Raw genomic sequence first — 42,303 nt, forward strand, 5'->3', positions numbered from 1 at the left:
ACAGGGCTGTGGGGCAGCGGCGGGGCCGGCGGGATGGGCGGCATGGGCACCGCCTCCACCGGCACCAGCGGCGCGGTCGGCGGCAGCGGCGGTGCAGGCGGTGATGGCGGCAACGGCGGATGGCTGTACGGCCCGGCCGGTGCCGGAGGCCAGGGGGGCAACGGTGCCGCCGTTGGTACCGCTGCCAAGGCTCGCTACGCCCGCCCCACCGTGGCCGCCGGCCGCGCCATTGCCGAACAGCCACCCGCCGTTCCCGCCGGCGCCGCCGGCCGCGCCCGGCCCGCCGGCGCCGCCCAACCCGCCGTTACCCCAGAGGCCGGCGCTCCCGCCGGCGCCCCCGGCGACTCCGTTGGTGGTGCTGTTGAAGCCGTTGCCGCCGTTGCCGTACAGCAACCCACCGGCCTGCCCGTTGGGGTTCGCGGCGGTGCCGTCGGCGCCGTTGCCGATCAGTGGGCGCCCCAAGAGCGCCTCGGTTTGTGCGTTGATCGCCGCGAGCGCGTCTTGTCCGACGCCTTGCAACTCCGAGGCGCCGGCCGTCTCGGCGGCCGCGTACGACCGCCCGGCAGCGGTCAGGGCCTGGACAAACTGGTCGTGAAACCCGGCCACCTGTGCGCTGACCGCCTGATAGTTCGCCGCGTGGCCGGAAAACACCGCGGCTATCGCCGCCGACACCTCGTCCTCGGCCGCGGCCACCAGTCCCGTGGTCTGGGTCGCCGCGGCGCGATTGGCCGCGGCGAGCGCCGAGCCGACACCCGCCAGGTCCGTGGCCGCGCTCGTCAGCGCCTCCGGCGCCGCCATCACATAGGACATGGTTGTCCTCCTCTTAAGGCATGCCGAACTGCCCGAGAGAATGAAAGTGTACGCCGGTCATAGTTGACGACGCGCAGAATTCGTGGGATGGCGATCCACTCGCGACACGCACCGCGCGCCGGCCCAAGCCACGACGCTGCCGCATAAGGCGCAAGGCCGCCAAGCGCGTCCGCTACGCCGGCGAGCTGCGCCGGCCCCTGGGGCGTCGTCGCCGCCGCGGCGCCGCGGCAGATGGCGGTGTCGGCCGGAACGACGGTGGGGGAGAACGGGTTCGGCTACGGCATGCGGTACGCGCGCGAGCAGCAGATCGCCCGCCGGTGCCGAGCGGAAGCCCTACAACTCGCCTGACGTGACCGGTCCTCCCGGTGGCCCGCTGAGGGGGCGGGCCGCCGGGTGTCGGCCGGCCCGACTCAGCTGGACGGCGCCCGGTGATCGCCGGCGTCGCGGAGGTTGTCGGTCTGCACGTCGTCGTGCCTGACGGGTGTCTCTTGGCTCCAGGCCTCGTCGCGCCCCCGTTCGGGGCCCCCGGTTGCTTCGCGCGCCTGGGTCGTCGGGTCGATGCGGTCGGCGTGCTGCATCCGTTCCCGCACTTGCTCGCGCGAATCCGCCACTTCGCTGTGATGCGCCGCGGCGCGTTCCTGCAGCCTGGCGGCTTCGGCGGCCTTGGCTTCGGCCTCGGCCCGCGCCGCGCGGGCCTTGGCGGCCGTCTCGTCGGCCAGCGCCTGACGCCGTTCCACCCGGGCCGACTCCACCGCGGCCTGCTCGCGGATCTGCTCGGCCTGCCGTTGGCGGCGGCGACGCGCCGCTCGGCTGGCGGCCAGCAGGACCGCGACAAGCACCACGGCTGCCACGGCCACGGCGACGACGATCCAAATAGTGCTGGTGCTCATGATGGGCTCCGTCGTTCGGGGTTGTGCGTGCTGGCGCACGCCCCTAACCGGTTCCCCATATTCGACAGATATGAAACAGCGCGGGGTGCGTTGCCCCAGCGGCCCGCCCAGAATGGCCGTATGACGCTGGACGTGGACGGATACTTCGACCGCATCGGCTACCGCGGGGCCGCCGAGCCGACCCTCGAGGTGCTAAACGGCCTGGTGGCCGCCCACACGCAGGCGATTCCGTTCGAGAACCTCGATCCGCTGATGGGAGTGCCGATCGACGACCTGGGTCCCGAGGCCCTCGCCGACAAGCTGGTCCGCCGCGGCCGGGGCGGCTACTGCTACGAACAGAACGGGCTGATCGGCCACGTGCTCGGCGCGATCGGCTTCCGGGTGCGCCGCCTGGCCGGTCGGGTGATCTGGATGGCCCCGCCCGACGCGCCGCTTCCGGCTCGGACGCACACCGTGCTCGCGGTCACGTTCCCGGGCTCGCAAGGCCCGTACCTGGTCGACGTGGGTTTCGGCGGGCAGACACCGCCCTCTCCGCTGCGCATCGAAACCGGCAGCATCCAAAGGACCACGCTCGAGCCGTACCGGCTCGAGGACCGCCGTGACGGGCTGGTGCTGCAGGCGCAGCTCCGCGGCGAGTGGACGCCGCTCTACGAGTTCGGCACGCGGACCGCACCCGACATCGACCTGAAGGTGGGTAGCTGGTTCGTCTCGACCCACCCCTCGTCACATTTTGTGACCAGCCTGATGGCCGCGCGGGTGATCGACGGCGCCCGGATGAATCTCGCCGGCCGCGAGCTGAGCGTGCACCGCGCCGAGGGCAGCGAAAAGATCCGGCTGCACGACGCGGCGGCCGTCGTCGACACGCTCACCGACCGGTTCGGCATCAACGTGGGCGACGCCGGCCCGCGTGGCGCGCTGGAGGCCAGCATCGACAAGATCCTGGACGCTTAGCGGCCCGCCAGCCACGGGCCCATGCGCCGCAGGGCCTCCTCGATGTCGCTCGTCGGCCCGGCGAACGACAGCCGGACGAACGAATTGCCGCGCGCAGTGTCGAAGTCGATGCCCGGTGCGATGGCAACTCCAGTGTCGGCCAACAGCTTCGAACAAAACCCGAGCGAGTCGTCGGTGAACTCCGAGACGTCGGCGTACACGTAGAACGCGCCGTCGGTCGGTGCGAGGCGCTCGATGCCGATCCCGCGCAGGCCGTCGAGCAGCAGCGAGCGGTTGACCGAATAGTGCCGCAGATTCCCGTCGGCCTCGGCGGTCGCCTCCGGGGTGAACGCCGCCACCGCGGCGAGCTGCGACAGCACCGGCGGGCAGATGGTGAAGTTCCCGGTCAGGCAATCCACCGCGCGGCGCAGCTCCGTCGGTACCAGCAGCCAGCCCAGCCGCCAGCCCGTCATCGCGTAGTACTTGGAAAAGCTGTTGACCACCACCGCGTTTCGCGAGGTTTGCCACGCGCAGCTGGTTTGGGGCGCCCCCTCGTAGACCAGGCCGTGGTACACCTCGTCGCTGATCAGGCGCGCCCCGGCGCCGTCGCACCAGGACGCGATCGCGGTCAGCTCCTGTGGCGGGATGACCGTCCCGGTGGGATTGGCCGGGCTGGCGACGATGACGCCGCGCACCGGCGGGTCGAGCTCGGCGAGCATCTGGGCGGTGGGCTGGAACCGGGTCTCCGCACCGCACGCGATGTCCACTACCTCACATCCCAAGGCGGACAGGATGTTTCGGTAACAGGGGTAGCCGGGGCTGGCCAATGCCACCCGGTCGCCCACGTCGAAGCAGGCCAGGAAGGCGAGCAGGAAGCCTCCGGAGGAGCCCGTGGTCACGACGACCGCGTCGGGCTCGACGTCTATTCCGTGTTTGCGTCGGTAATCCGCCGCGATCGCCGCGCGCAGCTCGGGGATGCCCAGCGCCACGGTGTAGCCCAGCTGGTTGAGATGCAGCGCCGACGCCGCGGCCGCCCGCACCGGCTCCGGCGCGCCCACGCTGGGCTGGCCGGCCGACAGGTTCACCAGGTCGCCGTGGCTGCGCTGGCGCTCCGCGGCGGCCAGCCAGACATCCATCACATAGAAGGGCGGGATGCCGGCGCGCAGGGCGACGGAGGCGTTCACGGCGCGGGGAGCACCTCGACTTCGAGTCGGCGCAACAGCTCTCGCGGCGAGTCGAGGAGATGCGCGCTGCCGTGGGCGCGCTTGAAGTACAGGTGCATGTCGTGTTCCCAGGTGATCGCGATGCCGCCGTGCAGCTGGATGCCCTCGGCCGCCACCTTACTGAGCGCCTCGGTGGCCGCCAGGCGCGCGGTGGCGGCGTTGGTGGGGTTGGGGTCCTCGCAGGCGTCGGACACCACGGCCTTGGCCGCGGCGACGCTGACATACAGGTCGGCCATTCGGTGCTTGAGCGCCTGGAAGCTGCCGATGGGGCGGCCGAATTGCACGCGGCTCTTGGTGTATTCGACGGTCAGCTCCAGACAGCGTTCCGCGGCGCCGATCTGCTCGGCCGCCAGCAGGATCGCCGCGGTGTCCGCAAGGCCCGGGTCGGGGCCGATCGCCTGGGTCTCTTCGGGTTTCACCCGGGCCAGGCGGCGGGTGGGGTCCATGGTGGCGACGGGCTGCGCGCCGAACGCGGTCCACCGGCTCAGCTCGCCGTTTGTGGCCGCGACGACGACGTCGGCGCAGTCGCCGTTGACGACATAGTCGGCGTCGAGGACCAGCGCGCCGATCGAACGGCCCTCGGCGAGCCCCTCCAGCGTCTCGGCGTCCGGCTCGGGCGCGGCCAGCAGCGCCAGCTCGGCCAGCGTGGTGCCCAGCAGCGGAGAGGGCACCAGGTTTCGCCCCAATTCCTGCAAAACGGTTGCGGCGTCGGCCAATTCGCCGCCGGCGCCGCCCAGCTCCTCGGGGATCACCAGCGCGGCCGCGCCGACCTGCTCACACAGCAGCTGCCACAGCGACTCGTCGTACCCGCGGTCGGACTCCATCGCGGCGCGCACGGCCGCCGGGTCGGCGTGCTTGGTTACCAGGCTGGCCACGGTTTCCCGCAGCAATTGCCGTTCTTTGCTCACGCTCATAGCGCCTCCAGCACCCTGCGCCGGTGCTCCTCGGGCGTGCCCCACGCCGAGCGCAATGCCTGCACGCGAAGCAGCCACAGCGACAGGTCGTGCTCCTGGGTGAACCCGATCGCGCCGTGGGTCTGCAACGCGGCCCGCGCGGCGAGCAGGCCCGCCTCGGACGCCGCGGCCTTGGCGGCGCCGACGTCGCGGGCATCCAGCGTCAGCGCGGCGCCGTACACCAGCGGGCGGGTTAGCTCGACCGCGATGTGCACGTCGGCGAGCTTGTGCTTGATCGACTGGTACGAGCCGATCACCCGGCCGAATTGGCTGCGCTGCTTGGCGTAGTCGACGGCCGTATCCAGCAGCGCCTGCGCGGCGCCGACCAGCTGCGCCGCGGTGGCCAGGGCGCCGACCTCGAAGGCGCGCCGGGTGTCGGCCTGCCAGCCGTCGCAGGCGGCGGTCACGTCGTAGAGGCGGCGGCTGGGGTCGACGGACGGGTGCTTGTCGCCCGGCTCGGCTACCGTGGCGCCGTCTTCGGTGGCCAGCAGCACCAGCCCGGCGGCGTCGGCGTCGACGGCGCGCGGCACCCGCGGCGGGTGCGCGACCGTGGCGATCAGCTCACCGGAGGCCAGGCCCGCGCAGCGTTCGTCGTCGGCGAGCAAAACCGGTGCCACGGCGATGGATTCGGCCACCGGCCCCGGCACGCACCAACGGCCCAGGCGCTCGAGGGCGACCACCAGGTCCACCGGGTGCGCCTGGATGCCGTCGAACTTCTCCGGCACGGCCAGCGCGGTGACGCCGAGGTCTGCCAGCTGTGCCCACACCTTGCGGCCTGGCGCGAGGTCGCCCGCGGCCCACGCGCGCACCGCGCCGGGCAGGTTCGCCGCACCCAGTGCCGCGTCGATGCTTGAGGCGAAGTCGCGCTGCTGTTCGTCCAACTCGAATCGCACTATCGCTTCTCCCTCGGCAGTCCCAGCAACCGCTCCGAGATGATGTTGCGCTGAATCTCGTTGGTGCCGGCGTAGATCGGGCCGCCCAGGGCGAACAGCAGGCCTTCGGTCCAGGGGCCGGCCAGTTCCGCGTCGGCGCCCATGAGGTCCAGGGCGGTCTGATGTATCGCCACGTCCAGGTCGGACCAGAACACCTTGGTCACCGACGACTCCGCGCCGAGCTCGCCCCCGGCCGCCAGCCGGGTCACCGTGCCGAACGTCTGCAGCCGGTAGGCCTGCGCCTTGATCCATGCGTCGGCGACGCGGTCGGCGAATTCCGCGGGGGAGCCGCGGTCCTTCCACAGCCGTACCAGCCGCTCGGCGGCGGAAAGGAATCGCGCCGGGCTGCGCAGCGACATGCCGCGCTCGTTGCTCGACGTGCTCATGGCCGCGCGCCAACCGTCGTTGGGGGTGCCGATGACGTCCCGGTCGGGTACGAAGACGTCGTCGAGAAAGATTTCGCCGAAGCCGGTGTCGCCGCTCAGCTGGACGATGGGCCGCACGGTGACGCCGTCGGCTTTCAGGTCGAACATCAGGTAGGTCAGGCCGTGGTGCCGCTCGGCGGCGGGGTCGGAGCGGAACAGGCCGAAGCCCATCTCGGCGAACGGAGCCCGCGAGCTCCAGATCTTCTGGCCGTTGAGCAGCCAGCCGCCGTCGGTCTTGGTCGCGGTGGAGCGCAGCGACGCCAGGTCGCTGCCCGATTCGGGCTCCGACCACGCCTGCGCCCAAATTTGTTCGCCGCTGGCCATTTTCGGCAGGATCCGGTCCCGCTGCTCCTCGGTGCCGTGCGCGAACAGCGTTGGCGCGAGCATGGAGGTGCCGTTGGCGCTGGCCCGCCCCGGCGCCCCGGCGCGGAAATACTCCTCCTCGAACACCACCCAGTGCAGCAGCGGCGCGTCGCGGCCCCCGTACTTTTTCGGCCAGGTGATCACCGACAGGCCGGCGTCGAACAGCACCCGGTCCCAATGCCGGTGCTGGGCAAAGCCTTCGGCGTTGTCGTAGGACTTCGTCGGGATCGACTCGGCGTTCGCTTCGAGGAATTCGCGGACCTCGGCTTGGAAGGCCAGGGTGTCCTCGTCTAGTTCCAGATCCATTCAGCCCTGCTCTCGCAGTTGTGGTTTGACCACCTTGCCGCCGGCATTGCGCGGCAACGCGTCGACGAACCGCACGGACCGCGGCGCCTTGAAGTTCGCCAAGTGCGCACGGCTGTAGGCGATCACGGATTGCTCGTCGAGTTCGGCGCCGGGGCGGGCCACCACGAAGGCGCGGCCGACCTCGCCCAGCCGCTCGTCGGGCACCCCGATCACCGCGACGTCGGCCACGCCCTCCATCCGGGCCAGCACCTGCTCGACCTCGGCGGGGTAGACGTTGAAGCCGCCGCAGATGTACATGTCCTTGAGCCGATCGGTGATGCGCAGGTTGCCGGCCTCGTCGACGGCGCCGATGTCGCCGGTGTGCAGCCAGCCGTCGGCGTCGACGGCGGCGGCGGTGGCCTGCGGGTCGTCGAGGTACCCCAGCATCACGTTCGGTCCGCGCAGCAGCACCTCACCCGTGTCGTCGATGCGCAATTCGAAGTCGGCGAACGGCCGCCCGCAGGTGGTGGCGACCGTGACCGCGTCGTCGTCGGCGCGGCACATCGTTCCCATGCCGTTGGCCTCGGTCAGCCCGTAGGCGGTCAGCACGATGTCGATGTCCAGCTCGGCCTGCATGCGCTCCACCAGCACCACCGGCACGGTGGCCGCGCCGGTGACGGCGAACCGCAGCGAGCTCAGGTCGTAGTCGCGGCGGGCCGGGTGGTCCAGCAGGGTCTGGTAGATCGTCGGCGGCCCGGGCAGCACGGTGATGCGGTGCTGCTCGATCGCCTGCAACGTGCGCAGCGGGTCGAAGGTCAAATGCGGGATCAACGTCGCCCCGGTCTGCAGGCAGGCCAAAATGCCGGCCTTGTAGCCGAAATTGTGGAAGAACGGGTTGATGCACAGGTAGCGGTCGTCGGCGGTGATCTTGCCGTTGGCGGCCCACGACGCCGACGCCGACAGCGACTGCCGGTGCGCGCACAGCACGCCTTTGCTGCGGCCGGTGGTGCCGGAGGTGAACAGGATGTCGCTGACGTCGTCGGGGCCGACGCCCGCGGCGCGCTCGGCGACCGCCTGCAGGTCGGTGCCGCGCGCGACGAAGTCGTCCCACGTCCCGTCGTCGGCCTCGATCGGGATCCGCACGATGTGGCGCAGGGCCGGCAACGCTGGAGGGCCCGGGCGGTTTAGGTCGGCCACCCGGTCGCTGCCGAGGAAACGGCCCATCGCGAAGAGCACCGGCGCATGCGTGCGCGCCAGGAGGTCACCGGCTTCGCCGGCCGTGTAGCGGGTGTTCAGCGGCACCATGGCGGCGCCGGCATGGTGGATGGCCAGGCAGGCCACCACCCAGTGCCAGGTGTTGGGCGACCAGATGGCCACCCGGTCTTTCGGCTGCACGCCGAGCGCGATGAGCGCCGCCGCCGCGCGGTGCACCTCGTCGCGCAGCTGGGCGGCGGTGAACGTGCGGTCGTCGGTGACGAGCGCGGGGTGGTCGGGGAGCTGGGCCGCCAGACGATCCAGCGCCGCGGGCACGGTGCGGGGATCGCCGGTCATCGTTGCCTTCCTAGCCTGATCGCCCGGCTCCTCCTCGCGCGGCTCCGCCCGCGCGCGTCGTCACCGCGCTACAAAGCAAGTGCTTGGTAGGTTAGCCTACAGGGCATGCAGGGCGTCGAGGAGTTCCGGGCGGAGGTCCGCGAGTGGCTCGCCGACAACCTGGTCGGCGAATTCGCCGCGCTCAAGGGCCTCGGCGGTCCGGGGCGCGAGCACGAGGCGTTCGAGGAACGCCGCGCCTGGAACCAGCACCTGGCGGCGGCGGGACTGACGTGCCTGGGTTGGCCGGTCGAGCACGGCGGCCGCGGGCTTTCCACCGCGCACCGGGTGGCCTTCTACGAGGAGTACGCCCGTGCCGACGCGCCGGACAAGGTCAACCACTTCGGCGAGGAGCTGCTCGGCCCGACGCTGATCGCGTTCGGCACTGCCGAACAGCAGCAGCGCTTCCTGCCGCGCATCCTCGACGTCACCGAGCTGTGGTGCCAGGGGTACTCCGAGCCGGGTGCCGGCAGCGACCTGGCGAACGTGTCGACCACCGCCGAACTCGACGGCGACCAATGGGTGATCAACGGCCAGAAGGTGTGGACGTCGCTGGCGCACCTGTCGCAGTGGTGCTTTGTGGTGGCGCGCACCGAAAAAGGGTCGAAGCGGCACGCGGGATTGTCCTATCTGCTGGTGCCGCTGGATCAGCCGGGCGTGCAGATCCGCCCGATCGTCCAGATCACCGGGACCGCCGAATTCAACGAGGTGTTTTTCGACGACGCCCGCACCGACGCGTCGATGGTGGTCGGCCGGCCGGGTGACGGCTGGCGGGTGGCGATGGGCACCCTGACGTTCGAGCGCGGGGTCTCGACGCTCGGGCAGCAGATCCGTTACGCCCGAGAGCTTTCCAACTTGGCCGAGCTGGCGCGGCGCAACGGCGCCGCCGAGGACCCGCTCATCCGGGAGCGGCTGGCTCGGGCCTGGACCGGGCTGCGGGCCATGCGGTCGTACGCCCTGGCCACTATGGACGCCGAGCAGCCCGGGCAGGACAACGTGTCGAAGTTGTTGTGGGCCAACTGGCATCGCGATCTGGGCGAGCTGGCCATGGACGTGCGCGGCAGGTCCGGCATGACCATGGCCGACGGCGAGTTCGACGAATGGCAACGGCTGTTCCTGTTCACCCGCGCCGACACCATCTACGGCGGATCCAACGAGATCCAGCGCAACATCATCGCCGAGCGGGTGCTCGGCCTACCGCGAGAGGTTAAGGGATGACGCTCTCCGAAGCGCCGAAAGAGATTGCCGGACACGGCCTTCTGGAGGGAAAGGTGGTCGTGGTGACCGCAGCGGCGGGCACCGGCATCGGGTCGGCCACCGCCCGGCGCGCTTTGGCCGAGGGCGCCGACGTCGTCATCTCCGACCATCACGAGCGGCGGCTGGGCGAGACCGCCGACCAGCTGAGCGTGCTCGGTCTGGGCCGAATCGAGAAGGTGGTGTGCGACGTGACGTCCACCGCCCAGGTGGACGCCCTGATCGACTCGACCACCGCACGGATGGGCCGCCTCGACGTGCTGGTCAACAACGCCGGGCTGGGCGGGCAGACGCCGGTGGTCGACATGACCGACGACGAGTGGGACCGGGTGCTGGACGTGACGCTGACGTCGGTGTTCCGCGCCACCCGGGCGGCGTTGCGGTACTTCCGCGAAGCCAAGCACGGCGGGGTGATCGTGAACAACGCCAGCGTGCTGGGTTGGCGCGCGCAGCACTCGCAGTCGCACTACGCCGCGGCCAAGGCGGGGGTGATGGCCCTAACCCGTTGCAGCGCAATCGAAGCCGTCGAGTACGGGGTGCGGATCAACGCCGTCTCGCCCAGCATCGCCCGGCACAAATTTCTGGACAAGACCACCTCGGCCGATCTGCTGGACCGGCTGTCGGCCGGCGAGGCGTTCGGCCGCGCCGCCGAGCCCTGGGAGGTGGCCGCCACCATCGCATTTCTGGCCAGCGACTACTCGAGTTACCTGACCGGAGAGGTGATTTCGGTTTCCAGCCAGCACCCGTAGGCTTACGGCAACATCCGGCTGAGGCCGAACAGGCCGGACGAGCCGGTGATCATGTTGAACAGGCCCGAGGCGTAGCCGGCGACGGCGGTGCTCAAGAAGACGTTGTTCGGGTCCGGGACGATGTTGTTCCCGATACCCGAGACCTGGTAGTTGAAGACCGACCCGCCGCTGACCTTGTTGAAGAAGCCCGAGACCTCGCCGTTGAAGGATCCGCCGCTGGCCGTGTTGAAGAAACCCGAGATGTCGTCACCGACGTTGCCGAAGCCCGAGTTGGGGATGCCCGAGTCGGTGGTGACGCCGACGCCGGTGTTCGTGGCCCCCGAGTTCCAAAAGCCGGTGTTGGTGAAGCCCGAATTGCCGTCACCGGTGTTGACGGCGCCCGAATTCCAGTTGCCCGTGTTGTTCTGGCCCGAATTGCCGAAGCCGGTGTTCTGAGCGCCCGAGTTCCCGAAGCCGTTGTTCGCGAATCCCGAGTTCCCGATGCCGATGTTGTTGCTGCCCGAGTTCCCAAAGCCCAGGTCGTTGAGATTGCCGACGTTGAGGGTGTTGGCGCCGGTGTTGAACATGCCGACGTTGCCGCTGCCCGAGTTGAAGAAGCCGATGTTACCGGTGCCGGAGTTGCCGAAGCCGATGTTGCCGCTGCCGGAGTTCAGCCCGCCGAAGTGGAATTGGTTGGTCGTCCTGTCGAAGTAGCTGTTGCCGATCCCGATCTGATTGCTGCCGGTCAGCCCGAACCCGATGTCGTTGTTGCCGGTGTTCCCGCCGCCGATGTTCCCATTGCCGAAGTTGCCGCCACCGTAGTTGCCGTTGCCGCTGTTGCCGAAGCCGACGTTGTTGTTGCCGTTATTTCCTATGCCGACGTTCCCGCCCGGGTTCGAGCTGACCAGGTTGCCCGAGTTTCCGAAGCCGATGTTGCGGTTGCCGATGTTTCCGGAACCGAAGTTGTGGTCGCCGGTGTTGCCGCTGCCGATGTTGTTGTTGCCAATATTGCCGCCGCCCAGGTTGGAGCTGCCGGTGTTGCCGTTGCCGACGTTGCCGCTGCCCTTGTTGCCGCCGCCGAGGTTGGCGCTCCCGATGTTGCCGACACCCAAGTTGGGGAGGTTCTGCAGCAGGTCCTGCAGGGTCTGCGCCGGTGTCAGCGCGGCGGCCGCCGCCGACGCCCCGCCGTGGTAACCGACCATGGCCGACACGTCCTGGGCCCACATCGTTTCGTATTCGCTCTCCAGCTCGGCGATCGCCGGCGCGTTGAGCCCGAACCAGTTCGACCTCACCATCTGCACAAACGAATTGCGGTTGAGCTCCACCAGCAGCGGGTGCACCGTCGCCGCCTGCGCGGCCTCGAACGCACTGGCGACCGCGCGCGCCTGTCCGGCCGCACCCGCCGCTTGGGCCGCCGCCTGACTGAGCCACCCCGCATACGGTGTGGCCGCCGCCGCCATCGCCTGGGACGCCGCGCCTTGCCACGCCTGATCGGTCAAACCCGAGGTGACCGCCGAGAACGACGACGCCGCCGAGCCCAACTCCGAAGCCAGGCCGTCCCACGCCGCGGCCGCCTCCAGCATGGGTCCCGAACCGGCACCACTGAACATCAGCAACGAATTGATCTCCGGTGGCAACACCGCAAAGTTCGCCATCGCTGACCTCCTAAACGTGTGAGCGCGCCGCCCGGTTGGGGTCGTGCGCGCGGCCAGTGAAGCTGGTCCGGCGCGCTACCGATCCCAACTTTTTCGACAGCGTGCGCCGACCGGCGGGCTCGATACATCGGGAAAATTCCGCATTTTTTGCGCCGCTGCGGCGAAAAGACGATCCGCTTCGGCCGACGGGCACGGCGCGACGCTACGGGTTCCTCAGTAGCTGCGTGAGGCCCAAGAACCCGGCCACGCCGGTGCCCGCGTTGAGGAAGCCGGTGTCGAGACCGCTCAGGAAGCCGGTCGGGAATCCCGGGAACGGCTGGGGGATTCCCGTGTTGAGGAAGCCGGAAATGTCGCCGTTGAAGTCTGCACCGCCGCTTGCCTTGTTGAAAAAGCCCGACACGTCACCGGCATTGGCGCCGGTGACGGTGTTGTTGAAGCCCGAGACACCGCTACCGACGTTGTTCAGGCCCGAATTGACGGCGCCGCTATTGGTGGTGATTCCGATCCCGGTGTCGGTGTTTCCGGAATTCCACAAGCCCGTGTTCGTGTTGCCCGAGTTGCCGTCGAAGGTGTTGTAGCTGCCGGAGTTCTCCGAGCCGGTGTTCACGATGCCGGAGTTGCCGAAGCCGGTGTTCTCCGCCCCGGCATTGACGAACCCGGTATTGAGCGCACCGCTGTTGCCGAAACCGAAGTTCCCCTGGCCGGCATTGCCGAAGCCGACGTTGCCGACCCCGGAGTTTCCGATGCCGAAGCTTTGGATCTTGCCCACGTCGGCCGGGGCCAGGTTGACGCCGGAGCTGAAGAAGCCGACATTGCCGTCGCCGGAGTTGAAGAAGCCGATGTTGCCGGTGCCCGAGTTCCCGAAGCCGATGTTGCCGCTACCGGAATTCAGCCCGGTGAAGACGAACTGACCGGTGGTGCGGTCAAAGTACGCGTTGCCAATGCCGACCAGGTTGTTGCCGGTCAGGCCAAACCCGATGTTGTTGTTGCCGGTGTTGCCCGCGCCCTGGTTGCCGCTGCCGGTGTTGCCCAGACCGATGTTGTTGGTCCCGGTGTTGCCCACGCCGACGTTGCGCCCGGCGGTCAAGCTGGTGCTGTCATTGCCAAGGCCGATGTTGCCGGCGCCGAAGTTCCCGAAGCCGAAGTTGTTGCTGCCCAAGTTGCCGCTGCCGGCGTTGTTGTTGCCGGTGTTTCCGCCCCCGACGTTTCCGCTCCCTGTGTTGCCGTTGCCGATGTTGCCGCTGCCCTTGTTGCCGTTGCCGATGTTGCCCGTGCCGAACTTGTTGCCGACGCCGATGTTGGGCAGCGCGGCCAGGATGTCTTGCAGGCCCTGGGCGGGGGCCAACTGCGCCGCCGCCGACGACGCGCCCGAGTAGTAGCCGGACATCGCCGACACGTCTCGGGCCCACATGTCTTCGTACTCGCTTTCCAGCTCGGCGATCGCCGGCGCGTTGAGGCCGAACCAGTTCGACACGACCATCTGCACGAAGGAGTTGCGGTTGAACTCCACCAGGATTGGCTGCACCGTCGCCGCCTGGGCTGCCTCGAAAGCGCTCACCACCGCGCGGGCCTGCTGGGCCGCACCCGCCGCCTGGGTCGCGGCCGCATCCAGCCACTTCGTATACGGTGCCGCCGCGGCCGTCATCGCCTGAGCCGCCGGCCCCTGCCACGCCTGACCCGCCAACCCCGAGGTCACCGAGCCGAACGAGGACGCTGCCGAACTCAACTCCGAAGCCAGCCCGTCCCAGGCCGCCGCCGCTTCCAGCAACGGGCTCGAGCCCGCTCCGGAGAACATCAGCAACGAGTTGATCTCCGGTGGCAGCGTCATGAAACTCATGGAGCCTTCTTTCCCAGATCCGGGCCGCAGGCGGCGGCGAGGGACGTTAGCGGTCTCGAACGCTCGGCCGCCGTTTGGCGAACTGCGGCCGGCGATCCGGACTTGCGGACAGCGTGCACCGGCTGGTGGGCTCGGGACATCGGGAAATTTCCCCAACTTTTACGCGGGGGCGCCGGACTGGCGGCCTGCACCTGGAACCGCCGAGAGGCCGCCTCACTGGCCGAGCAAGCGCTTGGTTGATACGCTGGCCGGGTGGACCGAGTGACCGGTCAGGCGAACAGCCGGCGGAACGAGTTGCTGGAACTCGCCGCGTCCATGTTCGCCGAGCGTGGCCTGCGGGCCACCACGGTGCGCGACATCGCCGACGGCGCGGGGATCCTGTCCGGCAGCCTGTATCACCACTTCTCCTCCAAAGAGGAGATGGTCGACGAGCTGCTGCGGAGCTTTTTGGACTGGCTGTTCACCCGGTACCGCGAAATCATCGACAGCGAGCCCAACCCGCTGGAGCGGCTCAAGGGCCTGTTTATGGCATCGTTCGAGGCGATCGAGGACCGCCATGCGCAGGTCGTCATCTATCAGGACGAGGCCAAGCGGTTGTTGACCCAACCCAGGTTTTCCTACATCGAGGACATGAACCGCCAGCAACGCAAGATGTGGGTCGAGGTGCTCAACCAGGGCGTCGACGAGGGCTACTTCCGGCCCGACCTCAACGTCGACCTCGTCTACCGATTCATCCGTGACACCACCTGGGTGTCGGTGCGCTGGTATCAACCCGGCGGGCCGCTCACCGCGCAGCAGGTCGGTCAGCAATATCTCGCCATCGTCCTCGGCGGCATTACCAAAGAAGGAGCCTGACACAATGTCTGAGGCGTACGTCATCGACGCAGTACGGACCGCGGTCGGCAAGCGCAACGGCGCGCTGGCCGGGATACATCCCGTCGACCTCGGTGCGCTGGGGTGGCGCGGACTGCTCGATCGGGTCGACGTCGACCCCGCCGCCGTCGACGACGTGATCGCCGGTTGCGTCGACGCGATCGGGGCGCAGGCCGGCAACATCGCCCGGCTCTCGTGGCTGGCCGCCGGCTACCCCGAGGAGGTCCCGGGTGTCACCGTCGACCGGCAATGCGGTTCGAGCCAGCAAGCGATTTCCTTTGGCGCGCAAGCGGTCATGTCCGGCACGGCCGACCTCATCGTGGCCGGTGGCGTGCAGAACATGAGCCAGATCCCGATCTCGTCGGCCATGACGGTCGGGGAGCAATTCGGGTTCACCTCGCCGACCAACGAGTCCAAATCGTGGCTGCACCGGTACGGCGATCAGGAGATTTCGCAGTTCCGCGGCTCGGAGCTGATCGCCGAGAAGTGGAATCTGTCGCGCGAAGAGATGGAGCAGTACTCGCTCGCCAGCCACGAGCGCGCGTTCGCGGCGATCCGCGCCGGTCACTTCGACAACGAAATCATCACCGTGGAAACGGAATCCGGGCCGTTCCGGGTCGACGAGGGGCCGCGCGAGTCGTCGCTGGAGAAGATGGCCGGCCTCAAGCCGCTGGTCGAGGGCGGCCGGCTGACGGCGGCGATGGCCAGCCAGATCTCCGACGGCGCCAGCGCGGTGCTGCTGGCCTCCGAGCAGGCCGTCAAAGACCACAAGCTGACCCCGCGGGCCCGCATCCACCACATCAGCGCCCGCGCCGCCGACCCGGTGTTCATGCTGACCGGTCCCATCCCGGCCACCCGCTACGCGCTCGAAAAGACCGGTCTCTCAATCGAAGACATCGACACCGTCGAGATCAACGAGGCGTTCGCGCCCGTCGTTTTGGCCTGGCTCAAGGAGATCAAGGCCGATCCGGAGAAGGTCAACCCCAACGGCGGGGCGATCGCGCTGGGGCACCCGCTCGGCGCGACCGGGGCCAAGCTGTTCACCACCATGCTCAACGAGCTGGAGCGCATCGGCGGCCGGTACGGATTGCAGACGATGTGCGAGGGCGGCGGCACGGCCAACGTCACGATCATCGAGCGGCTGTAGGCGCGCCACCGCCTCCCCACCCGCCGAGAGTGAAATCCGCGACGGGTCAACGGCGTGTCGCGTCGTGAATTTCACACTCGGGGCGTTGTCGGTGGCGGCTGGCAGCCTCTGCGCCATGACGGAGCTATTCCTCGGCGGTGAGGCTTTGGCGGCCAAAGCAATGCCGGAGCGGGTGATGCGCTCGCTCTACGCGCCGGTCTACCCCGGGGTCTACAGCCCCGCCGGTATCGAGCTGACGGGCCGCCAACGCGCGGAAGCGGCATGGCTGTGGTCGCGACGGAAGGCCGTGGTCGCCGGCAACTCGGCGGCGGCGGTCCTCGGGGCCAAATGGGTGAGCCCCGCGATCGATGCCGAGCTGATATTCGGCAATCGGCGCCCGCCGGCCGGTATTTCCGTGCACTCCGAGCGCTTGGGCCCGGGAGAGGTGATCGACGTGGACGGCATGCCGGTAACCAGTTCCGCGCGTACGGCTTTCGACATCGGGCGCTGGACGGCGTCGCGGCTGCAGGCCGTGCAACGGCTCGACGCGCTGGCCAACGCCACCGACGTCAAGGTGGCCGACATCGAGGCCGTGATGGCCGAGCATCGCGGTGTCCGGGGCCTGGCCCGGCTCCGAGGCGTGCTGCCGCTGGTCGACGGCGGCGCCGAGTCCCCGCAGGAGACGCGCACTCGACTGGTGCTGATCGACGCCGGACTGCCCGCGCCGCAGACTCAGATCACGGTGTGCGACGGATACGGCGACTTCGTCGCCCGCGTCGACATGGGCTACCGGGATTTGCGGGTCGGCATCGAGTACGACGGGCCGCAGCACTGGACGGATCCCGCGCAGCGTGACCGTGACATCGACCGGCACGCGGCATTGTGCGAGCAGGGCTGGACGATCGTCAGGGTGAGTAGCGAGCTACTGCGTTACCGGCGAGGCACCCTGATCGCCCGAGTGGTTGCCGCGATGCGAGCCGCGGGGTGGCGCGCGGCAGCGCCGAGCGTGCAATTCGCGACGGATCGACGGCGTGTCGCGTCGTGAATTTCACGCTCGCGCAAAGGGGCGCTATCGGGTGGCCAGCACCAGCGCGATGCCACCGAGCGCCAGCAGCCAGCTCGCGAAGCTGCCGACGAGGAAGTACTCGGTCACCTCGTCGATGCCGACCTCGCCATTGCTGTTCTTCTGCGCGCTCAATTCGGGAAACCGGATGATGCCCTTGGCCGCGATGACGGCGCTGGCCGCGGCCACCTGCCCACCGACGCCGAGACTCAGGATCAGCAGGCGTTCCATCGGGCCTAGCAGCCGGCCGCCCTTGAGCCGGTCCGACGGCTGCGGCTGGCCGAGCGGCCGCACCGCCCCCACCGCACCAAGCACGAGGCGCACCAGCTGATTCGCCGTGGCGAACTGCACCAGCACCACACCGACGACCATCAGCAGCCGCGTCGGGGTGACGTGGCCGAGCGGCAGCTGCACCCAGCCCGACCAGCGGGCGACGAGGCCGTGGACCGCCGAAGACCAACCGGACAGCCCGATCAGCAGCGCCAGCGCGGCCGCGAAGACGGCCAGGGGCGCGGCTTGCCGTTTGCCCCGGAGTTCGCTGCGCCGGCATAGCCATTCCCAGCCGACCGCCGCGGCCGCCGCAAACACCAGCAGCGCGATGTCCCCGGCGTGCCACAGCCCGGCCAGCGCGGCGCACACCGCCACCACGACGGGTCCGATCACCAGCGCCGGCCACGTCGCGCGGACCGCCCGCCGGCACAGGTCGGCGACGCCCAGCGCGATCAGCAGCACCGCGACGCCGCTCACGGCAGGCTCCGAAGATATCGGCTGGCAAGGACAATCAGGTCCAGGCCGTCGCGAGCCGCCCGCTGCGACACCGCCGACGGGCTGATGCCCTCACCCGCGGCGAGTTCCTTTTTGGCCCGGCCGGCCATCAAACCCCTCACAATCCGCACCGATCTCTCATCGAGCGATCCAAGCAGATGGTCCCGACAAATCAGGGCGGCGTTGACCGCCGCGATGTCGTCGCGCGTGCCCTCGGCCGCGCGAAACGTCGTGCGCACCAGCGCGAGGCCGGGCTGACGCTGAGCCGCCGCCGTCTGCTGGATCGCCTCCCGGGCGGCCCACCAGCCCGGCCCGTCCTGGATTCGCGCGTCGGCATCGAGGATGGCGACGGCACCCCAACCGATGCCGAATCGCACGTCGATCTCGGGGGCGACGGCCAGCCTCAACGAAAGCGCGGCGTCGATGGCGGCGCCCGCGGTCGGATAGCTGCCCTGGAATTCGTCGCCGACGGTGAAGGCCGGCGGGTCGAGGGCGCCGTCGCTGACCTGGCGCAGCGCGGTGGTGACGCGTCGATGCAGGGCGGCGCGGTCGCTGGCGCGCCGGGAGCCCACCACGTCGCCGATCAGTGTGGCGCGCAGTGAAGGGCTGGCCTTCACCCTAGGCATATGAAGATTATAGCTTAATTACACCGCAATTTAGCAAGACGCTTAATCGCGGGCGGCGGGCTACTCCGCCACGAGCGCGGTGGCAGCCTGCAAATGCTCGATCGCGTCGCTGACGATGTCCTGGATCAGCTCCGCGCACGAGGGCAGGTCGGCGAGGATGCCGGCGACCTGCCCGGAGGCCAGCACGCCGGCCTCGGTGTTGCCTTCCACCAGTCCGGCTTTGAGCAGCATCGGGGTGTTGGCGGCCATCACCACCTGAGACCAGGTCATCTCGCTGCCGTGCCGCATGGCGAGCCCGTCGCGGATCATCGACCGCCAGGTCATGTGGGACATCTTCTTGAACTTGGCGGCATTGCGTACCGCCGCGGTGAATCCCCTTACGGGGGAACCGCTTTCCAGCTTTTCGACGAGCTCGGTGCGCAACACGCGGTGCGGCATGCCGTCGACGCGGGTGGTGACGACGGTGCCGTCCAGGGCCGCCTCGAGGTAACGCCGCTTGACCGCGTCGGGCACGGTGGAGTCCGAGGTGAGCAAAAACCGCGTGCCCATAGCCACCCCCGCGGCGCCGTAGGACAACGCCGCGGCCAGCCCGCGCCCATCGAAGAATCCGCCCGCCGCGATCACGGGTATCCCGGTGCCCTGCACGGCGTCCAGCACCGACGGCAACAGCAGCGTCGTGGCGACCGGCCCGGTGTGCCCGCCGCCCTCGCCGCCCTGCACGATCATCGCGTCGGCGCCCCACGCCGCGACCTTGCGCGCGTGCTTGGCCGCGCCGATGGACGGGATCACAACCGCCCCGGCCTCTTTCAAGCGGGCGATCAGCTCCTGCTTGGGCGCCAGGGCGAACGACGCCACCTTGACGCCCTCACGGATCATCAAGTCGACACGGTCGCCGGCGTCGGCGGCGTCGGCGCGGATGTTGACGCCGAACGGTTTGTCGGTCGCGGCCTTGACCTTGTTGATGGCCGTCGCGAGCTCGTCGAGCGTCATCGTCGCCGAGGCCAGGATGCCCAGGCCGCCCGCGTTGGCCGTGGCCGACACCAGCCGGGCGCCGGCCACCCAGCCCATCCCGGTCTGCACGACCGGGTGCTCGACGCCGACCAGCTCGGTCAGCGGCGTGCGCAGTCTCATAGCCACCGCCGACGATGCAGCGCGAAGCGATGAGGAGGAGGCGGAACAATCATGAACGGATCTCTTTGTCGCGCAGAGACTTCGGGTCGATCACCTCGCGGATCAGGCGCAGCTCGTCGGCGGTCGGCACCCTGGTCTCCGAGGCCTCGTCGAGGCCGTGAACCTCGAACGAGGTGTTCTCCCGCACGTCGTCGGGTGACACGCCGGGATGCAGCGACACCGCCCGCATGCTTCGGTCCGGCCCGGCGAAGTCGAACACCCCGAGGTTCGACACCACCCGATACGGGTTGGCGAACCGGAACGCCGGGTTGGCCGGATCGATCTTGTCCCAGCCGATCCCGCACACCACGTCGACGGCCTCGCAGAACACCCGCTTGGAATGGTTGCCGACCCAGTAGCTGGTGGCGTGGTTGATGGCGTTGCCGGGCCCCCCGCGCACGCCGAACATCTGACGCGTGGGGTGCTGCAACGGTCCGAACGCCGAGATGTTCTGATTGCCAAAGCGGTCAACCTGATTGGCGCCCATCACGACATGGCGCCGCCCCCAGGCCAGGGTCTCGAACACCCGGCCAAACGGCATCCATCCCTCTACGGCCCCGGACGCACCCAGGGCGGGGGTGTCGGCCAGCAGCTGGGCCTCGCCGTCGGTGAGCAGGATGTCGGGGGAGAAGGTCAGCCGGGCCAGCCGCGCGCCGACCGAAGCCATGTTGGTCATCGGGCTGACCATGATTTCGCCCGCGCCCCTGAACAACTCGGCGCAGGCGACCGCGCAGATCTCGGCACGGCTGCTCATTTCGCGGCCTCCTCGGCAAACGCGCGCACGGCCGCCTGGTAATCGTCCTCGCTGCCCGACAGGTAGGTCTGGACGAACTTCTGCCAGCCCTCGTCGGTCGAGGCCGCCTCGGCGTAGTGGCGCTGAAACTTCTCGTCTCGGCCGTAATCCGGTGCGGCGGTGGTGAAGTGGGCCCCGCCCGGGGCCTCGACCACCGAGTCGACCATCATCCGGTTCACCAGCAGCGCCTGCGGCGGCACCGCCTTGACCAGCTCCTGGGTGGACACGACGCGCTCCACCGACAGGTAGCGCTTTTCGGCGGCCATCAAGAACAGGTCGTCGAAATACGGGTCGATCCCGGTGTAGGCGGCGTTGCCTTGGCTGTCACCGAGGTTGAGGTGTACGAACGCGGCGTCCAGGCGCAGCGCGGGCATCGCGAGCAGCGTCTCGTGCCCGCCGCCGGGCGCCGGGTACGGGCTGGTCACCGTCTGCAGTTCGCCCTCCCAGAAGTCGAGCACCGAACTGCCCAGCCCGGCGCGGATCGGCAGGAACGGCAGGCGCTGCGACGCGGCCTGCAGCCCGCAGCGCAGCATGCCCTCGTCCATTTCCCGGGCCTCCAGGGCGCCGCTGGTGCGGGCCTTGGCAAACCACGGGTCGTAGAACGGCGCGGAGTCCAGCGACACGAATCCGTAGTAGACCCGCTTGACCTTGCCCGCCGAGCACAGCAGCCCGAGGTCGGGCCCGCCATAGGTGACGACGGTCAGGTCGGTGACGTCGGTGCGCAGCATGGCGCGCACGAACGCCATCGGCTTGCGCCGCGAGCCCCAGCCGCCGATGCCGATCGTCATGCCGCTGCGCAGGCCCGCCACGGCGTCGTCGAGGGTGGTGCGCTTGTCGCTCAACGTTTCTCGCCCTTCGCCGTGCCGGCGAACGCGTCGCGGTGCTCGTCGGACACCCCGGCCAGGTTGAGCTCGAACGTAAAGCCTTGCTCCATGCGGTAACTCGAGTTGACCCGCTGCACGTCGATGAAGTTGAGCGCCTCTTTGGCCGCGCGGATCACGCGGGTGTCCTTGGCCGCGATGTCGCGGGCCACCCGCAACGCCGCCTCGTCGAGGTCGGCCCGGGGCACCACCTCGTGCACCGAGCCGAAGTGATGCAGGGTGGCGGCGTCCACGGTGGCCGCGGTGAAGAACAGCCGCCGCATCATGTGCTGCGGCACCAGCCGCGACAGGTGGGTGGCCGCGCCGAGCGCGCCGCGTTCCACCTCGGGCAGCCCGAAGGTCGCGTCGTCGGAGGCCACGATCACGTCGGCGTTGCCGACCAGCCCGATGCCGCCGCCGACGCAGAAGCCGTTGACCGCGGCGATCACCGGGACGGCGCACTCGTAGACCGCGCGGAACGCGGCGAAGCAGCCGCGGTTGGCGTCGATCAGCGCGGTAAACCCCTCCGTGCGCTGCATCTCCTTGATGTCGACGCCCGCGTTGAAGCCGCGGCCCTCGGCCCGCAGGATCACCGCGTGGGTGGCGGTGTCGGCGCCGGCGGCGGTGATCGCGTCGGCGAGTTCGAACCAGCCGCGCGAGGGGATCGCGTTGACGGGCGGGTAGTCGACGGTGACCGAGGCGATGCCCGGTTCGGGGGTGCTCGTTGTGATCGGCAAGGTCGCACGTCCTTCTCAGAAATTCCGGCTGGCTACCTAAGCAAGCACTTGCTTGGTACGCTAGCACAGTGACTCGCGCCGAAGGAGCCCCGATCAATTTGGGACTGGCCGGGCGGGTGGTCCTGGTCACCGGTGGCGTCCGGGGGGTGGGCGCGGGCATCAGCTCGGTGTTCGCCGCGCAGGGCGCGAGCGTGATCACCTGCGCGCGCCGGCCCGTCGAGGGACTGCCCTACGAGTTCCACTCGTGCGACGTGCGCGACGACGAGGCGGTCAGGGCGTTGATCGACACGATCGTCGATCGGCACGGTGGCATCGACGTAGTCGTCAACAACGCCGGCGGTTCGCCGTACGTGTTGACCGCCGAGGCCAGCGCGAAGTTCAACCGCAAGATCATCGAGCTCAACCTCATTGGCGCGCTGGGCGTATCGCAGCACGCCAACGCCAAGATGCAAACCCAGCCGCGCGGCGGGTCGATCGTCAACATCTGCAGTCTCAGCGGGCGGCGGCCGTCCCCGGGCACCGGTGCGTACGGGGCGGCCAAGGCCGGCCTGGAAAGCCTCACCCAGACGCTGGCGGTGGAGTGGGGGCCGAAGGTCCGGGTGAACGCCTGCGTGGTGGGCATGGTCGAGACCGAACAGGCCGAGCTGTTCTACGGCGACGCCGAGTCGATCGCCGCGATCTCGAAGAATGTGCCACTGGGCCGGCTGGCCAAGCCCGAGGACGTCGGTTGGGCCACAGCGTTTTTGGCCTCCGACGCGGCGTCCTACATCAGCGGTGCCGCGTTGGAGGTGCACGGCGGCGGCGAGCCGCCGCACTACCTGGCCACCACCAACGCGAGCGCGATCAAGTAGAGGAGACAAGGGATATGGGCTTGCTCGACGGACGTGTCGTCATCGTCACCGGGGCGGGCGGCGGCATCGGCCGCGCGCACGCGCTCGCCTTCGCGGCCGAAGGGGCGCGCGTGGTGGTCAACGACATCGGGGTGGGCCTGGACGGCTCGCCGGCCAGCGGCGGCAGCGCCGCCCAGGGCGTGGTGGACGAAATCATCGCGGCCGGTGGGGAAGCCGTCGCCAACGGCTCCGACGTCTCGAACTGGGACCAGGCGGCCGGCCTGATCCAGACCGCCGTCGACACCTACGGCGGCCTGGACGTTTTGGTCAACAACGCCGGCATCGTGCGGGACCGGATGCTGGCCAACACCAGCGAGGCCGAGTTCGACGCCGTCGTCGCCGTGCACCTCAAGGGCCACTTCGCCACGATGCGGCACGCCGGGTCGTATTGGCGGGGGCTGTCGAAGGAGGGCAAGCCCGTCAACGCGCGGATCATCAACACCAGTTCCGGCGCGGGGCTGCAGGGCAGCGTCGGGCAGGCCAACTACAGCGCGGCCAAGGCGGGCATCGCCGCCCTGACGTTGGTGGGCGCCGCCGAGATGGGTCGTTACGGCGTGACGGTCAACGCGATCGCGCCGTCGGCGCGCACCCGCATGACCGAGACCGTGTTCGCCGAGATGATGGCAACGCAGGACCAGGATTTCGACGCCATGGCGCCGGAAAACGTGTCGCCGCTGGTGGTCTGGCTGGGCAGCGCCGAATCCCGCGACGTCACCGGCAGGGTGTTCGAGGTTGAGGGCGGCAAGATCCGGATCGCCGAGGGGTGGGCGCACGGCCCACAGATCGACAAGGGCGCGCGGTGGGATCCCGCCGAGCTGGGGCCCGTCGTCGCCGACCTGCTGGCCAAGGCGCGACCGCCCGTCCCGGTCTACGGGGCGTGACCGACCGCCCGCGCCGAACGTGCTCTCACGGTGAGGTTTTCGCTGATTCTTCGCCCTGGTTGCACGTTCGGCGCCCAGCCTAGCGCGGTTCGTCCGACTTGCGTCCGGTCGTGGTCAGCCACGCCGCGGGGAACCACAGCAGCTTGGCGCCGATCCTGCCGTTGGTCCGGCGGTACAGCCAGATGTGGCCGCGGGCAAAGTATTTGAGCAGCTGCGCGACCGGCCGAGAGTTGCGGATCCGGTTCACGGCTCGCAGATGACGACCGGGATCACCCGCTGGGTCCACGACTGATAGTCCTCGAACGAGGGATACATCGCGACCAGCTTGGGCCAGTAGTGGTCGCGCTCTTCCGGCGTGGCGTCGCGCGCCCGCAGCTGCAGCACCTCGTCCTTGATCTGCACCGACACCTTCGGGCCCGCCTTCAGGTTGAGGTACCACATGGGGTTCTTTTCGCGCCCGCCTTGCGATGCCACCAGGATCACGCGCTCGCCGTCGCGCAGGTACAGCAGGGGGCTCACCCGCGGCTGACCGCTCTTGCGGCCCGTCGTGGTCAGCAGCGCGACCGGACTCTTCTGGAAGACACCGCCGAGCTTTCCGTTGCTGCGCTTGTAGATCCAGGCGTTGCCCCGCGACATCCACTTGATGAAGAAGGTGACCCAGGGCGCGTTCAGATGTCGTGGCTTTTCCATGGCGCCCCCTAGGCCTCGCGCTGAAGGTACGGCTTGAAACGAACCCGGATGTGGTGGATCGCGGCTGTGCCGTTCGGGCTTTCGGCCGGGATGACGAACGTCTCGTCGACCCGGGCGGCCAGCCGTCGGCCGGCGAACCCGGCCTTGGTCAGCACGTCGTAGCCGGCGCGCACCTCGTCGCCGACGATGCGGTAGTCGGGCTGCGTCGTCTGCGTGATGACCCGGTACTGGGGCCCGCGATTGAGGCTGCGCCGCAAGTGGTTTCCGGAGAATCCGTTCTTGATGCCCTGCTCGATGCGGGTGCACCCGTCGGCAAAGGGAACGGAGTCGCCGTCGCGGCTGACCAGTGCGTCGATGTAGGCCTGCGCCGCGGCGATCCGGCTCTCTTCGGAGACGATCAAGTGACGATCGCTGAGGGGCTAGATGCGCTCGATGATGGTGCCGGTGGACAGCGCGCCGCCGGCGCACATCGTGATCAGCGCGGTGGTCTGATCGGTGCGCTCGAGTTCGTGCAGGGCGGTGGTGATCAGGCGGCTGCCGGTGCTGCCCACCGGGTGGCCCAGCGCGATGGCGCCGCCGTTGACGTTGACCCTGTCCATGTCGGGCTCGTGGACCCGCGCCCACGACAGCACCACCGAGGCGAACGCCTCGTTGATCTCGACGATGTCGATGTCGCCGATCTTCATCCCGGCCTTCTCGAGCACCTTGGCCGTCGACTGCACCGGGCCGTCCAGGTGGTAGTACGGCTCCGCGCCGACCAGCGCCTGGCTGACGATGCGGGCCCGCGGCCGCAGGCCCAGCGCCTTGGCCTTGTCCTCGTCCATCCACAGCACGGCCGCCGCGCCGTCGGAGATCTGCGACGACGTGCCCGCGGTGTGCAGGCCGCCCTCGATGACGGGCTTCAGCGCCGAAAGGCCCGACAGCGTGGTGTCGCGCAGGCCCTGGTCGCGGGAGATGGTGACGCGCTGGGACGTCGGTTGCTTGTTCTCGTCCAGGGCGGGCGCCTCGATCGGGGAGATCTCGCGGTCGAAGCGGCCCTCGGCCCAGGCCTGCTTGGCCTTGGCCTGCGATTGGTAGCCGAACTCGTCGAGTTCGTCGCGGGTGATGCCGCGGCGCTTGGCGATCCGCTCGGCGGCGGTGAACTGGTCGGGCAGGTCGATGTCCCACGAGGCGGGCCGCAGGATGCTGCGGTCGGGGCCGGCGTTGGCGCCGAGCCCGACGCGGCTCATGGCCTCGATGCCGCAGGCGATGCCGATGTCGATGGCGCCCGCCGCGATCAGGCCGGCCACCAGGCCGTTGGCCTGCTGGCTGCTGCCGCACTGGCAGTCCACGGTCGTGGCGCCGACGTGCTCGGGCAGGCCGGCGACCAGCCAGCTCACCCGGGTGATGTTGTTGGACTGTTCGCCGAACTGCGTGACGCAGCCGCCGACGACCTGCTCGACGTCGCCCGCGTCGATTCCGGCCTTCTCGACCAGCGCCTTTTGCACCGCGCCGAGCAGCTCGGTGGCGTGCAGTCCTGAGAGCCATCCGGCGCGTTTGCCGATCGGGCTGCGGGTGGCTTCGACGATTACCGGGTTACCCATGGGGTCAGGCTAGAACACGTTTCATTACTATGACAAGCGACGATGCGTCAGCGCCTTTTTTATACGGTGGAGGCATGTTTTACTGGCAGCAGGGCTCCACTAGGAGAGCTAGTGTCCTGGAATCGCCAGCCACTGGCCAGTCGCCAGACCAGCATAGGGACGATCAGAAGGAGAAGTTAGCGTGCCCAGCCCGAACCTGCCGCCCGGATTCGATTTCCTGGACCCGGACATCAACGTCAAGGGCCTGCCGGTCGCCGAGTTGGCCGAGGTGCGGAGGTCCCAGCCGATCTACTGGGTCGACGTTCCCGGTGGGACCGGCGGTTTCGGAGACAAGGGCTACTGGGCCATCACCAAGCACAAAGACGTCAAGGAAATCTCCATCCGCAGCGACGTCTTCTCGAGTCAGCAGGACTGCGCCATTCCGGTCTGGCCGCACACGATGACCCGCGAGCAGATCGACCTGCAGCGCAACGTCATGCTCAACATGGACGCCCCGCACCACACCCGGCTGCGCAAGATCATCTCCCGCGGTTTCACCCCGCGCGCCATCGGGCGGCTGCGCGACGAGTTGGACGCCCGCGCCCAAAGCATCGCCAAGGCCGCGGCGGCGGCCGGCTCCGGGGACTTCGTCGAGCAGGTGTCGTGTGAGCTGCCGCTGCAGGCCATCGCCGACCTGTTGGGCGTCCCGCAGGACGACCGGGACAAGATCTTCCGCTGGTCCAACGAGATGACCGGCAACGAGGACCCCGAGTACGCCCACGTCGACCCGCAGATGTCGTCGGCCGAGCTGATCATGTACGCGATGAAGATGGCCGAGGAGCGGGCCAAGAATCCCGGGGACGACATCGTCACCAAGCTGGTCCAGGCCGACATCGACGGCGAGAAGCTTTCCGACGACGAGTTCGGTTTCTTCGTGGTGATGCTGGCGGTCGCCGGCAACGAGACCACCCGCAACTCGATCACGCACGGCATGATCGCGTTCTCGGAGAACCCCGACCAGTGGGAGCTGTTCAAGAAGGAACGCCCGGAGACCGCCGCCGACGAGATCGTCCGCTGGGCCACCCCGGTCACCGCGTTCCAGCGCACCGCGCTGGAGGACTACGAGCTGTCCGGCGTGCAGATCAAAAAGGGCCAGCGGGTGGTGATGTTCTACCGCTCGGCGAACTTCGACGAAGAGGTCTTCGAGGACCCGCACACCTTCAACATCATGCGAAACCCCAACCCGCACGTCGGTTTTGGCGGCACCGGCGCCCACTACTGCATCGGGGCCAACCTGGCCAAGATGACGATCAACCTGATCTTCAACGCCGTTGCCGACCACATTCCGGACCTCAAGCCGCTGTCGCAGCCCGAGCGGCTGCGGTCGGGCTGGCTCAACGGCATCAAGCACTGGCAGGTGGACTACACGGGCAAGTGCCCGGTGGCGCACTGATATGGACTTCAATCTCACTGCCACACAACAGGCCGTCGCCGACGTGGTGACGTCCGTGCTGGATCGCGACCTGTCGTGGGAGGCGCTGGTGGACGGGGGCGTGACGGCGCTGCCGGTGCCCGAACGTCTCGGCGGCGACGGTGTCGGCCTGCCCGAGGTGGCCACGGTGCTGACCGAGGTGGGTCGCCACGGCGCCGTCACGCCGGCGCTGGCCACGTTGGGGCTTGGCGTGGTGCCGGTGCTGGACCTGGCATCCGAAAACCAGCAGGACCGCTTCCTCGCCGGGGTCGCCAAGGGCGCGGTGCTGACGGCGGCGCTCAACGAGCCCGGCGCTGCGCTGCCCGACCGGCCCGCCACGACCTTCGCCGATGGTCGCTTGAGCGGCACCAAGATCGGTGTCGGGTATGCCGAACAGGCGGAGTGGATGGTCGTCACCGCCGACAGCGCGGTTCTGGTGGTGTCGCCCAAGGCCGACGGTGTGCGGCTGGTCCGCACGCCCACGTCGAACGCGTCGGCGGAGTACACGGTCACGTTCGACGGTGTGGCCGTTGATGATTCGGATGTCTTGGCGGGCGCATCCGCGCGCCGGGTCAACCAGCTGGCGCTGGCGGCGATGGGCGCGTACGCCGACGGTCTGGTGGCCGGGGCGCTCCGATTGACCGCCGACTACGTGGCCAACCGCAAGCAGTTCGGCAAGCCGCTGTCGACGTTCCAGACCGTGGCGGCGCAGCTGTCGGAGGTCTACATCGCCTCGCGCACCATCGATTTGGCGGCCAAGTCGGTGGTGTGGCGGCTGTCGGAGGGCCGCGACGCGGACGCCGACCTGGACGTGCTCGGCTACTGGGTCACGTCGCAGGCGCCGCCGGTGATGCAGACCTGCCACCACCTGCACGGCGGCATGGGCATGGACATCACCTACCCCATGCACCGGTATTACTCCACGATCAAAGACCTGACCCGGCTGCTGGGCGGTCCGTCTCATCGCCTGGATCTGTTGGCGATCGCAAGCGCGGCGGGGCCGGGCGCAGCGGGTCGCCAACCGGACGATCTCGTGGGAGCGCAATGTTCATAGACCTGACCCCCGAGCAGCGCCGGCTGCAAGCCGAATTGCGGGAATACTTTTCGAACCTGATCTCGTCGGACGAGATGAAGGCGATGGAGCAGGACCGTCACAACGAGGCCTATCGGGCGGTGATCCGGCGGATGGGCAAGGACGGCAAGCTCGGCGTGGGGTGGCCGAAGGAGTTCGGCGGCTTGGGCTTTGGCCCGATCGAGCAGCAGATCTTCGTCAACGAGGCGCACCGGGCCGACGTGCCGCTGCCCGCCGTGACGCTGCAGACGGTGGGCCCCACGCTGCAGGTGTTCGGCAGCGAAATGCAGAAGAAGAAGTTCCTGCCGGCCATCCTGGCCGGCGAGGTGCACTTCGCGATCGGCTACACCGAGCCCGAGGCCGGCACCGACCTCGCCTCGTTGCGGACCACCGCCGTGCGGCAGGGCGACGAGTACATCGTCAACGGGCAGAAGGTGTTCACCACCGGCGCGCACGACGCCGACTACATCTGGCTGGCCTGCCGCACCGACCCGGAAGCCGTGAAACACAAGGGCATTTCGATCCTGATCGTCGACACGAAGGATCCCGGCTATTCGTGGACGCCGATCATCCTGTCCGACGGTGCCCACCACACCAACGCCACGTACTACAACGACGTGCGGGTGCCCGCCGACATGCTGGTCGGCGAGGAGAACGGCGGCTGGCGGCTGATCACCACCCAGCTCAACAACGAGCGGGTGATGCTGGGCCCGGCGGGCCGGGTCGCGGGCATCTACGACCGGGTGCGCGCGTGGGCGTCCAAGCCCGGCGCCGACGGCGTCGCCCCGATCGACCACGACGACGTCAAGCGGGCGCTCGGCGAGATCTACGCGATGTGGCGGATCAACGAACTGCTCAACTGGCAGGTGGCCGCCGCGGGCGAGGACATCAACGTGGCCGACGCCGCGTCGACGAAAGTGTTTGGGACCGAGCGGATTCAGTACATCGGCCGGCTCGCCGAGGAAATCGTGGGCCGGTACGGCAACCCGGCGGAGTCGGACACCGCCGAGCTGCTGGGCTGGCTGGACTCGCAGACCAAACGCAACCTGGTCATCACCTTCGGTGGGGGCGTGAATGAAGTCATGCGCGAAATGATCGCGGCGGCGGGCCTGAAGGTGCCGAGGGTGCCGCGATGACCGACATCCACGAAGCCGTCGCGGAGATCAAGGCGGCCGGCGGCCCCAAGCCGCGCGCCGGCCGCGACCCGGTGAACCAGCCGATGATCAACAACTGGGTGGAGGCCATCGGCGACCGCAACCCGATCTACGTCGACGAGGCCGCCGCCCGCGCCGCCGGGCATCCCGGGATCGTGGCCCCGCCGGCCATGATTCAGGTGTGGACGATGTTCGGCCTGGCCGGCGAACGCCCCAAGGACGACCCGATGGGTCCGATCATGGCGCTGTTCGACGAGGCCGGCTACATCGGTGTGGTGGCCACCAACTGCGAGCAGACCTACCACCGCTACCTGCGGCCCGGCGAGCAGGTCAGCATCACCTCCGAGATGGGCGACGTGATCGGCCCGAAGCAGACCGCGCTGGGGGAGGGGTTCTTCGTCAACCAGCACATCATCTGGCGCGTCGGGGACGAGGACGTCGCCGAGATGAATTGGCGCATCCTCAAATTCAAGCCGCGCGAGTCGTCGTCCGAACCCTCCCCGGTGCCGGCGGACGTGGACCCCGACGCGATGATGCGGCCCTCGTCGTCGCGGGACACCGCGTTCTTCTGGGAGGGCGTCAAGGCGCACGAGCTGCGCATCCAGCGGCGCCCCGACGGCACGCTGCAGCACCCGCCGGTGCCGGCGGTGTGGCAGGACAAGTCGGAGCCGATCGACTACGTGGTGGCCAGCGGTCGCGGCACGGTGTTCAGCTTCGTGGTGCACCACGCGCCGAAGGTGCCCGGTCGCACGCTGCCGTTCGTCATCGCCCTGGTGGAACTGGATGAGGGGGTGCGGATGCTGGGCGAGCTGCGCGGGGTGGACCCCGGCGCCGTCACGATCGGGATGCCGGTGCGCGCAACGTATATCGACTTCCCGGCGGGAGACGCCGGGCCGGAGTGGACCCTTTACGCCTGGGAGCCCGCGGGAGATCGACCATGAGCGCGCCGGCCGTGGAAGTGGGCACCGCGTTGCCCGAACTCAAGCTGTACGGCGACCCGACGTTCATCATCTCGACCGCGTTGGCCACCAGGGACTTTCAGGATGTGCATCACGACCGGGACAAGGCGCAGGCCAAGGGGTCGAAGGACATCTTCGTCAACATCCTCACCGACACCGGGCTGGTGCAGCGCTTCGTCACCGACTGGGCCGGGCCGTCGGCGCTGATCAAGTCGATCGGGCTGCGGCTCGGGGTGCCGTGGTACGCCTACGACACGGTGACGTTTTCCGGCGAGGTGACCGCCGTCGAGGACGGGCTGATCACCGTAAAGGTGTTGGGCCGCAACAGCCTCGGCGATCACGTCATCGCCACGGTCACGCTGACGATGGGGGATGCCTAGTGTTGTCGGGTAAGGCGGCCATCGTCGGCATCGGGGCCACCGACTTTTCCAAGGACTCCGGCCGCAGCGAGCTGCGGCTGGCCGCCGAGGCGGTGCTCGACGCGCTAAACGACGCCGGGTTAAGCCCGTCCGACGTGGACGGGCTGACGACCTTCACGATGGACACCAACACCGAGGTCGCCGTGGCGCGCGCGTGCGGCATCGGCGAGCTGAAGTTTTTCTCCAAGATCCACTACGGCGGCGGGGCGGCGTGCGCGACCGTGCAGCAGGCGGCGATGGCGGTGGCGACCGGGGTGGCCGACGTCGTGGTGGCGTACCGGGCGTTCAACGAGCGGTCCGGGATGCGGTTCGGCCAGGTCCAGACGCGCCTGGTGGGAGACGGTGGCGCCCAAGCGGATTCGACGACGTCGGACAACGCGTTTTCCTATCCGCACGGGCTTTCCACGCCGGCCGCGCAGGTCGCGATGATCGCCCGGCGCTACATGCACTTTTCGGGCGCGACCAGCCGGGACTTCGGTGTGATCTCGGTGGCCGACCGCAAGCATGCCGCCAAGAACCCCAAGGCGTACTTCTACAAAAAGCCGATCACCATCGAGGACCACCAGAATTCGCGGTGGATCGCCGAGCCGTTGCGGCTGCTGGACTGCTGCCAGGAGACCGACGGCGCGGTCGCGATCGTGGTGACCTCGGCGGAGCGCGCGCGCGACCTCAGGCAGCGCCCGGCGATCATCGAGGCCGCCTCGCAGGGCTCGAGCCCCGACCAGTACACGATGGTCAGCTACTACCGGCCCGAGCTCGGCCTGCCCGAGATGGGGGTGGTGGGCCGGCAGCTGTGGGAGCAGTCCGGTCTGCGGCCGTCGGACATCCAGACCGCCATCCTCTACGACCACTTCACGCCGTTCACGCTGATCCAGTTGGAGGAGCTGGGGTTCTGCGGCCGCGGCGAGGCCAAGGACTTCATCGCCGACGGCGCCATCGAGGTGGGCGGCCGGCTGCCGATCAACACGCACGGAGGCCAGCTCGGTGAGGCCTACATCCACGGCATGAACGGCATCGCCGAGGGCGTGCGGCAGCTGCGCGGCACCTCGGTGAACCCGGTGCCCGACGTCGAGCACGTGTTGGTCACGGCCGGCACGGGGGTGCCGACGTCGGGCCTGATCCTGGGTTAGCTGCGGCTCGCGGCGAGGGTGCGGCTAGCCGCACGCTCGGCGACAAGGGGGCCGGCTAGCAGCGGCCGACGACCGGAAAGACGGTTTCCATTCCGCGCCGGCCCTTGATCGCCACCTGCTCGGCGCGGCCCCACGCGTAGTGCGACTCGACGGCGGCGTGCACGCTGGAGCTGACCATCACGTCGGCGTGCCCGGCGCGCCCGGCGATGCCGGCCAACCGGAACGCCACGTTGGTCGCGTCGCCGATCACGGCCGTGACGGTTCGCGTCATCGCGGCGAGCGCCGCTCGGCCCTGGACCACGCCCCAGCCCATGCGGATCGGCGAGCCGTCCGGCGCGCGCAGCGGCAGCGTGGGCCCGAGCTCCTCGACCCTGCGGTTGGCGGCGAGCGCGAAGTCGATGGCGAGCTGGTTGGCCGCCGGAATCGTCCGCAGTTCCCACACCGCGTACAGAGCGTCGCCGGCGTAGTGGTTGAGCGTGCCGCGGTGCGCGCGCAGCACGAGGTTGAGCTCGTGCCACAGATAGTTGAGGCTGCGGGCGATCACCTGGTTGTCGGTGACTTCGGAGATCGTCGAGTAGTTGGTGATATCGCCGACCACCATCACCATGGTCTCCTCGACGATCCGGGTGAGGGTGGGGCTGGTGTTGGTCGCCCCGACGGAGTTGAACCGGTCCGAGCGGAAGATGAGCACGGCGTCGCCCACACAGATCTGGTCCTCGGGCTTGATAGGGACCTGCACGGCGCGCTCGAGCGGCATGCCGTTGAGCAACGTCCCGTTGGTGCTGGTGTCGATGAGGAAGGCTCGGTCGGTGGCGACGTCCAAGCGGATCTCGAGGTGGTTGCGGGAGATGTTCGGATCCGCGATGACCAGTCGGCGGTGTTCGTCGATCCCGGCGCACTGCCGGCCGACGAACAGCTGATCGAAGATCGGTACTCTTTTTTCGCCGCCGTCGCTGTGCATGACGAGATGGGCCAACGGCTTGTCCCACCAATCGGAGCGCATCGCTTGACGACCTAGCTGCACGCGAACCTGTTTCGCTGCAGAGCTAATAGTACCGGCAGCGGCCGGTCAGCGAACGAGCTCCGGCCGCGCTTCCAGGGCCGCGCGGGTGGCGATCCGCCCGGCCTCCAGGGCGGCATCGATGTTCTTGAAGTCCAACGGGCCGATCGCCGAGACGTCCGGTTCGATGATCGCCGTGACTCGGGGAAGCTCGAGCAGGTTTCCCTTGGGGGCGGCGAGTTCGACGCTGCGAAGCAGCGTCTCTTGCAGCGGCGGTAGGGCTGTTTCCGTCCCGGTGATGAGCCTCCGCACGACCGCGGGCGGCTGAAGCCTCTCGGGGAGCGGGCCAAAACCCTTGGAGGGCACATACGTTCGGCGTAGGTCGACGCATATGACTTCGCCGTCGGGGTCGGCGCACATCACGTCGGCCGGGAGGATGTTCAGCAGCCCACCGTCGACCAACAGCCGTTCGCGATGTTGCACGGGCGGCATGAGACCGGGTATCGAGATCGAGGCGCGCACCGCGATCCACAACAGCCCCCGCCGATGGATGACCTGATCGCCGGTGACGATGTCCGTCGAGACGGAGAAAAACTCTTTGGGCAGCCGTTCGATCAAGGTATCGGCGCCGAAGAAGCCTTCCACCAGACGGTCGACGCGCCGCCCCCTCGTGAGGGCTATCGCGGGCAGCGTGTAGTCGCCGAGTGGCTTGCTTTCCGCGATGAACTCTCGTGCCGCGGCGGTCGCATCGTCGGCGTCGATGCCCAGCGCGAAGGTTGCCGCGGCGAGGGCGCCGGCGCTCGTTCCACCGAACCGGTCGATGACGACGCCGGCCCGGGTGAGCTCCTCGTACACGCCGTAATGCGCGAGGCCGCGGGCGCCGCCACCTCCGAGCACGAGGCCCATTGATCGCCCGGCGATCCTGCGGGCCAGCGCACCGACGCCGTCGTGGTCGGCGGGGTGGTGCGAAACCGGCTGCAGCAGGTCCCACCAGCTCGGATCCGGCACCACGCGGCAGGTGACGAGGTGGACCGGCCGTTGCGTGACCGGTGGATCGAGCGCTCGCGGTGGATGGGATTGATCGGCGATGACGACGAGCCGGTCGCTTTGTGCGACGACGTAGCGCCGCCAGATGTCGCCCGAGCCGCGATCGGCGACCACCAACAACCAATCGTTGCTTCGCTCCAGGCGATCGAGGGTCTCGCTGAACGCTTCGACGAGCTCGCCGTAGTGATCGGCCGCGGCCGTCGCGTCGACGGGCGGGGCGACCACCGCGGTCTGACCGTAGGAGCCCAGGCGCTTGGCGATCGCGTCGACAACCGGGCCCGCGGCCGCGTCGCCGGCCGACAGCACGCCGACGACCCGGCGGCCCCGAGAAACGTTGGCGGATCGCGACTCTCGCAGCGTTACCGCCATCGCGCGGAACATCGCCGACTGCAGTTGCGGAGCCTTGGCGAGCAGTTCGGTGAACGTGTCGGCGGCGATCCGCCAGACGACGCCGTCCCGAAGCGCCCGGATCCCGGCCGAGCGCGCGGCGCCCGTGATCACGCCGAGCTCTCCGATCGAATCGCCGGTCGCCATCTCGCGAAGCACCACTCCGTCGGCACCGACGGCGGCGAATCGCCCCGAGGCGATCAGGTAGATGGCGTCGGACGGCTCTCCCATGTGAAACAGCCACTCGTTGGCGGGGATGTACTGGCGATCTGCGGCGCCGGCGAGTTGGTCGAGTTGTTCGTCGTCGATCTCAGCGAATATCGGGATGCCGCGCAGCGCGGTTCGCTCGTCGGTCACACGCGGTTCAGGGGACCGCCCGTCGGGGCTCACGAGGCGCAGCTGTCGGAGTCCCTGCCCGCAACCTGGGCGCCCAGCATATTGCGCAGTTTAGCTGCAGTCGGCCCCCAGCAAAGGCCTACGCGGGGACGAGCTCGACCCCGGACAGCACCACGGCGTTGTCGCGCGAGGGGGCGACAACGGTGGCCACAAACCGGTCCGCGTCCTTCCAGATGCCGACCTTGAGGGTCTCGCCGGGGTAGGCCACCCCGGCGAAGCGCGCGCCGTAGGCGGCCACCGCGCCGGCATCGCCGTCCAGCAGCGAGTCGGTGATCGCCTTGCACGTCATGCCGTAGGTGCACAAACCGTGCAGGATGGGCTTGGGAAAGCCTGCGGCGGCGGCGAATTCGGGATCGGAGTGCAAGGGGTTACGGTCGCCGCAGAGCCGGTACAGCAGCGCCTGCTGCGGCAGGATCGGCATGTCGACCTCCAGGTCGGGCGCCCGGTCCGGCGCCGCGTCCTTCGATGACGGCCCGCGCTCGCCGCCGAAGCCGCCCTCGCCGCGGGCGAAGATGGACCGCCTCTGGGTCCACAGCAGGGCGCCGTCCGGGGCGCTTACCGTGGTCTCGCTCCAGATCACCGCGGCCTTGCCCTTGTCCCAGATGTCGGTGAATCGGGTGACGGCCGTCGCCGAGCCCGACGGCGGCAGCGGCGCGGGCACCTCGACCCGCTCGCTGGCGTGCAGCACCTTGCTCAGTTCGATGTCGATCCCGGGGAACCGCACCGTCGGCGGCTCGGTGGCGTGGAAGGTGGCGGCGACGTTGCCGAACGTAGGCAGCACCTGCGGCGTGTCGTCCACCAGGTAGCGCAGCTCGCGCGGGTCCATCGGATCCGCGCCGGCGCCGAGGCCCAGGTGGTAGAGCTGAATGTCGCTGCTCACCCAGGAGAATTCGATCGGTTCCAGCTCGGCGGCCAGCGCGACCGCTACGTCGATCGGCATGTCAGTTATCCCCCGCGATGTGCAGCGCCGCCAGGTAGCCGAACGTCATCGCCGGCCCGATGGTGCCGCCCGGCCCTGGATACGTGTGTCCCATCACCGGGGCGCTGACATTGCCTGCGGCGTAAAGGCCTTCGATGACGCTGCCGTCGTCGCGCAGCGCGCGGCCGTGCACGTCGGTGCGGATGCCGCCCTTGGTGCCCAGGTCGCCGGGCACCATCTTGGCCGCGTAGTAGGGCGGGTGGCTGATCTCGCCCAGGTTCGGGTTCGGCTTGTTGGTGGGGTCGCCGTAATAGCGGTCGTAGGCGCTTTCGCCGCGGTGGTAGTCCTCGTCGACGCCCGACCGCGCGAAGCCGTTGAAACGCTCAACGGTCGCGGTGAACTCGTCGACCGGAAGCCCGGCCGTTTCGGCCAGCTGCGCGAGGGTGTCGGCCCGAATGATGACGCCGGACTCCAGCCACTTGCACGGAATGCGTTGCCCGGGTTGCAATCCGGCGAAGATGTAGCGGTCGCGGTACTGCTGGTCGAACACCAGCCACGCGGGAATGTTCTCGCCGGGGCCGGGCCCCTGGCCGTATTCGCCGCCGTACATGTGGTGGCAGGCCTCGACGTAGGGCATCGACTCGTTCATGAACCGCTTGCCCGACATGTTGACGATGATCGACCCCGGCGAATTGCGCTCCGACAGCGCGAACCACGGCGCGCCGACCAGCGGCACCGTCGGGCCCCACCAGGCGTCCTCCATCAGATCCAATGCGGCGCCGAGCTTTTCGCCGGCCACGATCCCGTCACCGGTGTTGGCCTTGGCGCCGACGGTCCACTCCGTGGTGATGGGGGCGCGCTGGTACTTCACCCGCATCTGCTCGTTGTGCTCGAACCCGCCGCAGGCCAGGATCACGCCGCGGCGGGCGCGGAGCAGCCGCGGCTCGGCCGATTCCGATGCAGCGGTGTCTCGCGCGTAGACGCCCCGCACCACGCCGTCCTCGACGTAGAGGTCGGTCAGCGCGGTGTTGAGCACCACCGGAACGCCGGCGCGCTGCAACCCGATCCGCAACGGACCGATCAGCGCTCGTCCCATGCCGACCAGGTTCTTGCCGGTGGACTTGGCCCACATGGTGCGCGCGCCGACCTTCAGGCTGCGCAGCAGTCCGCGGGGGTGGCGCTTGAGTTGGTTGAGGCGCACGTAATCCTGCTGCATCACAACAACATTCAGGGGCACCTTGCCGTAGGCGGGCTCGAGGCCGGCCTCGTCGGCGCCGAGCTTGCGGGCGTTGAACGGCTTGGGCTCGATCGACCGGCCCTCGGCGCGGCCGCCCGGCGCCTCGGGGTAGTAGTCGGAGTAGCGCGGCACCCAGCACATCTTCAAAGGCGTGTGCTCGAGCACGAACGACAGCATCTCGGGCCCGCGCTGGAGGTAGGTGTCGATGCGCTCGGGCTCCACGATGTCGCCGATGATTCCGTGCAGGTAGGTGCGGGCCGCCTCGGGGGTGTCGCGCACGCCGTCGCGCTCGAGCACCTCGTTGTTCGGGATCCAGATGCCGCCGCCGGACCGCGCAGTGGAACCGCCATAGTGGGCAGCCTTCTCGATGACTATTGTCGAGAGGCCCCGGTGCGCGGCGGTAAGGGCGGCTACCATGCCGGCCCCGCCGCTCCCGACCACGACGACGTCGTACTCCTGCGCTGTCATGTAGAACACGTTATAGAATTGCCCGGGTTGGGCGCTACCGGCCCGGTCAAGCCGAAGACTTTTCAACGAGGGGACTTCCGGGAAATGCTCAGTGTGGCGGTCCGCGACGAGCTCGCCGCCGACCTCGCGCAGGCCGAGCGCAGCCGCGAGCCGATCGCACCGCTGACGTCCGGCTACCCCGACATCGATGTCGTCGACGCCTACGAAATCCAGCTGATCAATATCCGTCAGCGCGTCGCCGAAGGCGCCCGGGTGGTGGGCCACAAGGTGGGCCTGTCGTCGCTGGCGATGCAGCAGATGATGGGCGTCGACGAGCCCGACTACGGGCACCTGCTCGACGAGATGGAAGTGTTCGAAGACATACCCGTCAAGGCCGAACGCTACCTGTATCCGCGGGTCGAGGTCGAGGTGGGCTTCATCCTTGCCGAGGACCTTCCGGGCGCCGGCTGCACCGAGGACGACGTGCTGGCGGCCACCGAGGCCGTGGCGCCCTCGATCGAGCTGATCGACACCAGGATCACCGACTGGAAGATCGCCTTGTGCGACACCATCGCCGACAACGCCTCGTCGGCCGGCTTCGTGCTCGGTGAGAGCCGGGCGTCGCCGCGCGACGTGGACGTCAGGGCGATCGACGCGGTGCTGACGCGCAACGGCGAGGTGGTCGCCGAGGGCCGCAGCGACGCCGTGCTGGGCAATCCCGTCACGGCGGTGGCCTGGCTGGCGCGCAAGGTGGAAAGCTTCGGGGTGCGGCTGCGCAAGGGCGACATCGTGCTGCCCGGATCGTGCACCCGCGCGATCGACGCCCGCGCCGGCGACCGGTTCGTCGCCGACTTCGCCGGGCTGGGTTCGGTCCGGTTGTCCTTCGAATAGTCTCGGATTACTTTGGAACCAATCCAATACAGGAGTTGACATGCCCTCAAAGGCGAGTGTGGCCATCGTCGGATCGGGAAACATCAGCACCGATCTGCTCTACAAGCTCCTGCGCTCGGATTGGCTGGAACCGCGCTGGATGGTGGGCATCGACCCGCAGAGCGAGGGCCTGGCGCGGGCCCGCAAGCTGGGCCTGCAGACCACCCACGAAGGCGTCGACTGGCTGCTGGCGCAGCCCGACAAGCCCGACATGGTGTTCGAGGCGACCAGCGCCTACGTGCACCGGGAGGCCGCGCCCAAGTATGCGGCCGCGGGGATCAGGGCCATCGACCTCACGCCGGCCGCGGTGGGCCCGGCGGTGATCCCGCCGGCGAACCTGCGCGAGCACCTCGACGCCCCGAACGTCAACATGATCACCTGCGGCGGACAGGCGACGATCCCGATCGTGTACGCGGTCTCGCGCGTCGTAGAGGTTCCGTACGCGGAAATCGTCGCGTCGGTGGCATCGGTGTCGGCCGGCCCCGGCACCCGCGCCAACATCGACGAGTTCACCAAGACCACCAGCAAGGGCGTCGAGACGATCGGCGGCGCCGCCCGCGGCAAGGCGATCATCATCCTCAACCCGGCCGACCCGCCGATGATCATGCGCGACACCATCTTCTGTGCCATCCCCGAGGACGCCGACCGCGACGCCATCGCCAAGTCGATCCACGACGTGGTGGCCGAGGTGCAGACCTACGTCCCCGGCTACCGGCTGCTCAACGAGCCGCAGTTCGACGACCCGTCGCTCAACTCCGGCGGCCGGGCCCTGGTCACCACCTTCATCGAGGTCGAGGGCGCCGGCGATTACCTGCCGCCGTACGCGGGGAACCTGGACATCATGACCGCGGCGGCCATCAAGGTCGGCGAGGAGATCGCTAAAGAGACGCTGTCGGTCGCAGGAGGCACGCGATGAGTACCGACATTTTCTTCAACCCAATCTGGGACGTCCGGATAACCGACACGTCGCTGCGCGACGGGTCGCACCACAAGCGCCACCAGTTCACCAAGGAAGAGGTGGGCGCGATCGTGGCCGCCCTCGACGCCGCCGGGGTGCCGGTCATCGAGGTGACCCACGGCGACGGGCTGGGCGGGTCGAGCTTCAACTACGGGTTCTCCAAGACCCCCGAGCAGGAACTGATCAAGCTGGCGGCCGAGACCGCCAAAGAGGCCAGGATCGCGTTCCTGATGCTGCCCGGGGTGGGCACCAAGGACGACATCAAAGAGGCGCAGGACAACGGCGGGTCGATCTGCCGGATCGCGACCCACTGCACCGAGGCCGACGTCTCGATCCAGCACTTCGGGCTGGCGCGCGAGCTGGGCCTGGAGACCGTCGGGTTCTTGATGATGGCCCACACCATTCCGCCGGAGAAGCTGGCCGCCCAGGCGCGCATCATGGCCGACGCCGGATGCCAGTGCGTCTACGTCGTGGATTCGGCGGGCGCGCTGGTTCTCGAGGGCGTGCGCGACCGGGTGGCCGCGCTGGTCGCCGAACTGGGCGACGACGCGCAGGTCGGCTTCCACGGGCACGAGAACCTGGGCCTGGGGGTCGCCAACTCGGTCGAGGCAGTCCGCGCCGGCGCCAAGCAGATCGACGGCTCCTGCCGCCGGTTCGGGGCCGGCGCGGGCAACGCGCCGGTCGAGGCCCTGATCGGGGTATTCGACAAGATCGGCGTCAAGACCGGCATCGACTTCTTCGACATCGCCGACGCCGCCGAGGACGTGGTTCGTCCGGCCATGCCCGCCGAATGCCTGCTCGACCGCAACGCGCTGATCATGGGCTACTCGGGTGTCTACTCGAGCTTCCTCAAGCACGCCGTGCGCCAGGCCGAACGCTACGGGGTGCCGGCCCACGCGCTGCTGCACCGGGCCGGTCAGCGCAAGCTCATCGGCGGCCAGGAAGACCAACTCATCGACATCGCGCTGGAGATCAAGCGGGAGCTGGATAGTGGCGCCGTCGTCACGCATTAAAGACGTCGCCGGACACTAGGCGGCAGGTTTGTTCGGCCCGATCAGCGCATATCCGGCGTGTCCGCGCCCGGCTTCTCCTAGAATTCTTTGAATCCGGCGGAAGGCTGCGAACCGCCGTCGGAATTGGCCTAGCGTTTGTAGCGACTTCATGCGCCGCGAGGGGATTCGATGAGTTTTTTGACGTTGCCGCCGGAGATCAATTCGATGCTCATGTATGCGGGCGCCGGTCCCGGGCCGATGCTGGAGGCCGCGGCGGCCTGGAACGGGCTGGCCAGCGAGCTGGCGACGGCGGCCGAGTCGTTCTCGTCGGTGACCTCGGCGTTGACCGGTCAGGCGTGGCAGGGCGCGGCGGCGGCGGCGATGGCGGCGGCGGCCGCCCCGTATGCGTCATGGTTGACCGCGGCGTCGGCTCAGGCGTCCGCGGCGGCGGCCCAAGCCCAGGCGGTGGTGAGCGCGTTCGAGGCGGCGCTTGCGGCGACCGTGCACCCGCTGGAGGTCCAGGCCAACCGCAACGGCCTGGTCCAGCTGGTGATGAGCAACTTTTTCGGGCAGAACTGGCCGGCGATCGCGGCCACCGAGTTCAACTACGCGGAGATGTGGGCTCAGGACGTGGCGGCGATGGTGGGCTACCACGGCGGGGCCTCGGCCGCGGCCGGGCAGCTGCTGTCGGGGGCGGCCAGCCTGCCGCCCATCCCGAGCCTGCCCGGCGCCGGGGCCGCCGCGGCGGCCGGCGGTTCGGGCCAGGGGGCCGGAAGCAGCGGAGCCGGCGCCTCGGGCAGCGCGGCCACCTCGGGCGGCGCGGGTGGCGTCGCGCAGGCCGGGCCCGCGGTCGGCGGCGGGAACGTCGGCGGCGCTGACGCCAGCGGATCGGTCGGGGCTGCCGCGGGCGTACCCGGCGAAACCGTGGACGGTGGCTACGCGGCTGGCGCCGGCGCGGCCGACCCCAGCGCCGGTGCGGTCGCCACGGGTGGCAGCGCCGTAGGAAGCGCGGGCGCCGTCGGCGGCGGTGGCGTACCACCGGCGGGACTCATGGGGGCGGGCGGCATGGCCGCGATGATGGCGGCCTCAACGATGGGATCGTCGGCGTCGTCGACCTCGTCGGCGCAGCCCCCGGCACCGCCGGCGCCCAGGGACACGGTCGTGGCGTCGGCGCCGGAGCCGGTGGTGGAAACCGAAGCCGTCGAGGCCGTCGAGGCCGAGGAAGCGACGATTCCGGCCGCCGCCACGCCGCTGGCCACCACCCCGACCGCGGCCGGGCCCGCGGCCGAGGTGGCACCGGCCGAGGCAACCCCGACCAGGGCGCGCGAGCCCGGCGAAAGGCTCGCCGTGGCCGCGCCCCTGCCGGAATCGGCGGAGGAATCCGATCCCCGGGTCAGGCAGATTTCGTAGTCGCTCGCCGCAGGCGAGCGATCGGCGGGTGTCTGGCCCAGGCTAACGCGGGTAACCTCGGTCGCATGACCGTGACTTGGAACTCTCGCGTTCTCGGCGGTGCCCTGCTGGCCGCGACCGCGTCGGTGATGATCGCCGTACCGGTGGCCGGCGCCGACCCCCAGTGCAATCAGACCGTGGGTCAATCCATCGACTCCTACCTGACCCGGCATCCCGACGTGAAGGCGAAGCTGCAGGCCAGCTCAGAGGCGGAGGGCGGCGGCCCCAACGTCATCGACTACCTGAACCGGCATCCCGACGTGCGGCAGCACCTCATCGACCTGTCCCAGCAGTGCACGCACTAGGACGGGCGTAGCCTCCGCGCCGTCCGGCGAGTTTGTGGTCGTTGATGGGTTGTTTGGGGGTGTGCCGCTTGCGGTGCGGCGCTTGGAGCCGTGGCTGCCCGCGTCGTTGGATTGGTTGTTGGG

41 protein-coding genes and 1 pseudogene are annotated in these 42,303 nt (G+C 69.1%); 19 read left to right on the top strand and 23 right to left on the bottom strand.

The features are described 5' to 3' along the window. Both AWC19_RS00385 and AWC19_RS00390 read right to left on the bottom strand, forming a co-directional pair. The coding region (locus tag AWC19_RS00385) for a PE family protein (RefSeq protein ID WP_142280895.1) at positions 1–810 on the bottom strand (810 nt) is incomplete at its 3' end. 410 nt (positions 811–1,220) lie between these two features. Continuing rightward, complete coding sequence (locus tag AWC19_RS00390) at positions 1,221–1,700, bottom strand: hypothetical protein (RefSeq protein ID WP_085076129.1); 480 nt, start codon at positions 1,698–1,700, stop codon at positions 1,221–1,223. A gap of 120 nt (positions 1,701–1,820) precedes the next feature. Between AWC19_RS00390 and AWC19_RS00395 the strand changes: the two genes are divergently transcribed. Then, positions 1,821–2,651 carry an arylamine N-acetyltransferase family protein gene (locus tag AWC19_RS00395; protein ID WP_085076130.1) on the top strand — a complete coding sequence of 277 codons (831 nt, stop codon included), beginning with the start codon at positions 1,821–1,823 and terminating at the stop codon, positions 2,649–2,651. On the opposite strand, the gene AWC19_RS00400 is transcribed toward AWC19_RS00395, so the two are convergent. From AWC19_RS00400 to fadD3, 5 genes are read right to left on the bottom strand one after another with little or no spacing between them, the layout of a single operon-like run. Then, positions 2,648–3,814, bottom strand: coding sequence for a pyridoxal phosphate-dependent aminotransferase (locus AWC19_RS00400; protein WP_142280896.1), 1,167 nt, complete (start codon positions 3,812–3,814; stop codon positions 2,648–2,650). The genes AWC19_RS00395 and AWC19_RS00400 overlap by 4 nt on opposite strands. Then, positions 3,811–4,767, bottom strand: coding sequence for an acyl-CoA dehydrogenase IpdE2 (gene ipdE2 / locus AWC19_RS00405; RefSeq protein WP_142280897.1), 957 nt, complete (start codon positions 4,765–4,767; stop codon positions 3,811–3,813). The genes AWC19_RS00400 and ipdE2 overlap by 4 nt, the downstream gene beginning before the upstream one ends. After that, positions 4,764–5,699, bottom strand: coding sequence for an acyl-CoA dehydrogenase family protein (locus tag AWC19_RS00410; protein WP_085076132.1), 936 nt, complete (start codon positions 5,697–5,699; stop codon positions 4,764–4,766). Before AWC19_RS00410 ends, ipdE2 begins: the two co-directional genes overlap by 4 nt. After that, positions 5,699–6,832: an acyl-CoA dehydrogenase family protein gene (locus AWC19_RS00415; protein ID WP_085076133.1), complete on the bottom strand. Its 1,134-nt coding sequence runs from the start codon at positions 6,830–6,832 to the stop codon at positions 5,699–5,701. The genes AWC19_RS00410 and AWC19_RS00415 overlap by 1 nt, the downstream gene beginning before the upstream one ends. Further along, positions 6,833–8,362: a 3-((3aS,4S,7aS)-7a-methyl-1,5-dioxo-octahydro-1H-inden-4-yl)propanoate--CoA ligase FadD3 gene (gene fadD3 / locus AWC19_RS00420; protein WP_085076134.1), complete on the bottom strand. Its 1,530-nt coding sequence runs from the start codon at positions 8,360–8,362 to the stop codon at positions 6,833–6,835. A gap of 105 nt (positions 8,363–8,467) precedes the next feature. On the opposite strand from fadD3, the gene ipdE1 reads away from it, so the two are divergent. Both ipdE1 and ipdF read left to right on the top strand, forming a co-directional pair. Next, entirely contained in the window at positions 8,468–9,616 is a 1,149-nt protein-coding gene (gene ipdE1, locus AWC19_RS00425) for an acyl-CoA dehydrogenase IpdE1 (protein WP_085076135.1), read from the top strand. Continuing rightward, on the top strand, positions 9,613–10,401 hold the full coding sequence (gene ipdF / locus AWC19_RS00430; protein WP_085076136.1) for a (5R,7aS)-5-hydroxy-7a-methyl-1-oxo-2,3,5,6,7,7a-hexahydro-1H-indene-carboxyl-CoA reductase: 789 nt from the start codon (positions 9,613–9,615) through the stop codon (positions 10,399–10,401). The genes ipdE1 and ipdF overlap by 4 nt, the downstream gene beginning before the upstream one ends. Before the next feature lie 2 nt (positions 10,402–10,403). Here ipdF and AWC19_RS00435 read toward each other — a convergent pair whose 3' ends face one another. Beyond that, entirely contained in the window at positions 10,404–12,035 is a 1,632-nt protein-coding gene (locus AWC19_RS00435) for a PPE family protein (protein WP_085076137.1), read from the bottom strand. Between the two features lie 202 nt (positions 12,036–12,237). Continuing rightward, positions 12,238–13,872 (bottom strand): PPE family protein, encoded by a 1,635-nt coding sequence (locus tag AWC19_RS00440; protein WP_085076138.1) that lies wholly within the window; start codon positions 13,870–13,872, stop codon positions 12,238–12,240. 252 nt (positions 13,873–14,124) lie between these two features. On the opposite strand from AWC19_RS00440, the gene kstR2 reads away from it, so the two are divergent. From kstR2 to AWC19_RS00455, 3 genes are all read left to right on the top strand, one after another. Beyond that, positions 14,125–14,727, top strand: coding sequence for a TetR family transcriptional regulator KstR2 (kstR2, locus tag AWC19_RS00445; protein WP_142280898.1), 603 nt, complete (start codon positions 14,125–14,127; stop codon positions 14,725–14,727). A gap of 4 nt (positions 14,728–14,731) precedes the next feature. Continuing rightward, positions 14,732–15,892: a steroid 3-ketoacyl-CoA thiolase FadA6 gene (gene fadA6 / locus AWC19_RS00450; protein ID WP_085076140.1), complete on the top strand. Its 1,161-nt coding sequence runs from the start codon at positions 14,732–14,734 to the stop codon at positions 15,890–15,892. Positions 15,893–16,007: 115 nt separating this feature from the next. Further along, positions 16,008–16,916 carry an endonuclease domain-containing protein gene (locus AWC19_RS00455; protein ID WP_085076141.1) on the top strand — a complete coding sequence of 303 codons (909 nt, stop codon included), beginning with the start codon at positions 16,008–16,010 and terminating at the stop codon, positions 16,914–16,916. Positions 16,917–16,940: 24 nt separating this feature from the next. Here the strand turns inward: AWC19_RS00455 and AWC19_RS00460 are convergent, their stop codons facing one another. From AWC19_RS00460 to echA20, 6 genes are read right to left on the bottom strand one after another with little or no spacing between them, the layout of a single operon-like run. Next, entirely contained in the window at positions 16,941–17,681 is a 741-nt protein-coding gene (locus tag AWC19_RS00460; RefSeq protein ID WP_085076142.1) for a hypothetical protein, read from the bottom strand. Beyond that, on the bottom strand, positions 17,678–18,325 hold the full coding sequence (locus tag AWC19_RS00465) for a SatD family protein (RefSeq protein ID WP_085076143.1): 648 nt from the start codon (positions 18,323–18,325) through the stop codon (positions 17,678–17,680). The genes AWC19_RS00460 and AWC19_RS00465 overlap by 4 nt, the downstream gene beginning before the upstream one ends. Before the next feature lie 60 nt (positions 18,326–18,385). Continuing rightward, positions 18,386–19,456: a (3aS,4S,5R,7aS)-5-hydroxy-7a-methyl-1-oxo-octahydro-1H-indene-4-carboxyl-CoA dehydrogenase gene (ipdC, locus tag AWC19_RS00470; protein ID WP_085076144.1), complete on the bottom strand. Its 1,071-nt coding sequence runs from the start codon at positions 19,454–19,456 to the stop codon at positions 18,386–18,388. Between the two features lie 49 nt (positions 19,457–19,505). After that, positions 19,506–20,249: a cholesterol ring-cleaving hydrolase subunit IpdB gene (ipdB, locus tag AWC19_RS00475; protein WP_085076145.1), complete on the bottom strand. Its 744-nt coding sequence runs from the start codon at positions 20,247–20,249 to the stop codon at positions 19,506–19,508. Beyond that, entirely contained in the window at positions 20,246–21,130 is an 885-nt protein-coding gene (gene ipdA, locus AWC19_RS00480; protein WP_085076146.1) for a cholesterol ring-cleaving hydrolase subunit IpdA, read from the bottom strand. Before ipdA ends, ipdB begins: the two co-directional genes overlap by 4 nt. Beyond that, a complete protein-coding gene (echA20, locus tag AWC19_RS00485) occupies positions 21,127–21,885 on the bottom strand; it encodes a (7aS)-7a-methyl-1,5-dioxo-2,3,5,6,7,7a-hexahydro-1H-indene-carboxyl-CoA hydrolase (protein ID WP_085076147.1) in 759 nt (252 codons plus the stop codon). Before echA20 ends, ipdA begins: the two co-directional genes overlap by 4 nt. 92 nt (positions 21,886–21,977) lie before the next feature. Between echA20 and AWC19_RS00490 the strand changes: the two genes are divergently transcribed. Further along, positions 21,978–22,736, top strand: coding sequence for an SDR family oxidoreductase (locus AWC19_RS00490; RefSeq protein ID WP_085076166.1), 759 nt, complete (start codon positions 21,978–21,980; stop codon positions 22,734–22,736). Between the two features lie 14 nt (positions 22,737–22,750). Then, positions 22,751–23,656 (top strand): SDR family oxidoreductase, encoded by a 906-nt coding sequence (locus AWC19_RS00495; protein ID WP_085076148.1) that lies wholly within the window; start codon positions 22,751–22,753, stop codon positions 23,654–23,656. 82 nt (positions 23,657–23,738) lie between these two features. Here the strand turns inward: AWC19_RS00495 and AWC19_RS00500 are convergent. The 4 genes and pseudogenes from AWC19_RS00500 to AWC19_RS00515 form a co-directional block, all read right to left on the bottom strand. Further along, positions 23,739–23,912: pseudogene (locus AWC19_RS00500) on the bottom strand (nitroreductase/quinone reductase family protein); the annotation flags it as partial. Continuing rightward, complete coding sequence (locus AWC19_RS00505; protein ID WP_085076149.1) at positions 23,900–24,346, bottom strand: nitroreductase family deazaflavin-dependent oxidoreductase; 447 nt, start codon at positions 24,344–24,346, stop codon at positions 23,900–23,902. The gene AWC19_RS00505 and the pseudogene AWC19_RS00500, both read right to left, overlap by 13 nt. Positions 24,347–24,354: 8 nt before the next feature. Next, positions 24,355–24,747, bottom strand: coding sequence for a DUF8021 domain-containing protein (locus AWC19_RS00510; RefSeq protein WP_085076150.1), 393 nt, complete (start codon positions 24,745–24,747; stop codon positions 24,355–24,357). Between the two features lie 18 nt (positions 24,748–24,765). Then, complete coding sequence (locus AWC19_RS00515; RefSeq protein WP_085076151.1) at positions 24,766–25,929, bottom strand: steroid 3-ketoacyl-CoA thiolase; 1,164 nt, start codon at positions 25,927–25,929, stop codon at positions 24,766–24,768. 181 nt (positions 25,930–26,110) lie between these two features. Between AWC19_RS00515 and AWC19_RS00520 the strand changes: the two genes are divergently transcribed. The 6 genes from AWC19_RS00520 to AWC19_RS00545 are packed head-to-tail and all read left to right on the top strand — an operon-like array spanning position 26,111 to position 32,113. After that, the gene (locus AWC19_RS00520; protein ID WP_085076152.1) at positions 26,111–27,361 is read left to right on the top strand and encodes a cytochrome P450; all 1,251 of its coding nucleotides are present in this window, start codon (positions 26,111–26,113) and stop codon (positions 27,359–27,361) included. A gap of 1 nt (position 27,362) precedes the next feature. Next, positions 27,363–28,433 (top strand): acyl-CoA dehydrogenase family protein, encoded by a 1,071-nt coding sequence (locus AWC19_RS00525; RefSeq protein ID WP_085076153.1) that lies wholly within the window; start codon positions 27,363–27,365, stop codon positions 28,431–28,433. Beyond that, a complete protein-coding gene (gene fadE29, locus AWC19_RS00530; RefSeq protein ID WP_085076154.1) occupies positions 28,424–29,587 on the top strand; it encodes an acyl-CoA dehydrogenase FadE29 in 1,164 nt (387 codons plus the stop codon). The genes AWC19_RS00525 and fadE29 overlap by 10 nt, the downstream gene beginning before the upstream one ends. Next, complete coding sequence (locus AWC19_RS00535; protein WP_085076155.1) at positions 29,584–30,546, top strand: bifunctional MaoC family dehydratase N-terminal/OB-fold nucleic acid binding domain-containing protein; 963 nt, start codon at positions 29,584–29,586, stop codon at positions 30,544–30,546. The genes fadE29 and AWC19_RS00535 overlap by 4 nt, the downstream gene beginning before the upstream one ends. Next, positions 30,543–30,944: a MaoC family dehydratase gene (locus tag AWC19_RS00540; RefSeq protein WP_085076156.1), complete on the top strand. Its 402-nt coding sequence runs from the start codon at positions 30,543–30,545 to the stop codon at positions 30,942–30,944. Before AWC19_RS00535 ends, AWC19_RS00540 begins: the two co-directional genes overlap by 4 nt. Next, positions 30,944–32,113: a lipid-transfer protein gene (locus AWC19_RS00545; RefSeq protein ID WP_085076157.1), complete on the top strand. Its 1,170-nt coding sequence runs from the start codon at positions 30,944–30,946 to the stop codon at positions 32,111–32,113. The genes AWC19_RS00540 and AWC19_RS00545 overlap by 1 nt, the downstream gene beginning before the upstream one ends. 55 nt (positions 32,114–32,168) lie before the next feature. Here the strand turns inward: AWC19_RS00545 and AWC19_RS00550 are convergent, their stop codons facing one another. From AWC19_RS00550 to kstD, 4 genes are all read right to left on the bottom strand, one after another. After that, complete coding sequence (locus AWC19_RS00550; RefSeq protein ID WP_169718057.1) at positions 32,169–33,116, bottom strand: adenylate/guanylate cyclase domain-containing protein; 948 nt, start codon at positions 33,114–33,116, stop codon at positions 32,169–32,171. A gap of 66 nt (positions 33,117–33,182) precedes the next feature. Beyond that, positions 33,183–34,937, bottom strand: coding sequence for a cyclic nucleotide-binding and patatin-like phospholipase domain-containing protein (locus AWC19_RS00555; protein ID WP_085076158.1), 1,755 nt, complete (start codon positions 34,935–34,937; stop codon positions 33,183–33,185). 85 nt (positions 34,938–35,022) lie between these two features. Further along, a complete protein-coding gene (locus AWC19_RS00560; protein ID WP_085076159.1) occupies positions 35,023–35,883 on the bottom strand; it encodes a MaoC/PaaZ C-terminal domain-containing protein in 861 nt (286 codons plus the stop codon). A 1-nt stretch (position 35,884) separates the two neighbouring features. Then, positions 35,885–37,567 (bottom strand): 3-oxosteroid 1-dehydrogenase, encoded by a 1,683-nt coding sequence (gene kstD, locus AWC19_RS00565; protein ID WP_085076168.1) that lies wholly within the window; start codon positions 37,565–37,567, stop codon positions 35,885–35,887. Between the two features lie 84 nt (positions 37,568–37,651). On the opposite strand from kstD, the gene AWC19_RS00570 reads away from it, so the two are divergent. From AWC19_RS00570 to AWC19_RS00590, 5 genes are all read left to right on the top strand, one after another. Continuing rightward, positions 37,652–38,437, top strand: coding sequence for a 2-keto-4-pentenoate hydratase (locus AWC19_RS00570; protein WP_085076160.1), 786 nt, complete (start codon positions 37,652–37,654; stop codon positions 38,435–38,437). Between the two features lie 40 nt (positions 38,438–38,477). Then, positions 38,478–39,392, top strand: coding sequence for an acetaldehyde dehydrogenase (acetylating) (locus tag AWC19_RS00575; RefSeq protein ID WP_085076161.1), 915 nt, complete (start codon positions 38,478–38,480; stop codon positions 39,390–39,392). Continuing rightward, entirely contained in the window at positions 39,389–40,447 is a 1,059-nt protein-coding gene (gene dmpG / locus AWC19_RS00580; RefSeq protein ID WP_085076162.1) for a 4-hydroxy-2-oxovalerate aldolase, read from the top strand. The genes AWC19_RS00575 and dmpG overlap by 4 nt, the downstream gene beginning before the upstream one ends. A 168-nt stretch (positions 40,448–40,615) precedes the next feature. Continuing rightward, the gene (locus AWC19_RS00585) at positions 40,616–41,836 is read left to right on the top strand and encodes a PPE family protein (protein ID WP_085076163.1); all 1,221 of its coding nucleotides are present in this window, start codon (positions 40,616–40,618) and stop codon (positions 41,834–41,836) included. Between the two features lie 65 nt (positions 41,837–41,901). Then, on the top strand, positions 41,902–42,180 hold the full coding sequence (locus AWC19_RS00590) for a hypothetical protein (RefSeq protein ID WP_085076164.1): 279 nt from the start codon (positions 41,902–41,904) through the stop codon (positions 42,178–42,180). Positions 42,181–42,303: the final 123 nt, after the last annotated feature.

The organism is Mycobacterium palustre (assembly GCF_002101785.1).
GTDB lineage: Bacteria > Actinomycetota > Actinomycetes > Mycobacteriales > Mycobacteriaceae > Mycobacterium > Mycobacterium palustre.

Bases quoted from the DNA above. Each gene is read 5' to 3' on its own strand.
- AWC19_RS00455 (WP_085076141.1), top strand. From the start codon at position 16,008: ATGACGGAGCTATTCCTCGGCGGTGAGGCTTTGGCGGCCAAAGCAATG.
- AWC19_RS00495 (WP_085076148.1), top strand. From the start codon at position 22,751: ATGGGCTTGCTCGACGGACGTGTCGTCATCGTCACCGGGGCGGGCGGC.
- AWC19_RS00390 (WP_085076129.1), bottom strand. From the start codon at position 1,700: ATGAGCACCAGCACTATTTGGATCGTCGTCGCCGTGGCCGTGGCAGCC.
- dmpG (WP_085076162.1), top strand. From the start codon at position 39,389: ATGAGTACCGACATTTTCTTCAACCCAATCTGGGACGTCCGGATAACC.
- ipdE1 (WP_085076135.1), top strand. From the start codon at position 8,468: ATGCAGGGCGTCGAGGAGTTCCGGGCGGAGGTCCGCGAGTGGCTCGCC.
- AWC19_RS00590 (WP_085076164.1), top strand. From the start codon at position 41,902: ATGACCGTGACTTGGAACTCTCGCGTTCTCGGCGGTGCCCTGCTGGCC.
- AWC19_RS00570 (WP_085076160.1), top strand. From the start codon at position 37,652: ATGCTCAGTGTGGCGGTCCGCGACGAGCTCGCCGCCGACCTCGCGCAG.
- ipdC (WP_085076144.1), bottom strand. From the start codon at position 19,456: ATGAGACTGCGCACGCCGCTGACCGAGCTGGTCGGCGTCGAGCACCCG.
- ipdE2 (WP_142280897.1), bottom strand. From the start codon at position 4,767: ATGAGCGTGAGCAAAGAACGGCAATTGCTGCGGGAAACCGTGGCCAGC.
- AWC19_RS00440 (WP_085076138.1), bottom strand. From the start codon at position 13,872: ATGAGTTTCATGACGCTGCCACCGGAGATCAACTCGTTGCTGATGTTC.
- AWC19_RS00585 (WP_085076163.1), top strand. From the start codon at position 40,616: ATGAGTTTTTTGACGTTGCCGCCGGAGATCAATTCGATGCTCATGTAT.
- AWC19_RS00415 (WP_085076133.1), bottom strand. From the start codon at position 6,832: ATGGATCTGGAACTAGACGAGGACACCCTGGCCTTCCAAGCCGAGGTC.
- AWC19_RS00575 (WP_085076161.1), top strand. From the start codon at position 38,478: ATGCCCTCAAAGGCGAGTGTGGCCATCGTCGGATCGGGAAACATCAGC.
- AWC19_RS00515 (WP_085076151.1), bottom strand. From the start codon at position 25,929: ATGGGTAACCCGGTAATCGTCGAAGCCACCCGCAGCCCGATCGGCAAA.
- kstD (WP_085076168.1), bottom strand. From the start codon at position 37,567: ATGACAGCGCAGGAGTACGACGTCGTCGTGGTCGGGAGCGGCGGGGCC.
- AWC19_RS00535 (WP_085076155.1), top strand. From the start codon at position 29,584: ATGACCGACATCCACGAAGCCGTCGCGGAGATCAAGGCGGCCGGCGGC.
- AWC19_RS00540 (WP_085076156.1), top strand. From the start codon at position 30,543: ATGAGCGCGCCGGCCGTGGAAGTGGGCACCGCGTTGCCCGAACTCAAG.
- AWC19_RS00395 (WP_085076130.1), top strand. From the start codon at position 1,821: ATGACGCTGGACGTGGACGGATACTTCGACCGCATCGGCTACCGCGGG.
- AWC19_RS00550 (WP_169718057.1), bottom strand. From the start codon at position 33,116: ATGCGCTCCGATTGGTGGGACAAGCCGTTGGCCCATCTCGTCATGCAC.
- AWC19_RS00525 (WP_085076153.1), top strand. From the start codon at position 27,363: ATGGACTTCAATCTCACTGCCACACAACAGGCCGTCGCCGACGTGGTG.
- AWC19_RS00435 (WP_085076137.1), bottom strand. From the start codon at position 12,035: ATGGCGAACTTTGCGGTGTTGCCACCGGAGATCAATTCGTTGCTGATG.
- ipdF (WP_085076136.1), top strand. From the start codon at position 9,613: ATGACGCTCTCCGAAGCGCCGAAAGAGATTGCCGGACACGGCCTTCTG.
- fadA6 (WP_085076140.1), top strand. From the start codon at position 14,732: ATGTCTGAGGCGTACGTCATCGACGCAGTACGGACCGCGGTCGGCAAG.
- ipdB (WP_085076145.1), bottom strand. From the start codon at position 20,249: ATGAGCAGCCGTGCCGAGATCTGCGCGGTCGCCTGCGCCGAGTTGTTC.
- AWC19_RS00505 (WP_085076149.1), bottom strand. From the start codon at position 24,346: ATGGAAAAGCCACGACATCTGAACGCGCCCTGGGTCACCTTCTTCATC.
- fadE29 (WP_085076154.1), top strand. From the start codon at position 28,424: ATGTTCATAGACCTGACCCCCGAGCAGCGCCGGCTGCAAGCCGAATTG.
- AWC19_RS00465 (WP_085076143.1), bottom strand. From the start codon at position 18,325: ATGCCTAGGGTGAAGGCCAGCCCTTCACTGCGCGCCACACTGATCGGC.
- fadD3 (WP_085076134.1), bottom strand. From the start codon at position 8,362: ATGACCGGCGATCCCCGCACCGTGCCCGCGGCGCTGGATCGTCTGGCG.
- AWC19_RS00560 (WP_085076159.1), bottom strand. From the start codon at position 35,883: ATGCCGATCGACGTAGCGGTCGCGCTGGCCGCCGAGCTGGAACCGATC.